We start from the raw sequence: 56,977 nt of genomic DNA, 5'->3' as shown, positions 1-56,977 counted from the left end.
ATCAGCGGTGTGCACGCCGCCAGGCGCACCCGGTCGCCACGGTGCGGCTGCTCGAGCGCGCGCAGCAACCACAACCAGTCGGTGGCACTGCTGGTCGCGAACACACTGGTACCGCCCGCGAGCACAGACGCGACACCCACGCGGTCCAAAGCCGCACGCACCACATCGATTTGGGAACGCGTGCGCACCAGTACGGCGATGTCGCCGGGGCTGATCGGCCGGCGCACCACAGCGTCCGGCGGCACTTCGGCGGTCAGCTGCCCGGCATCGTTCGACGGGCTACCTCCGCCGGACGATCGACCCGAGTCCCGCGAACCGCCCAGCGCCATCGCCGGATCCACGATCGGCCCGCCGAACGTCGCAGTCGCATGTGGCCCTGCCACCGTATCGGCGTGGCGCGCCGACGTGGCCAACGAGGTGCCGGATTCGAGCAGCCGGACGATATCGGCGGCCAGATCGTCGGCGACCTTCGCGCGCATCCGACCGACCGCAGGAAACCCGGACTTGTTCAGCGGTCCCGCACCGGTACGGGGCAGGCAGCGCATCCGCATCGGCGTGACGAGTTCTTCCGGCCCCGACAGTCGCGACCACGGCCGCGTGGCGGCCACCGGATAGACGGTGATCTCCTTGTGCCCCAACGCCGCACCACCTTGCAGGTGGTCCAGCGCGGCCAGCAGCCCGGCGTCGCTGCGCCAGTTGGTGGTGAGCTCCTTGCGGGTGTCCGCGTGCCCCACCGCATCCAGATAGCTGAGCACCTCGGCGCCGCGAAAGGCGTAGATGGCCTGCTTCGGATCACCGACCAGCACCAGCGTGGTGTGGCCGTGGAAGGAGCGGCGCAGGATGTCCCACTGGAGCGGGTCGGTGTCCTGGAACTCGTCGACCAGCGCGACCCGATAGCGCTCGCGAATGCGGCGGCAGGCGCGCGGACCGTGCTCGGTGTCGGCCAAGACGTCGTGCAGTAGCACCAGCAGATCGTCGAAGTCGCGCAGCCCGGCCAGCCGTTTCCGGCGTTCGGTCTCCGCGCGGACCGCGGTCGCGAAGGCCACCCGCTCCCCCGCCGCGCCGTCGCCCTTCGGCATCAGCACCGCGTGCCGGTCGCGCACGGCGGCCAGCGCCAGCGTGTGCGCCTCCTTCACCGAGAACGGCGGTTCGGTGCGCGCGTAGCGGTTCAGGTAGAGGTCGTCGGCGACCGTGCCGACCAGTTCATCGACGTTCTCGACCAGCCGCGAGCCGGGATCGTGCTCGCCGGCCAGCCCGAGCTCGTCCAGCATCCGCTGGCAGAAGCTGTGGGTGGTCGCGATGGTGCCCGCGTCGAAATCCGAGAGGGCGGCGAGCAATCGGGCCCGCCGGCGCCGCACCTCGTCCGAGTCCGCCTGCGCGAGATGCCGAATCAGCTCGTCGGCGTGCGCACGCGCGAGCTCGGGATCCGCCAGACCCGCCGCGACGACCACGAACCGATCCCGTGTGCGTTCCCGCAACTCCTGCGTGGCCGCGCGACTGAACGTCACCAGCAGCAACTGCGAGACATCGATCCCCGCCTCGGCCACATAGCGCACCGCAAGTCCGACGATCGCGTGCGTCTTGCCGGTCCCCGCGCTCGCCTCCAGCACGGTCGTCCCGGTGGGCAGCGGTCCATACGGCTCGAAACTGTCGGGCGCGTCCATCTCGGGCACCACGAACGAGGTGTCTTGCACGGTCACGCGAACACCCGCCTTTCGACCCGCCGAAACCGCCATTCTGCCGGTCCGACGGGCCACCCGGTGCCACCGACACGCGTGACGGCCATCGCCATACCACCGAGGTTCACGGTTGTCCCTGGCTCTCGGCGCTCAGCAGCGGCACCCACATGCGGCGGGCGAGCGCGCCGAAGCGGGTGGTCTCCCCCGGTTCGCCGGGCGGCGCGGGAATCGCCATCAGGTGTTCCAGGCGCGGCGCCGGACCCCAGACGTAGCGCAGGTGGCGGTCGGTGTGGTCACCGAAGGGCCCCGGTCCGTTCGGGCCACCGTTGAACTCGCGTTCGGCGGCGACGATGGCTTCGTCGGTATCGGCACCCCGGAACCGGCGTTCGGCGTAGGCGGCGGTGGCACCGGGGGCGATCGGCAGCGGCTCGGTCAGCCCGGCGTCGCGCAGGGCGACGAGTTCGCGCAGGATGCCACGGGCGGCAGGCATATCCGGCGCGGTGATCTCCGAACGCCATGCGGGGCGGCCGAATTGGCCGCGCCCGGTGGTGACGGCACGCCAGGAGCGGTCCTCGGTGACGGCGAGGGCGAGCAGCGACACCCAGGCGGCGATCCGGTGTTTCGGGGCGAGCCGGGAGAACGTGGTGCGAACCAGGGTCTCGCCGCGCACCTCGGGCACGGTGCCGGTGAGCCTGCGACCGTTGCCGAGATCCACCGCGACGTCGACGGCGCGCGGGGCGCCCGCGTAGTCGCCCTGCGAGGCACGCACCAGCTTGTCCACGGTGTGCTCGACCTCGTCGAGCACCGCGGCGCCGAAACCGAAGGGAGGCAAGCTGCCACGCCGCCACTCGGCGGCCCGGAGTCCGGCCGGGTCGGCACCGGTGAGGCGGGCGGCGAGCAGACGTTCGCCCAGTTCCCATTTCGCCAAACCGTCGAGTTCGATGGGCAGCCGGTCGGCGATGTCCTCTTCGTGCTCGGGGACGCGCAGGCCGAGTCGCTGCCACAGGAACGCGCGGATCGGGTGCTCGACGAACGAGATCAGGTCGGCCAGTGCCACATCCGCGAGTTCCGGCGCCGGCAGCGGCTCGGGCAGGAACGCGGGTCGCGGCTGCGCGGGCTGCCCAGCGGACAGGGCACCGGCCAGCGCGACGGTGTCGAAACTGAACGGGGCGTCGGCGCGGAAGTTGCGCCGGTCGAAGGCCTGCAAGGGATGTCGGGTCACCACCGCGTCCATGCCCGCGGCACCGACGTGCGCCCGCAGTACGTCGAGCAGCTCGGCCACCGGGATGGCGGGCGGGCGGTGCGCGCCGGTGACCGGGTCGGCGCCGGTGTGGAAGACCAGGAGCTTCTCCTGGGCCGCGAGCATCGCGTCGAGCAGCAGCTGCCGGTCCTCGCTGCGCGGATCACGTTCGCCGAGTAGCGGATTGCGGGCGAGCACGTCGTCACCGTCCACGCCGCTGGTGCGCGGGAAGACCTCGTCGTCCAAGCCGAGCAGCACCACCACGCGATGCGGCACCGAACGCATCGGGACCATGGTGCACACGGTCAGCTCGCCGGTCCGGAAGTTGGCGCGGGTCGGCCTGGCCGCCAGCCTGGAGTGCAGCAGCACGGCGACGTCGGCCAGCCGCAGCGGCACATCGCCCGCGTGCTCGGTGGCGGCGGCCAGCTCCTGGCGGGCCTCCGTGCGCACCCAGGCCTGCGAATCCGGTACGTCCGTCAGCAGATCCAGCGCGCGGCCGAGCACCGTGGCCCAGTCGTCGGCGGGGCGTGGGCCGCGCAGATCGCGCAGGCAGACCGCGAGGCGGTCGATGAACTCGGCGAACCGGCCTGCCAAATCGACGTCGTTGCTGTCCACGTCGTCCAGCGGCAACGCGAGATCCAGCCAGTCCTCGGAGGTTTCGCCCGCGGTGACACCGAGCAGGATGCGGTCCACCGCCGCGTTCAACGTGTTCTGCGCGAAGTCGGCGAGCCCGAACGCCTGCCGCTGCCGCTGCCCGATCCCCCAGCGCGCGCCGGACTCGGCGGCCCACTCACGCAACCGCTCGATATCGTCGTCGTCGAAACCGCAACGCCGCCGGACCGTTTCGGCCGCTGCCAGATCGAGCACCTGCGTCACGGTGACCCGGCCGTCGGCCAGCTCCAGCAGCACGCCGATCACCGCGAGCAACGGATTCGTGATGCCGCGACCCCGGTCGGCGAGCCGGACCCGCAGGCGATGCGCCGGGTGCGCCGAGTCCGGCGCCTGCTCGGCCGATCCCGGCAGCCGCTGCCCGAAGGCGGCGCGCACCAACGGCGCGTACGCCTCTACCTCCGGGCACATGACCAGCACGTCCCTCGGCTCCAGGGTCTCGTCCGCGGCGAACAATCCGAGCAAGCACTCGCGCAGTACCTCGACCTGCCGTGCGGGTCCGTGGCAGGCGTGCACCTGCACCGTGCCGTCCCCGGCACATACGGCCGCCGGTGGCCAACGATCGTCGCGGATACCCGCCTGCAACGCGCCGAGCAGCGTCCGCGTGGACGTATCCGCTTCCGGCGCAAGCTCATCCGAGGTGATCGGATAGTAGGTGTCGGAGGCCGCGGTCAGGCGCTGCTGAAGTTCCCGCACGTCGCGGGCGAGCCCGGCCAGTAGCGGGTGGCCGACGACGCTGCCGCTGAGATCTGCGGCGCGCGAACCAGCGGACGGACTCCCGGCCAGCTCGGCCCACAGCACCGGACTCGGATGCGGCAGCCACAGATGGATCTCCCTGGTCGCCGCCAGCGCCGCCAGCACGGCCAGTTGATCGGTGGACATCCTGGTCGCACCGAACAACGAAAAGCGCGCCGGAAATGGAACAAGTTCAGGCTCGTCGCGCAGCCGCGCGCACGCGGCCTCGAGCCGCTCGGCCGGACTCGGCGCACCCACCTCCGTGCGCAGCCGCCGCCACAGTTCGGGCTGCCACAGCAGATCGTCGGGCACCGGGTTGCCCGCGCCGTCGGTATCGGACCCGGCGGCCCATTCGGTGATGAGCCGCGGCCGCTGCGCCGCGTAGCTGTCGAACAGCGCGGCCAGGTGCGCGGCGGTGGCGTAACGGCGTCCGATGCGGTGATCACGCCCGGACGGGTCCCGCGCGCCGAGATGCCGGGCCAGCACCGCACACCACGGCTCGCCGAGCGAGGCATCGATTACCCGAAGCAGCGTCCACACGACGCGCTCGCCCGCCCACGGATCGTCTTCCGGACGCACTCCGCTCGCCGCCGCCAACGCGGTGGCGACCAGGCCGGACGGCGAGGGGAACTGGATGTTAGCGGCGACACCGTCGGAGAAGGCGGCGTCGAACGACGGGGCGAACGCCGCCGCGCCGGACACGCCGAGCACCGCGGACAACCGCTGCGTCAACCACCGCTCCACACCCTTCGCGGGCACCGCGACCACCTCCGCCGCGAACGGGTCGGGCAGCGGCGTGGCCAGCAGTTCGGCCAGCCCGTCCGCCAGAACATCGGCGCGCTCGGCACGGTGGATGTGCAGCGGCATCTGCGCCCTCTCGGTAGGTGGAGTATCGGACGGCGCTCGGTGTCGAACTGCGCGGTGCGCGGCTTGGCGGATTGCTCGGTCGTGGCGAGGCGCCTCGGGCTTCGTGCACGTTTATACGCCCAGCCACTCCGACACCGCTGTGCCACCCCGAAGCAGGTCCGAACGGACTCGTTTCTGTTACCTGTGTGACTGGAGTGAAATGAGCCACATAAGAACACATTCCTACGCCGTGTCCGCTCGGATCCGCGCGCTCGATGTGCAACAGTGCTGAACCGGGGAGGACGAGAGAGCTGCACCGAAAGGCTGGTTCGCGTTCATGATTGCGATGGTGATTCCCCTGGTTCCGCGAGGCGGGTTCACAGTCCGCCGCGTAGGAGATCGCTGGGAGCTCGTCAACTCGCGAGGCTACGGCCGTACCGTCGTCCTACATTCCTGGCCGCGCGATCAGCACACCGAGGCGTTCGAGCACTGCTACCGCCTCAACGGGCGCACCGTAGAGGAATTGCAGGCCGCGTTCCGCTGAATGGTTCGTGGTGGCCGAAACCCGCTGGGACGCAAGCGCGCAACCGCTAGCACACGCCGAATCCGAGCTCAAGACGTGCATCGAGCTCGCGGATGTGCGATCGTGATCCCTCGTGCGTCAACCCTCGCCCGCCACCCGAACCGTTCCCCGCGTGGCCGCATCCGCCTGTGTCCTCGCCGCTGCGGCGATCCTCATCCCCAGCGCGCCGAGCGTGCTGCCGAGTGCGGCCGCCGCGCCACTAGCGCATACCAGCGCGTGCCTGGCCGGCTTCGACTGCGATATGAGCAGCCGGATCGCCGCGGTCGACAAGTATCTGACCGGACGCCCCGGCGTCACCGGTTACGTTGTGCGCGACCGGGTCTCCGGCGGCGTCTACGCGAATGCCAACGCGGAGAACGCGGTCTGGACCGCCTCGACGATCAAACTGGCGATCGCCGAGGATTTGCTGAACCGAGCCAGAGTCGGTGCGATCACCCTGACGCCGGAAGATCGCATGACCATGGAGTCGATGCTCGCCACGTCCAACGACGGCGCGGCGGACCGGCTGTGGAACAAGTACGCGGGCCTGGACCGGATGGCGTTCAACAACGCCTTCCGCGCCAACGGCATGGACACCCTGGTGCCGCAGCCGACCCACACCGCGCTGTTCCCGGACTGGTCGTTCCAGAAGTGCACCGCCGCCGACCTGGACCGGCTGATGGACAACATCCTCACCCGCATGCACCCCGACGACCGCAACTACCTGCTGGACCGGATGCGCTCGGTGGACAGCAACCAGCACTGGGGCGTGTGGGGCGCGGGCGCGAACATGCGGCCGGGCCTGAAGAACGGCTGGTCCGCCGAGCAGGGTGGCTGGGTGGTGAACTCTGTCGGCTTCGCCGGTCCGAACGAGCGCTACACGCTGGCCATCATGACCTCACTCGGTGACCAGGGCGGCTACACCGAGGGCGCCGACACCGACACCAAGGTGGCCGAGATGCTGCTCGCGGGGCGCTGAACCAACCTCACGCACCCGTCGGGTTCAAGCCCGCACACCCATCGGGCTCAGGCCCGCACACCCATCGGGTTCAGGCGGAGCGTCGGCGCAACAGCATCGGCGCTCCGTCCCTCGGGGCCGGAATCGCGTTGAACCCCCACGGCATTCGGTACGTCTCCGGTATCTGCCACGCGTACGCACGCACCAGCGCGGCGATGACCGTCTTCACCTCGAAGGTGCCGAAATGCATGCCGATGCACTTGTGCGCGCCCGCGCCGAACGGCAGCCAGGCCAGGCGATGCGACTTGTCCTCGCGGCGGGCCTCGCCGAAACGCTCCGGATCGAACAGCTCCGGCCGTGACCACAGTTCGGGCAGCAGATGATTGACCTGGTAGGCCAGGTCGATCGCGGTGCCCGCCGGAATGTAGTGACCCGCGATCTCGGTGTCGCGCACCGCACGACGCGACAAACCGGGCACCGGCGGCATCAGCCGCAGGCTCTCCCGCACCACCAGATCCAGGTCGCGCAGACCCTCCAACTGGTCGATAGTCGGTGCCGCACCATCGATTTCGGCGTCGAGGGCCAGCACCTCGGCGCGCACCCGTTCCTGCCACTGCGGGTGTTTGCCCAGGTAGTAGGCGACCGCCGTGGCCGTTGTCGTGGTGGTGTCGTGCGCGGCCATGATCAGAAAGATCATGTGGTTCACCACATCCGCGTCCCCGAACACGCCGCCGTCCTCGCTGCGCGCGTGACACAGTCCGGAGAAGAAGTCCGGTGACTCGGCGCGCCGCTTCTCCGGCAGCATCGCGGTGAAGTACTCCTCGAGCACCTTGCGGCCGCGCAGCCCGGACCGCCACTTGCCGCCGGGCACCGGATGCCGGACGATCGCCAGACCCGCGTGCGTGCAGTCGATGAAGGCGTCGATGAGCTGACGCCGCTGCGGTCCGACGTCGACACCCATGAACGTCTCGCCGGCGATGTCGAGGGTGAGTTCCTTGATCGTCGGGTACAGGCGCACCGTGCGTTCGGCGTTGCCGCCCTGCGGAACCCAGCGCTCGATGCTGGCGCGGACGACCGGCGTCAGCGCCGCGAGATGCGCTTCCAGCCGCTCCCTGGTGAACGCCTGCTGCATGATCCGGCGGTGGAACTTGTGCTCCTCGAACTCGAGAAGCAGCAGGCCGCGCCGGAAGAAGGGGCCGATGAAGTAGTCCCAGCCCTGGCCGAAATCGCGGCGGCGCCTGCCGAGCACCTCGTCGAGCGCCTCCGGCCCGGCGACCAGCACCCGGTCGACGCCGAGCGAGGTGTTCACCGTGACCGGTCCGTATCTGCGATAGCGGCCGACCATCTCGGCCGGACCCCACCGCATGTACTGCAGCACTCGCCCCAGGTACGGCAGCCCGGCGTCGCCGCGCACCGCGGTCGTCGCGCTGCCCGCCGGCGGTGTCGCGAGGATTCGGCGCCGTTCCGGTAGCCGGTGCAATGCCCGATCGAGCAGATGCTCGCGCGGTATGTCGATCAGCGCGGCGTTCTCCGATGCGGCGTCGCCGTCGGATCGCCCGCGCGGGCTGGGCTTTCGGCCGACAGCACGGTCCCCGGCGACCATGGCAAACCTCCCTGAAAGAGACATTTATCGTATTCGCTTCCGCGCATCCGTTCGGCCGGTTCGCCGCAACCGAGCACGGCGATCGTGGCGCGGCGGGCGCGGGGTACCGCGCCGCAACACACCCGGAACAGGGATGTCGGCGCGACCGTCGGGACAGACCCGACTACGGTTGGGACCTGACCACAACCGTTCGCGGGGGCCCACCCCCAGGTCTGTCGAGGAGCAGGACGATGAATGCAGCACCAGCATCGCGCGGCGATTCGGTGAGGGGCGGTGGCCAGGCGACGGGTGGGCGCGAGAACCGTCGGCACCAGGTGGTGGTGATCGGCTCCGGCTTCGGCGGCTTGTTCGGCACCAAACACCTCAAGCGGGCCGACGTCGACGTCACGTTGATCTCCAAAACCACCTCGCATCTGTTCCAGCCGCTGCTCTACCAGGTGGCCACCGGCATCCTCTCGGTCGGCGAGATCGCGCCGGCCACCCGGCTGGTGCTGCGCAAGCAGAAGAACGCGCAGGTGCTGCTCGGCGATGTCATCGACATCGACCTCGAAGCCAAGACGGTCACCTCGCGGCTGCTCAACTCGAACACCGTCACCCCGTTCGACAGCCTGATCGTGGCCACCGGCGCGCAGCAGTCGTACTTCGGCAACAACCAGTTCGCCACCTACGCCCCCGGCATGAAGACCATCGACGACGCGCTCGAGCTACGCGGCCGCATCCTCGGGTCCTTCGAGGGTGCGGAGCTGGCCACCAGCCAGGAGATGCGGGACCGGTTGCTCACCTTCGTGGTGGTCGGCGCCGGACCCACCGGTGTCGAATTGGCCGGGCAGATCGCCGAACTCGCCGATCGCACGCTCGAAGGCACGTTCCACAACATCGATCCGCGCGATGCCCGCGTCGTGCTGCTCGAGGGGGCGGGCGCGGTGCTCGGCCCGATGGGGCCCAAGCTCGGCAACAAGGCCAAGCGGCGGCTGGAGAAGATGGGCGTCGAGATCCAGCTCAACGCCATGGTCACCGATATCGACGCGTTGGGCGTCACGGTCAAGGACGCCGACGGCACCATCCGGCGCATCGAATCCTCCTGCAAGGTGTGGTCGGCCGGTGTGCAGGCCAGCCCGCTGGGCAAGATGCTCGCCGAACGCTCCGACGGCACCGAGGTGGACCGTGCCGGACGCGTCGTGGTCGAGCCGGACCTGACCATCAAGGGCCATCCGAACGTTTTCGTGGTCGGCGACCTGATGTCGGTGCCCGGCGTGCCCGGCCAGGCGCAGGGCGCGATCCAGGGCGCGACCTACGCGGCCAAAGCCATCAAGGCCGGGCTGAATGGTCAAGCGCCGCAAGACCGTAAGCCGTTCAAGTACTTCAACAAGGGCAGCATGGCGACGGTGTCGCGGTTCAATGCCGTGTGCCAGGTCGGCAAGCTGGAGTTCAGCGGGTTCATCGCCTGGCTGGCCTGGCTGGCGCTGCACCTGTACTACCTGATCGGTTACCGCAGCCGGATCGTCACCGTCATCCAGTGGTTCGTCACCTTCCTCGGCCGCAGCCGCGGGCAGATGGCGGCCACCGAGCAGTGGGTGTTCGCCCGGCTCGCGCTCGAGCAGGTCAACTCCGATGAGGAAGAGGCCGACGAGCTCGCTGCCGCGCTCGGGGCGCCGCCCGCGGACAACCGCAAGCTCGCGGAGAAGGCCAAGGCCGCCATCGACGGCCGGGTGAGCTGAGCCGCACCGCCCGATTTCACCGGAGGCGATCTTCGGTCTGTCCGACAGACCGAGGGTCGCCTCCGGTCGTTTCCCGGCCTGCTCGGCTCGGCGGTCCCGGCGTGCCCGCCGACCGATGTCCGTAGTGTCCGGAGCCCGGCTCCGAGGCGCATCCGCAACCCACACTTAGCTATTTATCGGCAATGGCCGTGCCGACTAGTCGGCGGAAAATGTACCCATCCAGGTGCCCAGCAGATCCGAATGTCGGACGTCGAAAGTGACATCTCTTCTGACCTGACGAAAGGCGATCTACCTATGGGCACAGGCAAGCACAGAGCCCCCAACCCGCAGCGGCAAAAGGTGGGCTCGATGGTCGCGGCAGGTGCGGTACCGCTGGTCCTCGCACTGGTCGGCACCGGCACCGCCAATGCCGAGCCTGCACAACCCAATGTGACGGCACAGCCGGATCAGCCCGCGCAGTGGCCTGCGGCCGAACCGCCGAACGCCATGCCGTACGAGGGCCTGAACATCCCGGACAACACCAAGAGCTCGCTGCAGTGGTCGCGGCCGCTGCCGGACAAGAAGTACCTGGCGCCGGTCGGCGTGCTGCACGCACCGGTGCCGGTGGCGCCGGTGCCGCCGATCGCGCCGCCGCCGGGCAAGTTCCGCTTCGGCGACGTCCAGGTCGACGCGCCGGACTGGATCGATCAGGAACAGGCCATCCAGATCAACGACAACGCGGCCATCACCGAGGCCAACCTGGCCACCTTCCTCGACTCGATCGGCATGGAACGCAGCAGGTCGGACCGGATCGCCGGGCAGACCGTCGGCACGGCCGCCATGGGTGCGCTGGCCGGTGCGGCGTCGGGTGCTCCGGTCGCAGCGGCCTCCGCGCTCGTCGGCGGCGCGTTGGGGCTCGTCGTCGGGCTGCCGTTCGTGCCGGTCGGTGTGGTGGCGGGCCCGATGCTCGGCGCGACCTTCGGCGCGGCGGTGATCACCGTCCCCGCGGCGGCGATCGGCGCGGCGGCCGGTGCGGCCGTCGGCGCGGTCAACGCGTTCAACGCCCCCTCGCGGGTCGTCGGCGACTGACCACTTCGTGCCGCGGTTAGCGAACAAGGGTGGGAGCCCGACGACACTGTCGAGTTCCCACCCTTTCTCTTTGTCCCGTTGTGGGCGGAGTACGCGCCGCGGTGACCCTCGCCACCCGGACGCGTTTCTGATTCGGCGCGTCGCTTTCGGCGAGTCTTCCTACTGACAAGATCAGCGCAACACAACAGCAACCAGCGAGGGAGAGACCGATGAACGACGGCGGCTGGGTGGTTGCGTTCTTCGCCATTGCCCCATTCTTCGCTGCGCTCGGCTTGATGATCGCGCGCTATGTGCGAATCCGTCGATACGGTCGGCACGGCGGTGAGTACAACGATCCGTTCCCGATGGCAGGAGGCGGCGGTGTCGCACCGGGCACGGTGTTCCAACAGGACTTCGGCGGCACCGGGACATCGCAGCCGTCAGCGGCAACGGGTGAACCCGAGCAGCCCACCGCTGCCCCACGCAGATCAACGGGCAGCGGCGAGGAGTGAGCTGGTTCGGGTGAGCAAAGTGCCGCCCGCTGCCAGTGGCAGGCGGGTCTCGGTCAGGCCCGCGGTTTCCACCGGTCGATCGTCCGGGTAGCGCAGTTCGCTCTCCAACGCGCGCGGCGCGGCGAGTTGGTCGTCCGCCGCTGTGCCCGCGCCCAGCTCCAAACGGTGTCGCAGCAGCGGGGTATCACCGAGATCGGCGATCAGGTCGCCGCGCCAACTGCCGGTGTCTTCGCCGGAACGTCCGATCTGCACCCGTTCCCGCAGGCGCAGCCGGGCGTCCGGTGCCAGCAGGACCGAGCTGATCGTGTGGTGCCGCGCGCCGCCCGCCACGATCGTCGGCTCCGGATCGAAGTCGAGGTCTCCCCCACTGTCGACCTGGAAGTGCCAGTGCGCCACCGAGAACGGAGTAGCCGCGCTCGGCAGCGCGATGGTGGCGGCGACCGAGCGCACGACGAGCCGCGCGCCGGGACCGACCACGATCGTGATGTCGAGCTCGTCGCCGCCGAGCGGGGTGGCCGCCGTGCCGATCAGGTGCACGGTGTGCGGGCCGGTGCGGCGGGCCGACAGCCCGCCGCTCGCGTGGATCTCCGGCAGCGCCGCGGTGCTCGCGACTATCCGTACGTCAGTGCGCAACAGCGGATTCGACGCCGTCTTGCGCGGCGATGACGCGCAGCTGCTCGCGTACCCAACCGAGTACCGGGGTGGCGGCCGGGTCGTCGGTGAGCGAGATCAGCGCGGTCGGGCGGCCCTCGCGCACCTTCGCCGCGTCGCGCTCCATCACGCCGAGATCCGCGCCGACCAGCGGGGCGAGGTCGGTCTTGTTGACCACCAGCAGATCCGAGAACGTCACGCCGGGACCGCCTTTGCGCGGCACCTTGTCGCCGCCGGCCACGTCGATCACGAAGATCTGCACGTCGATCAGGCCGGAGGAGAAGGTGGCGGTGAGGTTGTCGCCGCCGGACTCGACCAGGATCAGATCCAGCGGCGGGTTCGCCGCGATCAGGTCGTCGATCGCGTCCAGGTTGGCGGTGATGTCGTCGCGGATGGCCGTGTGCGGGCAGCCGCCGGTCTGCACCGCGGTGATCCGCTCGTCCGGCAGCACGGCGTGCCGCCGCAGGAAGTCGGCGTCCTCGGTGGTGTAGATGTCGTTGGTCAGCACGGCGAGCGAAAGTTCTTCGCGCAGCTGCCTGCACAGCGCGGCCACCAGTGCGGTCTTGCCGGAGCCGACCGGGCCGCCGATGCCGATGCGCAGCGCCTCACCGGGGGTGCGCTGGCGTTTCGGGCGATCGTGGGTGTGGTCGTGCGGTTCACCGTCGATCAGGTGTGGTGGCATGGGTGATCTCCTTCTTCCGGGGATTCAGCTGGCGAACAGGGGCATGTCGCGGTGCAGATGGCGTTGGGCGAGCACGTCCTGTAGCGGGTCGGACAGGCAGGCGAGGCCCTCGGCGGCTTCGGCTGCGGTGCGGTCGCACAGGTCGGCGAGGCGGACGGTGCAGCCTGCGATGGCGGCGGGGTCGAGTGCGAGCAGCCGTTGAGCGGCGGTGGCTGCCCCGGTCAGGGTCGTATAAACGACCACGCCCGCGGTCTCCTGCGGGGTCACCGCGCAGGCGGCACCGACCAGGCCGAAGACGGTCGACAGGTGGGGGCGCGGGCCGAGCGCGGACCAATCGTCCTGCGGCCACAGTTGTTTGGCCAGGCGCAACAGGCCGCGGCCCTGCGCGCGCGAGGCCGTACGCGCGGCAGGCGACGGCGTACGCGCGTCCGCTTCGGCCTCCGCCCGCCGCGGTTCCAGCGCGCCCGCGCGCACCGCCGCCGCCAGCGATGCCGCGACCAAGCCCGAGGTGCTGATCCGGCGGCGCAGGAACAGCTCGACCGTCGCGACATCACGCACCAGCCCGGACGCTACCGCCTCCTCGACACCACCGGAGTGCACATGTCCGCCGATCGGCAGTCGCGAATCCGCCAGCGCGAACAGCGTCGCCAGACTCGTCGGACCGATTTCACCCACCGGGGGATCCTATGCCCGGCGTGTCGCTGGGCGTGTCTCGGGCTGGCCGGTCTGGTTCCGAACCACCAGAGGTATTGGGGGCTGATCGAATCTTCCGATGGTCGGCCTGGTCCTTTATTCTGCAAGGTCAGGCCGCGACGATATTCATCGCGCGTACCGGTATCGAAATGGGGAATCGTCGATGACGATAAAAGTCGATCTGGAAAAACTGGGGGCGGCGTCGAAAACGCTGCACAAATTGAGCGGTGAGGCGGCCGATTTGGATGCGATTCAGGCGATCCCCATCCAAGTCCTCCTACCGTTCGGCGGGAATTCGACGCTGGAATCGGTCGTCGCGGCGAGCATGATGGCACTCGACGTACAAACCAGTTTGGTGCCCGCGGTGTCGCGTCGGCTCAGCGAGATCGGGGACCTCATGCACGCCGTCACGGTCCAGTTCCAGAAGGCCGAGGAGGCCAGCACGGTGACCTTGGCTGCCACCTTCACCAAGTCCTCCGGCGATTGGCAGCAGCCGAAATGACACCGACCAGACGCCAACTGGAAAACTATGATGCCCAGCCCATCTGGGATATCGCTCAGGCGTTCAAGCGCATCGGCCCGCAGATCGAGAACCTTTTCGAACGCTACGTCGGCAGCGTCACCGCGCCCGACTGGCAAGGTGTGGCGGCCGAGGCGGCGCTAGACCGGGCCGGTAAAGATCGGAAGACGGCGTACGCGATGGCCGATACCCTGACGGCCTCGGCGGATCGGCTCGAGCAGGGCTACTGGGATGTCAGCACCCCGTTGAAGACCGCGCGCCAGCACATCACCTCCGCTGAGGCCGCGGGCTTTGCGGTGGGGTCGACGCTCGGTGTCTCCTTGCCCCAAGGCAGCGATCCGACGCCTGCGTTGGAGTCGACCCGAGCCGAATGGGAACGCCAGATCGTCGGTGCCGCCAATAGCGTGGAGACCGAAGACAAGCGGCTGCAACAGGATCTGACGAAACTCAGCGCGGCGATGAAGACCGAGTTCGACGCGATCGGCGGCAGCCAGACCACACTCGATGAAAAACGCTTCTCCGACGCGGAACGTTTCATCTTCGACGAGATGAAGCGTAACATCAATTCCGACACCGTCAAAATGATCCAAGGGCTGCTGCGCAAGCCGAAGTGGTACGAGTTCGGCCGCAACTACGGCAACGACATCATGACGGCCCTGACGATGTGGGGCGTGAAGGTCGCGCCGGGGCAAGCGTGGGACCACAAACCGCAACTACAGCAAAAATTCAACTTGAAGACGTCGAACGACTTCTATTTCAAGCAGCCCGGTACCGACCGGAAGGTCTATTACGATATCTACTCGAACATCCACTACGGATACGTCGGCCGCGCCGCGGGGATCGACTCCGAGACACTGATCAAAGGTGCCTCGCTCGGCGAGTCCGTCCTGGTCGGCAAGAACGATGAGGCAGACCAGATCACCATGCGAGCCGGGATCGACCTCTACAACAAGTACGGACCCAACATGACGCCGGAGCAATTCCATCAAGGTGTGACCGAGGCGATCGACAAGATGGAAGCCGCCGAGAACGAGGGCAGGGATCTCACCCAGTTCAGGCACGAGAACTGATGCGCAACCCCGGCCCCGCCGTCTGCGTAATCGCCAGCGCGGGTGCCGCTCTCGCCACGGTGCTCCTGCTCGGCCGCGTGTGGAGCGCGTGCGACGTCGGCGGTCCCGGCAACGCGATGGTCCTGCTGCTCCTCTACTTACCCGCCACCTTCGTCGTCACTCTCGCGGTAACGGGGGTTGCGTACGCGGTCACGCAAAGGGTGACTCATCGGACCGCACTCGCCTGCCTCACCACCGTCGTCGCCGCAGTACTGGTCGTGTGGGCCACACTGTGGTTGTTCCACGGCGGCGACTACCCGGCACCGATCTGCGAGGACAACATTCCGCCATGGTGGCCCGACTGGATCCCGCTGTAATCGCCTGCGCAGGCCTGGTTCATTTGGTGGGAGGCTCATGGCCAGATCTGGCTCGAACTTCCCGGCAGGCGGGACCGGTCGCGTTCGCGCGGCGATTAGGTCCGGCTCGAGCTTCCGGGCAGGAGTGACAGGCCGCGTTCGAAGAAACGTTGAACCTGGTTGCGGGTGAGGTTGGTCCAGGCTTGGACCGGGGCCGACCACCATGGCGCGATCTCGCGGGGGCGGGCGGTGACGGCGTGGCAGACCAGATCCGAGGCCTCGTCGACGGTGAGGCCGGGGACGCGGCTGAAGTCGGTGGGGGCGCTCATTCTGGTGTGCACCAGCGGCATGTAGATGGAGGTGGTGGTGACGCCGTCGCCGGAGACCTCCGCGGCGACGCTGCGCAGCCACACGTCGAACGCCGACTTGGACGCGCCGTAGGCCGCCCACTGCGGGGCGGGCGGCATGAGCACACCCCAGGTGGAGATGTTGACGATGTGGCCCTGCTTGCGTTCGCGCATGTCCGGCAGCAGGGTGAGCAGCAGGCGCACCGGGCCGAGATAGTTGATGTCGATGGTGCGGGTGAAATCGTGGAAGCGGTCGTAGGAGTCGCTGATGGAGCGGCGAATCGACTTGCCCGCGTTGTTGATCACCACATCGATGTGGCCGTGCTCGTCCAAGAACCGACGGGCCAACCGCTCCACCGCGTCCATGTCGGTGAGATCCGCAGGATAGACGTGCGCGGTGCCGCCGTCGGCCTCGATCTCGGCGGCGACCTGACGCAGATCGTCGGCGGAACGCGCGACCAGCAGCAGTACCGCACCCGCCGCGCCGAGCTTGCGCGCACTCGCCTTACCGATGCCGTGTGACGCGCCGGTGACCAGCACGATCTTTCCGTCGACGGCCTCGCGCAGCGTCTTCGCGCGCGGGCGAGAGGTCGGATACAGCAGTCGCGTCGCCACCCGCTCGGCGATCGGCCGCCCATTGCTCTGCGCCGGAGTCTCGTTCACGCTTCCGACTGTATTAGCAGCACGCCAATTTGGGTGCCGATCGATGCGCCGCGCTCACCGGCCCACCCGCCTCGGGAGAGGCGGAGCGGACGTCGAGCGTTCCGGTCAGTGCGCCGCTCCCGCGTTGGAACGGACACGGGCGGGCGAGGCGAATCGCGCGATCATCGCCATCGCGACGAGCAGCGTGGCACCCACCGCGGTCGCGATATGCATTCCGGAGACGAAGGATTCGCGGGCGGACTCGATCAGTGCGGCGTTGTCGCCCGACTCGTGGATGGTCTCGCCGAGGGTGGCCGCGTAGTCGCCGCCGGAGCGGAAGATCAGTGCGGCGAGCGATCCCAGCAGAGCGAGGCCGAGCGCGTTGCCGAGCTCGAAGCTGGTCTCCGAGATGCCGACGGCCGAGCCGGCCCGCTCCGCGGGAACCGAGGACACCGCCACATCCGACACCAGGGTGAAGGCGAGGCCGTAACCGATGCCCGCGATGGTGGATCCGGCCAGATACCACCAGAGCCCGCCGTGCACGCCGACGCCGAGCAGCATGAGATTGCCGACGGCCGAGGCGATCAGCGCGAAAACGAAAGTGTTGCGGGTGCCGAAGCGATGGCCGACTCGGGCGCCGCTCATCGAGAAGATGAAGACGGCGACCGCCATCGGAATGCCGAGCAGCGCCGCGGCGAGCGGGTCGCGTCCCGTGACCGACTGGAGGTAGATGCTGGTCAGGTAGCTCATGGCAGCCAGCGACATCATGCCGACGAGACTGGACCCGATGGCCACCGAGAACCCGGCCCTGGCGAACAACCGCAGATCGAGCAGCGGTTCGTCGAGCGTGCGCTGCCTGCGCACGAACACGGTCAAAATCAACACGCCGAGCAGCGAGATGATGATCGACTCCGCATCGATCCCGTTGGCCGCCGCGTGCTTGACCCCGTACACCAGCGGCAGGATGCCGCCGATGGACAGCGCGACGCTCGGCAGGTCGAGTGGGCCGAGCACCCCCGCGCGATGCTCGGGCAGCACGAACGGACCGAAGGCGAGCAGGATCAGCAGCACCGGGATGTTGATGAGAAAGACCGAGCCCCACCAGAACTGGTGCAGCAGCACGCCGCCGATGATCGGGCCGACGGCCGAGCCGCCCGCGAAGAACGCGGTCCACACGCCGATGGCGGCGGCCCGTTCGCGCGCGTCCGGGAACAGGGTGGAGATCAGCGCGAGGCTGGACGGCAGCAGGGTCGCGCCGCCGACACCCATCAGCGCCCGCGCGACGATGAGCACCGCGGCGCTCGGTGCGAAGGCGGCCACGACCGAGGCGATGCCGAAGATGGTGGCGCCGACGAGCAGGATGTTGCGCCGCCCGATCCGGTCGCCGAGGTTGCCCATGGTGATCAGCAGGCCCGCGATCAGGAAGCCGTAGATGTCCAGAATCCACAGCTGCTGGGCGGCCGAGGGGTCGAGGTCGACGGTGAGCGTCGGCATCGCCAGGAACAGCACCGAGATGTCCATCGACACCAGCAGCACCGGCAGCAGCAACACCGCGAGCCCGAACCACGCGCGGCGCGAGCCGACAGTGGGCGCCGCCTTGGCGGACCGCACCGCCTCAACGTCTGTCATCCTAGGTATTCCTCTCCATCTCGCGTACGCCGTACGCACAACTGGAGTACAGTGTACGCAAGCTCCCCCGGAAGTGAAAGTGAGTCATGGGATGACTGAGCTCAAGCTCAACCGAGCCGCCATCATCGACACCGCGATAACGCTTGCCGACGAAGAGGGCCTCGACGCGTTGTCCATGCGTCGGATCGCCGACAGGATGGGCGTCGGCGCCATGTCCCTGTACCGGCACGTCGCGAACAAGGACGAACTGCTCGAGGCGATGACCGACGAGGTCGCGCGGCGCAATCCCTATCCGTCGGCCGAGGGCCAGCAGTGGACCTGGCGCGACCGGGTCCGCATTGCCGCCGAGATCGATTGGGCGCTCTACCAGCAACATCCGTGGGTGCTCCTCACCTTCGCGACGCCGCGCTACAGCTTCGGCCCGCAAAGCCTGGCCTGCCTGGCGTGGATGGTCGAGGGATTTTCCGAGCTGAATGTGTCGACGCGGGAAGCCACCACCATGGCGTTCAGCGTGTGGAATCACATCTCCGGCGCGACCCTGCCGCACATCAGCGCCGCGCTGATGGCGCGCAAGGGGATGAACCCGGAGGGCGACAATGGCTTGCGCACGATGCTGAAAGGAAAATCACAGTATCCGGTGCCTGCCGCGCTCGCCGACCTGGAGGGCAGCGGGATCAACGACCTCTCGCAGGAGGACCTGCTCTACGCCGGCCTCGCCGCGCTCTGCGACGGGTTCGAGGCCAAGGCGCGCAGGCGGGCCGACTTGACCTGAACCTGAGTTCAGGTTGCACGGTGGTCGGTGACCATCACGAACAGGAGCCACCGTGCACGCGATCCGTCTTCACGCCTTCGGCCCGGCCGACAATCTGCGCTATGAGACTCTGCCCGATCCGACCCCGGGGCCGGGTCAGGTGCGCATCACCGTGGCCGCGGCCGGGGTTCATCTCATCGACACGGCGTTGCGCAAAGGGTTGGCCGGGCCCTACCCCCTTCCCGAGTTGCCGACGGTGCCCGGGCGTGAGGTCGCCGGGACGATCGATGCGGTCGGCGCCGAGGTCGACGCGGGCTGGCTCGGCAAGCAGGCGGTCGCGCACCTGGGGATGGCACCCGGCGGGTATGCGTCGTCAGCGGTGACGGAAGCGGCTCGGCTGCATGAGATTCCGGCGAACCTCGACCCTGCCGAGGCGGTCGCGATGATCGGCACCGGTCGCACGACCATGGGCATTCTGCAGTTCACCGAGCTCGGGCCGGCAAGCGTGGCCATCGTGACGGCGGCGGCCGGTGGGATCGGCACGCTGCTGGTGCAGTACGCGAAGAATGCCGGGGCGACCGTGATCGGTCTTGCCGGTGGGCCCGCGAAAGTTGAACTGGTGCAACGCAATGGAGCGGACCTGGCGGTCGACTACCTGGTCGCCGACTGGCCCGATCAGGTTCGTGACTTCCTCGGTGACCGCACCGCGACTGTGCTGTTCGACTCGGTGGGCGGCGGGACAGCCCGCGCAGGCATCGATCTGCTCGGCAAAGGTGGGCAGCACCTGGTCTTCGGTGCCTCCGGCCAGGATCCGAAAGACGCTGGGACACCACTGATCTCCGCGGACGAGCTCGCAGCGCGCGGCATCACGTCCGAGTTCGTTGTCGGCCCGCCGATGCTCCAGCGTGCGGGCGGCGACATTCGCACGTTGGAGGTCAGTGCGATGGCCGAGGCGGCCGCCGGGCGGCTGAAGCCTGCGGTACACCGATTTCCGCTCGCCGATGCCGCCGCGGCACATCACGCTTTGGAGAACCGCGCGACGACCGGCAAGGTCGTGCTGATTCCGTAAACTGGTTGGTCGTCTCGGCGCGGGCGGGGGCGCTGCGGATCGCCGGGCTCCCGCTCGAAGGACGACATCACCGCGGCGAGGACGATGCGTGGAACATCGCCGCCCTCGTACTCGACATCGCTGGGCGCGGGTCCTGGCGGGTGTCGACGGACTGAATTCGCTTGGGGCGCACGGTGATCGATCGCGGACGACAGTGCAATCGGCTTCGCCCGCGATCACCCGGATGCGCTCAGTCCGTCGGCTCGCCGTTCACCACCGCGTAGGCGAAGCCGTCCCAGCCCTTGCTGCCGACGGTCTGCACGACCGTCGCATCCAGTGCCGGTTCGGCGGCGAGCAGCTCGACGGTGGCGCGACTGGCACGGATGGCCTGGTCGTCGGAGGTGGCGTCGACGAGGCCGCCGTGGCGGACCACGTTGTCGACGATGATCACCGAGCCGGGGCGGGTCAGGCGCAGGGCCCACTGGACGTAGTTGGGGTTGTTGACCTTGTCGGCGTCGATGAACACCAGATCGAACGGGTCCGCGTTCTCCTCGGCCAGCACCGGCAGGCTGTCCAGGGCCGCGCCGACACGGATGTCGACGCGCTCGCCCACTCCGGCGTCGTCGAGGTTCTTGCGCGCGACCTCGGCATGCTTCGGCTCGAACTCGAGTGTGACCACCTGCCCCTTCTCGCCGACCGCGCGAGCAAGCCAGATCGTGCTGTACCCGCCGAGCGTGCCGATCTCCAGCACCCGCCGCGCCCGCGCCGTCCGCGCGAGCAGATACAGGAACTTCCCTTGCGGCGCAGACACGTCGATCGCGGGCAACTCCGCCGCGGCATTCGCCGTCAGCGCCGCCGCTGTCTCGGCGTCCTGCACCAACGTGTCCACTATGTAGCCATCGACATCTGCCCATTCGGTTGTCGTCATACCTCGCAGTCTGCCACCGCACCCGCTCCGCCGCCCACCACAGCAAGCCCCACTTGCCCCACCCGCGGGCTCACGTGGTTTGGGTCAGTGGTCGTCGGCGGGGAGGGGCCAGTGGTCGATACGGGTGAGGACTGCGGCATCGGTCAGTACGCTGCGAGCCTTGCTGAGATAGTGCTCGAGATGTAGGGAATTCGCGTGTAGGCGTTGGGATTCGGCCAGCCAGCCGCTGGCTTGGCGTCGAACTTCGGTGACGGTCAGGTGATCGGCGGGCAGGAGGGTGCCGCCGTGGTCGGGGGCGACGAGCATGGCGGAGCCGAGGTGTTTGAGGCAGCGGGCGGTGCCGTGGTCGTCGGCCAGGGTGCGGTAGGCGGTGAGTGCCTGTTGCCAGCAGCGCAGGGCGCGACGATGTTCCCCGCGCGACCACCACACGATGCCCATGGTTTCGCGGATATGTGCGCGACCGTCGGGGTCGCGGCCGCCGCGGGTGAGCGATTCGGCCAGTTCCAGGCGGTCCTGAGCGGCGTCGAGTCTGCCTTGGCGGATGTGCACGACGGCCAGGTTGATCAGTGCGCAGACCTCGCCCGCTACGTCTTCTCGCGGGAGGAGCCACCAGGCGGACTCCAAATGGGCAACTACAGCGTCCAGGTCGCTGGAGGAGTCAGTCAGCGCAGGCGGATCGGCGGGCGCGGGCGGATCGGTCGGCGCAGGCGGATCAGTAGGCGCGGGCGGATCAGTAGGCGCGGGCGGATCGGTCGGCGCGGGCGGATCAGTAGGCGCGGGCGGATCGGTCGGCGCAGGCGGATCAGTAGGCGCGGGCGGATCAGTAGGCGCAGGCGGATCAGTAGGCGCAGGCGGATCAGTAGGCGCGGGCGGATCGGTCGGATCCGGTGACGGAGACGGAGACGGAGGCGGAGGCGATTCGGCCAGCTTGCGCAGTGCCTCTTGATGTTCCCATCGGGCGGCCAGACTGGTGGACACGTTGCGTGGCCGGTAGCGTCTCGGTCGTTCGGTCAGCCGTCCTGCCCGCATCAACGCTAGATCTCGGTGCAGCACAAGATTTTCCATCCCATGCACCTCACCCAGCTCACCGGCCAGCACGACGTCGCGCTCCGTCTCACCGATTCGGGCGTACCACGCGTCCAGCGCATCTCCGATCCGCACCAGTTCCGGCACCAGGGTGCTCGGTATGTCTGCATCAAGAAGCGCGCAGGCCCGTACGAGCTCGCACAGCTCCGGCTCTTCAGCTCCGAACCAGCGACGTGCCCCGGCGGCGAAGCGCACCGAATCCAGAGCCAGCGCCCACCGGGTGGCTCGATCGGCGTAATAGTGCACGAGTGCGGTCAACCCCGCAGCCCACTGCGGACTCGCGATCACGCGCTCTTGCCCGGGCCTTTCAGGTACTTGGAGTAGCCGATAACACTGCGCGGCAACAATTTCCACGCGACGGTCCTCGATCAGGTCCCGGAGCAGCACAGCGGCCGTTCGTGGTGGCTCGGCCTGCGCCAACGGCAGCCGAGCCGGTGCGTCGAGCACGGCGGTCAATACGGCAAGCAACGCGGCCGTCTCGAACTCGTTCCCGGGCAGCTCACGCAAAACCGCGACCACGTCATCGCTCCAGTCCGCCATGGTGTCCGGTTCCGGGCCTGGGTCTCGACGCGACGACCCGGCCACCTCCGTGGACACCGGAGGCCCCGGCTCGACCAGATCGGCGATCATGTCGAGTTCGTGTGCCATGCGGACTTTTTCGCGGTACCGCTGCATGAACCGGTACCCCACATAGACCGCTGCCGCGGCAACGACGAGCACCGACAGCCAGCGCAAGGTCCCGGCCACCACCTCGACCGCAGGACTCTCCCCGAGCGAGTTCACCACCACATTGCGGGCCAGCTCGAACAGCAGTGCATAGGCAACCACGGACGCGGTCCCCAGGAATCCTTGCCAGATAGAGGATCTCGGCGCGCTCGGCTCGACCGACGACGCATTCTCCTGCCCGCCGGGATGACTCATCGCAATACTCCCCCGGTCAACCCAGGCACCAGCCAGCGCCGCCAGGTCGCCAACAGCAACGCGACGGGCAGGATCGCCGACATCAACGCGCCGGCCGCCAATTGTGCCGAGTTCTCATTGAATTGACGTGCCTCGCCCCACAGCAGCAGTGACCACGGCGTCGCTCCCGCTCCGCTGATCAGCAGTCCGATCACGAAGTCGTTCCAGACCTGGATGAATTCGAGCACCGCCACCGCGCCGAGCGCCGGACCGGCGGTGGTCAGCACGCGCCGGGCGATCGTGCCGGGGCCCGCCAGACCGTGCAGGGCGTCGGCGGCGGGCGTGCCTGGCGCGGCCAGCAGCGCGCCGCGCAGGACCAGGATGGCGATCGGCAGACCGGCCGCCGCGTGCAACAGGATCAACGGGATTCGGGTGCCGGAGAGGCCGTAGGTGTCGATGAAGGTGTTGACCGGTCCGAGGTAGCTCTGCACCGGCAGCACCGAGAGCACCACCAGCGACACCACCGCGATGTTCGCCGCAGGACGGTTGGGGCGAAGGGCGGCAAGCCGATACGCCACCGGCACCCCGGCGGCGACCACGACGACGGTAGCCAGGCCGGCCACCCACGCGGTCGTCTCCAGTGACCGCAGCAAGGCCGGGTCGCGCCACATGCGGGTGACCGCGCCGAACCCCCAGCCGTCGCGATCCCGCAGCGCCGCCACGATCAACGCGACGATCGGGAGCAACGCCACGGCCGAGACCGTCAGCATCACCAGCACCCGCAGCGGCTTCGGCGGATGCCGCGCCACCTCCACCGCGTGCCGCCGCGGCACCGACCAGCTCGTCTTCTGGGTACGCACATCGGGCTGCAACAGCCAGGCCACGAATCCGACCAGCACGGCGAGCGGTAACCCATAGGCCGCCGCGACGCCCGGTTCGATCTCGGAGTCGACGGCCAACCGCCACCAGTGCACGGTCGCGCTGTCGACTTGGTACTGCAGCGAACCCGGCACTCCGATCAGCACCACATCGAACACCCTGGCCGCGGCCACCCCCACGGCCAACCCGACGATCAGCACCACCGGACGCAGTTGCGCGTCCAGCCGCCGCGCCTTGGTCCCGTCCGCGCCGAGATGCAGGTAGTGGGCGCGGGCCGGATCGGACTCGATGGCGCGAATACCGGCACGGAACAGCCCCGTGACAAACCCGAACCAGGTCCACAGGAACGCCGAGCCCAGCATCGCCGCGAACCAGAACCGGTACACCCCAACGCTTTCGATACCGAGCCGATCCCCCAGGTACTGGAAGATCAGCCGAAAGGCGACGCCGGACACCACCGCGGAGATCCCCACCGGCACGATCAGCGGCCACCACAGCCACCGCGAATCCCGTCCCCACCAAGCGATCCCCAATGCCACCACCAGCAGCACAACTCCGAACAGCACCCACACCAGCGTGCGCGCATACGCCCAGCTGCCGTCGCGCCCCAGCGCGGTCCCCAGCACCACCAACCCCGCGACGACCAGTCCGAGCAGCACCGGCCACAGCCCCCACCGGATCCACGCGTTCCGGTCCCCCCGCTGTCTGGCCAGCTGGGCCACCCCGACCGCGCCGAACGCAACCAGCGCGCATGAAGCGACCACCAGTGGCCGGGCCCGCACCGCACTCACCACCGTCCACACCACCGGCACCACGACCAGCGACACCGTCAGCACGGTCGCGGGCAGGCCGGCCACCCAGCCGAGCCACCGCCGCGGATGACTCCCCGCGACCAGTGGCCCGCGCATCCGCCGGGTAGCAAGCTCCAGCAGCAGCCCGTGCGAAGCGAAGTCAGCGCGTTCGTTCGCCGCCTCAGGCGGATCGGTCATCGCCACCCCCAACGCCGGGTCGCCCCGCCATCACCGCCGCCGATCCACCGCATCGAGCGCGGCGATCGCACGATCGGTCGCGTCGTCGAGCTGCTCGGTCTTCCCGTCGCCGACAGCGATAAGGAAGTCGGTCAATATGCGCCACAACCCGTTCCGCCCCCCGACCGCACCGATCCGATCGGACAGATCGAAGGCGCTGCGCGTACTCAACGTTCGCGCCGACGGTTCGAGAAAGCTCGAATACCGCGCGTCGGTGCGCAGATTCGGCGCGATGAACCCGTGATACTCCTCGATCCACGGCAGCGGCGCGGACGGTTCGGCAAGCGCCGCAACGACTTCCATGGCGCGTTCGGTCGCCGACTCGGTCACCACCATCACATCACCGCCGACGATGCGCGGCAGATGCTGGCCCGAGGTGACCGCCGGAAACGCGGCAACGCCGACCTCGTCCTCCAAACGGCGACCCGATCGGCGCACTGCGGCGCGCACGATGGGTTCGGCGAAGTCCGGCTCCACGACCATCACCGCGCGCCGGTGCTCGAACACCTCGCGCACGGCGTCCGGGAACTGGCGGGTCAACGCGGCGGCGATACCCCCGGGAAACGCGTGCCGATGCCCCCACAGCGCGCCGAGATGACCGAATGCGGCACGTACCGCAGGACTTTCCCACGGGCGACCGTCACCGTTGGCCGCCACCTCGTCGTAGATCCGCGGCGACTCGGCGAGCAGCGCGTTCTCGAACAAATCGGTGAGCACCCAGCCGTCCGCCGCGCCGAGCGCGAGCAACCGAACCGGCGACTCGGCGAGCACTTCCATCCGGTCCAGCCAGTCCATAATGGTCCAGCCGGCCGGGTCACCGAGGCGGTACTTGTCCACCAGCCGCCGGTTGTACCAGACCATCGACTTGTCCGCCGCCTTGAACGGCACGCCATACAGTTTCCCGTTGTATTGCACCAACTGCCGCCACACGTCCGGGTAGCGCGACCCGAGCTCGTCGGACCACAGCGTTTGCGCCAGCGGCCGCAGTTTGCGCTGTTCGGCCAGCGCCCGCACCCGCCCGGCCTGCGGCAACATCACGATGTCCGGTGCCGAGCGGCCACCCGCGGTGAACGCCGTCTCGATGTCGTCGCCGAGCGGAACGACATCCACTCGGCGGTCGTAGCCGAGGCGGGCGAGCACCGCACGGAACGCCGCCAGCTCGGACCCGCTCCAGGACACCCCGATACGGACCGCACCGGGGTTGCCGAGCAGCAGGTCAGGAGCGCAGGCGGCGGCGAGTGGCGCCACGAGCGCCACCTGGAGTAGTTCCCGCCTGGTTCGCATGACCCCCCGGCCGCTTACGTCGCGATACTGCCTATTTGGAGAAGTTCTCCGGCGGCTGCCACGGCCTGCCGTGCGGGTCTTCGGACCGGTGGGTCGGCGGTTGCTGCTGCGGCGGCTGCTGTTGTTGCGGATCTTGCTGCGGCGGCTGCTGGCGCGGAGCTTGCTGCGGCAGCTGTTGCTGCGGCGGCTGCTGCCCGATCTCCTCCTGCGGCGGCGGGTACTCCTTCTCCGACGAGGAGATCACCGACTGATGCGGCGACGCCTGGCGCGGCGCGACCGGTGGGGAGGTCATCAGGTCTTCCACGGGCTTGCGTGCGGTCTCTTCGGCCGCGCGAACCGCTCGCTCGATGGCCGGGTCGGGTGCGGTGTCGAACCATTCCGCGACGTCGTCGGAGTCGTCCTCCACCTTGGTCGGCTCGCCGTCGGAGGCGGGCGGCTCATAGCGGAAGATGCCGTCCTCACCCTTGCTGCCGAAGCTGGTGGCGAAGCCCTCGAGGGCCTTGCCGAAATCGCTCGGCACCAGCCACACCTTGTTGGCGTCGCCGCGCGCGACCATCGGCAGCGTCTGCATGTATTGGTAGGCAAGCAGTTCCGGGGTCGGCTTGCCGTTCTTGATTGCGGCGAACACCTTTTCGATGGCCTTGGCCTGGCCCTGTGCCTGCAGGTAGGAGGCGGCCCGCTCACCCTGCGCGCGCAGGATGCGGCTCTGCCGTTCACCCTCGGCCTCCAGGATCGCCGACTGCTTGGCGCCCTCGGCGGAGAGCACCTGCGCCTGCTTGGCACCCTCGGCCATCTTGATCTGCGATTCGCGGGTGCCCTCGGCGGTGAGGATCATCGCGCGCTTCTCGCGATCGGCCTTCATCTGCTTCTCCATCGACTCCTGGATCGAAGCGGGCGGGTCGATGCTCTTCAGCTCGACCCGGGCCACCCGCAGACCCCAGCGTCCGGTCGCCTCGTCCAGCACGCCGCGCAGCTGGCCGTTGATCTGATCGCGGGAGGTGAGCGTCTGTTCCAGGGTCATGCCGCCGACCACATTGCGCAGCGTGGTGACGGTGAGCTGCTCGACCGCGGCGATGTAGTTGCTGATCTCGTAGACCGCGGCCTGCGGGCTGGTGACCTGGAAGTACACCACGGTGTCGATGAGCAGGGTCAGGTTGTCCTCGGTGATCACCGGCTGCGGCGGGAACGACACCACCCGCTCGCGCAGATCCACCTTGGCGCGGATGCGATCGGCGAACGGAACCAGGAACGTCAACTGCCCCGACACCGTGCGCGAATACCGGCCGAGCCGCTCGATCACCGCCGCTTCCGCCTGCGGTACCAGCGCGATCGACTTGAAGACCACCACCACGACCAAGAGCACGAGTACAGCGGCAACGATCAGTACAGCCATTACGGCCCCTTCCAGACGATGGCGGTCGCGCCTTCGATCCTCATGACATACACCTTCGTACCTGGTTCGTACACCTCGGACTCGTCCATCGGTCGGGCAGTCCACACCTCACCGCCCAGTTTCACCTGGCCGGAGTGCGCGGCGATCTCTTCCAGCACCACCGCCGACTTCCCTTGCAGCGCATCCACGTTCGTCGGTGTCGGCGGCGGGGTGCCGAAGCGGCGGCGCAGGATCGGCCGCACCCCGAGGAACAGCACCAGCGTGAGCACAGCGAACACGACGGCATCCACCACCAGCGAGGTGCCCGCGATCGCGCTGACACCCGCGGTGCCCAGCGCGGCGGTACCGAGCATGATCAGCGTCAGGTCCCCGGTGAGCATCTCCGCCGCCGCGAGCAGGATGCCCGCGACCAGCCAAATTATTGCGGCCACGCCACCACTGTAGTGCGCAGGTGATGATCACGGGCGGCACTGACACGACTGCAGATCTCGGGTGAATCACGAATCGCGCACCCGTGTCGCGCGAATGTATCGGCCGCGTCGGTGTACTGAAATCGCCAGCGGCGGTGCTAGCTTCGAGCGGGTGAGCGGGCATGACAGCTATGGCGGCGACATCTTCTCCGGACACTCCCGAGCGAAGAAGCGGGTGGTCCCGCGGGTGACGGCGGAGCGCGACCTGGTAGTCGAGGACGCGGCCAGCGGATTCTGCGGCGCCGTGGTGGGTTTCGATCGCAGCTACGACGGTGAGTTCGTGAAGCTGGAGGACGCGCGCGGCGCGGTGCGACTGTTCGCGCTGCGCGAAGCCGCATTCCTCATCGACGGCGAGCCGGTGACGCTGATCAAGCCGACCGCCGCCGCGCCGAAGCAGCCGACGCGCTCAGCTTCCGGCTCCACCCGGGTCGAGGGCCTGCGTGCCCGCGTCGCCAGGACCAGCCGGATCTGGGTGGAGGGCGTGCACGACGCCGCGCTGGTCGAGCGGGTGTGGGGACACGATCTTCGGGTCGAGGGCGTGGTCGTCGAGCATCTGGAGGGGCTGGACAACCTCGCCGAGCGGCTCGCCGAGTTCGAGCCGGGGCCAGGCCGCCGCGTCGGGGTGCTGGTCGACCATCTGGTCACCGGATCCAAGGAGACTCAGCTCACCACCGGGCTCGGCCCGAACGTGCTGGTCACCGGTCATCCGTTCATCGACGTCTGGCAGGCGGTGCGCCCGGCGACCGTCGGGATCGCCGCCTGGCCGCAGGTGCCGCGCGGCGAAGACTGGAAAACCGGCATTTGTGATCGATTGGGCTGGGGCACCCCGCAGGAGGGCTGGCGGCGGGTCTACGGCGCGGTCGAATCGTTCCGCGACCTGGAGGCGCCGCTCATCGGGGCGGTGGAGCGCCTGATCGACTTCGTCACCGAACCGGAATAGCAGGTCCGCGCGCGTGCCTCGCGTCGCTGCTCTCGAATGCCGCTCGCGGGAATGCCCGCGAATAACCGTCACCCTTTATGCTCGATAATTATGTGCTCTCCTAGTGCGACGCTGACGGTCTGGGCCGGCTCATGGCTGGCCGGCTGCAGCGCGCCCGACGACGTCCTGGAGGCCCTGCACGCGTGGGCGCCCCAGCACACCATCGCCGCGGGCGATCCGGTCACCGGTGGTCGCACCGACCTGCCGTGGTCGTCCAGGGGTAACCTGCCCGGGACCGGAATGATGGCGCTGCTCAAGGTGATTCGGGAGAACATGGCCCAGCCCGGTGCCCAGCTGCGGCTGGTACTTCCGGTGCCGGGCGACGTGCGTGGCCTGCCCACCGGCACCGCCTTCGCCGCCGACGCGATCGAGGCGGAGGAGGGACTGCTGATCGGGGCGCCCGGCACCGAGGGCACCGGCCTCATCCCGCAGTGGATCGACGAGGACACGCTGCAGTGGTCGGTCTACAGCACGCCGATCCCACCCGCACCCGGCCAGGACATGTCGCTCGGCGAGGCCGAATACGCGATGCGCGAGGCGGTTCGCGACGCCGCCGACGCCCTGCTGCAGCTGCACACCACCTCGGTCGGCGCGGCCGACTCGGATCCGCGCGAACTCATCGAGGCCGAGCTGGCCGACTACTCCCGGCACGACTACCCGGACTCGATTCCGTTGCGCGCCAGGAAGATTCTCGATACCGCCGATCACGTCGCCGCGATACTCACTGTGGCGCAACGGGAACCGGCCTCCGCACCGACCTCGGCCAGCGCGATCGGCGCACAGGAGTCGCTACTACGCCCGCTGTGGGACGCGATCCGCGCGGCGCGACTGGTGGCCATCCACGCGGCGGCGCGCAGCACACCATGAGCCGCACCGCTCCACAGGCGGTATGAGATGCACCTCCCCCGGCGCGGTGCCGCGGCCCTCGTCGCCGCGTTGCTCACCCTCGGGTTGCCTGCGGCACCGGCGTCGGCGATCGTCGGCGGCGCGCCGACCGAGGCGAGCGACTATCCGTGGCTCGCGGCCGTCGGCAGCCCGCTGTTCCTGACGCGCCCTTCCGGACAGTTCTGCGGCGGTGCGCTCATCGCACCCGATCAACTCGTCACCGCCGCGCATTGTGTCGCGCTTGCCCGGCAGGTCCCCCAAGCCCTCACCGTCACCTTCGGACGCACCGAGCTTCGGGAGTCCACAGGAGTCACGGTGCGCGTCAAAGACGTTCGCATACACCCGGACTTCCACGACTCCGATTTCGATGGTGAGACCGTGCATCACAACGATCTCGCCATCCTCACCCTGGACCGGCCCCAACCCGGCCCAGTATTGGAAGTCGCCGTCCCCCAATCGGACTCGGGCACCATCCTCGGATGGGGCGCCACGTCCGAAGCCGACGACTCCAACACCCACCTGCGCACCGCGACCGTTCCGCTCGTGCCGGACGCCGAATGCGCCGCGGCATACGGCGCCGCGTTCGATCCGCGCGACATGTTGTGCGCCGGCTCGACCGCGGCCGATACGGGTCAATACGACAGTGGCGGGCCACTTCTCGTGGACGGCCGCCTGGTCGGGCTCACCTCGTGGGGCAAGGGTGCCGCGCGTCCCGGTTTTCCCGGGGTGTACACCAAGCTGTCCGCCGTACTGTTCTGATCGCCGGAAGCCGCTGCACGACTACGCTTTCGCCTTGCCCCACGCGGCTCAGTGCTGATACGGCTGCTGCGGCGGGTACTGCTGCTGCACCGGATACGGCTGCTGCGGCGTGTACGGCTGCTGCTGCGGATACTGCTGCCCCGGGTAGGGCTGCTGCTGCGGATACTGCTGTTGCTGCCCGGGATAGGGCTGCTGCCCCTGGTACTGCTGTTGCGGCGAATACTGCTGCTGTCCCGGATATTGCTGCTGGCCGCCGTACGGCTGCTGCGGCGGATACGGCTGCCCGCCGTTGCCCTGCTGCGGCAGCTGACCCTGCCCGTTCTGATTGTTCTTCTTACGGGCCGACAGCCAGATGATGAGACCGATGCCGACTACCACCAGCCCGAGGCACACCAGCCCCACTACCCACGAGCCGCCCCCCTTGCCGCGGCTACCGCGGCGCCTGGCCTCACTGGTTTCCAGGGCGGCCGTCCAGACGTTCTGGTCGGACCAGACCTGCGGATCCAGCAATCCGGTGTTGGTCAACATTTCGGTATAGATCATCGAATTCATTCCTTGCACCCCGCTTCGGCTTCTCCGAAGGCGAATGCATGCTATCGCAACCCGATTGGGGTTACCTTTCGGCCACAACTCGGCGCTGCGGCGCACAGCAACCGACCGCGCATGGCGTGCCGTTCAGGGTGCAGCCGAAGCCGGCGACCTCGCCGAGGTGCCGGGCAGCGGTGTCGTTGAGCTGCTCGTCGATCAGTTCGACGACCAGCGCGGCGAAGCGCGGATCGGTGCCCGGGGTGGCCGCGCGGGCGAAGGCCATGCCGAGTTCGGCGGCTTTCTCTTTCGCCTCGTTGTCCAGATCCCAGATCACCTCGAGATGATCCGAGACGAAGCCGACCGGGCAGACGATGACCGACTCGACCTTCTTGGCCGCGAGATCGTCCAGGTGATCGACGATGTCGGGCTCGAGCCAGGGTACCTGCGGCGGCCCGGACCGGGATTGCCAGACCACGTCGTAATCCGTGAAACCGGTTGCGGCGGCGGCCAAGCGGGCGGCCTCGGCGACCTGACGGCTGTACAGGTGACCACCGTCGGCGGGCGGGCCCGCGGCGGTATCGGCGGAGAGCGGAATCGAGTGCGCGGTGAAGACCAACCGCGCACCATCGCGGCGATCGGCCGGAAGTTCTCGATGCGCAGCGCGAATGGCGTCGGCGAACGCCTCGATCAGCAACGGGTGATCGAAGTACTGGCGCAGCTTGACCAGATCCGGGGCGCCGTCACCGAAAGCGGTTCGCGCCCTGGCGATGTCCTCGTGATACTGCAGGCACCCCGAGTAGCCGCCCCACGCCGAGGTGGGAAAAACCAGGGCGGAGCGGACCCCGTCGGCGGCCATCCGCGCGACGGTGTCCTCCACCATCGGAGCCCAATTGCGATTGCCGAAATACACCGGGAGATCGATACCGGCCGTGGCCAACGCGGCCTCGACCGCCGCGATGATGTCCCGGTTGAGCGCGTTGATCGGCGAGACGCCGCCGAAGTGCAGGTAGTGCTGAGCGACCTCTTCGAGACGTTCGCGCGGCACACCCCGGCCCCGAGTGACGTTCTCCAGGAACGGCATCACGTCCTCGGGGCGTTCCGGGCCACCGAAGGACAGCAGCAGCAGTGCGTCGACAGCCCGGACCACAATGCCTCCTCGGCGGCTCAGTTGATCGACATACCTTCGGGGAACCAGGTGTTGTGGCTGGCTCCACCGTCGACGTAGATGATCGACGCGGTCGTACCGGGCAGCCAGTCCGACAGCAGCGCGACGATCGACTTCGCGACCACCGTCGGGTCGTCGACGTCCCAGCCGATCGGCGACGCGCCGTCCCAGTACTCGTTGAGCTGGTTGAGCTTGGCGGCATCGTCGGTGGCGGTGCCCGCGATGGCCTTGGCGGCCAGCGTCTTGATCGGGCCCGCGGCGATCAGGTTCGAGCGAATCTTCTTGGCGGCGCCCACTTCGCGCGCCACGTACCGGTTGACCGACTCGAGCGCGGCCTTGGCCACACCCATCCAGTTGTAGTACGGCATCGCCGTGCGCGGATCGAAGTCCATGCCGACGATCGAGCCGCGCTCGTTCATCACCGGCAGCACCGCGCGGGCCAGCGACGCGTAGCTCCAGGCCGAGATCTCGAACGCCTTGGCCGCGTCCGGGCCGGGGCCGTCGAGGAACGGACGCGCCTCCGGGCCCATCAGGGTGCGCGGCGCGAACGCGATCGAGTGCAGCACGCCGTCGATGCCCTCGGGTGCCAGCTCACGCACCTTGTCCGCCAGCTCGCCGAGGTTCTCCTCGTTGGTGACGTCGAGCGGGATGGCCGGGGGGACCTCGTGCGGCAGCCGCTTGGCGATCCGGTCGATCAGCCGCAGCCGCTCCGGAATGCCGGTGATGATCACCTTCGCGCCCTGCTCCTGCGCGACGGCGGCCGCGTGGAACGCGATCGACGAGTCGGTGATGATGCCGGTGACCAGAATGGTCTTGCCTTCGAGCAGTCCGCCCATGTGTTTTCGGTTCTCCTGGAGTCGTGTGTGGATTACTGCGGCCACCGGAATAGTCGGGGCCGTACTGGGTTCCGTTAACTCAGTGGCCCATGCCCATGCCGCCGTCGACCGGGATGATCGCGCCGGACACGTAGCGGGAGTCCTCGGAGGCCAGGAAGCTGACCACGGCCGCAACGTCTTCCGGCTGGCCGAGGCGCTGCAGCGGGATGAACTTCTTGGCGGTGTCGCGCAGATCCTGCGGCAGGTCGGCGGTCATGTCGGTCTCGATGAAGCCGGGGGCGACAACGTTCGCGGTGATCGAGCGCGAGCCGAGCTCACGGGTGATCGAGCGGGCCAGACCGATGACGCCTGCCTTGGACGAGGCGTAGTTGATCTGGCCGGGGCCGCCGCCGAGGCCGACCACCGAGCCGAGGAAGATCATCCGGCCCCAGCGCGCCCGCAGCATCGCCCGGTTGGCCCGCTTGGCGCAGCGGAACGCACCGGTCAGGTTCGCGTCGATGACCTTGGTGAACTGCTCCTCGGTCATCCGCATCAGCAGCGTGTCGTCGGTGATGCCCGCGTTCGCGACGAGCACCTCGACCGGACCCTGCTTCTCCTCGATCTCGGTGAACGCGGCATCGACCGAAGCGCTATCGGTCACATCGCATTTCACGCCGAGCAACCCGTCCGGCACCCCCGATCCGCGATGCGTGACAGCCACCTTGTGACCGTCGGCGACCAAGCGTTGCGCGACTGCGAGACCGATGCCACGGTTACCGCCCGTCACCAGGACGGACCGCGGTGTGATGTTGGACATGGGCAACAACCTACCTGGTCGGATCAGACGGTTTCGACCCGCCCGGCCACCGTCCGGGCCGCGCAGACGAGCGATGCCGACACCGGCAACGGTGCCGGCATCGCCGGGTATCGCTGAACACACCCGGCCGCCGCCGGAGCAACAGGTGGCAGGCGGCCGGGCACCACGACAACACCGCCGCGATGGATCCCGTGCGGAAGCAGCGTCACCCGGAAGCGGCGTGCGTCAAGGGAACTGGATGCTGGGCCGCTACGGCAAACGCTGGCGGTACAGCAGTCCGATGATCACACCCGCGGACGTGATCAACAGCCCGAGCAGCAACCACGGCCTGCTGGCATCGCCCCTGGTGAGCTCGAAGCCGATCTGCTGCTCGAGGGTGTCGTACACCTTGCTCAGCTCCTGCAGGGTGGACGCGGAGTAGAACTCGCCGCCGGACAGCCGCGCGATCTCTCGCATCGCCTCGTCGTCGACCTCCACCTTCACCTTGTCGGTGCCGCCGCCTTCGCGCGGAATCTCGACGACACCCCACTTGGTGCCGTAGGAGATCGTCGAGATCGGGACGTTCTTGTTCTTGGCCAGCCGGGCGGCGACGAACTCATGCCGTGGATTGTCCATGTCCTCGTACGCGGGGACGGTCTGCTTACCATCCGACATCAGCACGATCCGCGCGGGCGGCGGTTCGGCGGCGCCGCCGAGCACCGAGGCGAGGGTGTCGATCGCGTTGAGGGCGGTGATGATGCCCTCACCGGTGGCCGTGCGCTCGGCGAGCTTCACGTTGTCGATCGCGGCCTTGACGGACTCGTGGTTGGTCGTCGGCGTCACCATCACCGAGGCGGTGCCCGCAAAGGTGATGAACCCGATGTTGAGCCCCTCCGGCAAGCCGTCGACGAACTCCTTGCCCGCCTTCTTCGCGACCTCGATCCGGCTCGGCGGCACATCGGTCGCCTCCATCGACAGCGACACGTCCATCACCAACATGACGGTCGCCCGGTTGCGCGCCACCTTCTTCACCGCGGTCGGCCCCGCCGCCGCGATCGTCAAGAACACCAGTCCGATCACCATGAGCGCGATCGGCACATGACGGAACAGGCTCGGCCGCGTCGGCGCGACCTTCTCGAGCAGCTCCATGTTGCTGAACTGCAGCATGTGCTTGTGCTTGCTGCGCTGAACCAGCACATAGCCCAGCGCGATCAACGCGATAACGGCCAGGAAGCCGAGCCACAGCGATGCGGTGAAATGCGAAATACTCACTGGCGTGGCACCCGCCCGGTCGGGGCGCCGAAGCTGTGGCGCCGGGTGGACACGAACCGGACCACGTCGGCGATCCAGTCCCGGTCGGTCTGCAGGGTGAGCACGGGTGCGCCGCAACTACGCAAAGCCTGTTCGACCTGATCCCGGTGCCGCTGCGCGGCGGCCGCGAAATCGGCGCGCAGCGTGGGCGTCACGCTGAATTCGCGGGTGCGCCCGGTCTCCGGGTCGTGTAGGACGACGTCGCCGACGTCGGGCAGCGACAGATCGCGCGGGTCGAGCACCTCCACCGCGAGCAGGTCGTGGCGCGCCGAGATGGCGCGCAGCGAACGCTGCCAGTCGATGTCACCGAGGAAATCGCTGATGATGACCGCCAGTCCGCGCTTGCGCTGCGGGCGGCGCAGCGACTCGATGCCGCCACGCAGATCGCCGCGCACACCGTCGCGGGCGTGCGGGGTGGTCGCGATGCTGCGCAGCAGTGACTGGACGTGCACCCGGCCGCTGCGCGCGGGCACCCGCACCAGCTCCTCGCCGGTCGCGACGACGGCGCCGATCCGATTGCCACCGCCGCTGGTGAGGTGGGTGATGGCGGCCGCGGCGGCGATCGCCAGGTCGCGCTTCTGGCAGTACGCGGTGCCGAAGTCGAGGCTCGCCGACAGGTCGACGACCATCCAGGTCTCCAGCTCCCGGTCGGCGATGGTCTGACGCACGTGCGGGTGGGTGGTGCGGGCGGTGACCGACCAATCCATCTGCCGCACATCGTCACCCGGCTGATAGGTGCGCGCCTCGCCCGGCTCGGAACCGGGGCCGGGGATCAGGCCGAGGTGGTCGCCGTGCAGCACGCCGTCGAGCCTGCGGCGCACCGTGAGCTCGAGCGTCTTCAGCGCCGCGGCCAGCCGCGGATCGGTCAGCTCGCCCGCGTGGAACGACGGCGGAGCGTGCGGAGACCTTGGCACTGCACGAGACGGTTCCGGCGTCGCGGTCACTTGTTCTGAACGTTGCCGGCGGGCTGGGACTGCTGCCCGTTCGGCGGCTGCGGCACGGGCTGCGGGACGCTCTGCTGCTGCGGGTGCTGCGCGGGCTGAGCGGGCTGCGGCGCGTTCTGCTGCGAAACCTGCTGCGGCGCGCCGAGCGCGGGCGCGGCGGGGGCGCCGGGTGCGACGGCCTGCGGGGCGACCTGCGGCATGCCGACGGTCTGCAGCACCCGCTTGATCACTTCCTCCGGGCTGATCTCGTCGGCCAGCGCGTCGTAGGACAGCACGAGCCGGTGCCGCAGCACGTCCGGGATCACCTCGACCACGTCCTGGGGCACCACGTAGTCGCGGCCGCGGATCAACGCGACGGCGCGGGCCGCGGCGATGATGCCGAGGCTGGCACGCGGGGAGGCGCCGTAGGCGATCCAGCTGGCCACGTCCTGCATGCCGAAGTCGGCGGGCTTGCGGGTCGCCGCGATCACCCGGACCACGTAGTCGACCAGCGCGTGGTGCACGAAGGTGTTGGCCGCGACCTGCTGCAGCCGGACGACCTCCTCGGGAGCCAGGATGCGCGTCGCCTCCGGCGGGGTGACACCCATCCGGTAGATGATCTCGCGCTCCTCCTCGACCGAGGGGTAGTCGACGACGACCTTGAACAGGAAGCGGTCGCGCTGCGCCTCGGGCAGCGGGTACACGCCCTCGCTCTCGATCGGGTTCTGCGTCGCCATCACCAGGAACGGGTTCGGCATCGGGTAGGTCTTGCCGCCGATCGAGACGTGCCGCTCGGCCATCACCTCGAGCAGGGCCGACTGCACCTTCGCGGGCGCGCGGTTGATCTCGTCGGCGAGCACGAAGTTCGCGACGACCGGGCCGAGCTCGGTGTCGAACTCCTCGCGGCCCTGCCGGTAGATACGGGTACCGATGAGGTCGGTGGGCACCAGGTCGGGGGTGAACTGCACCCGGGAGAACGAGCCGCCGACCACCTTGGCGAAGGTCTCCACGGCCAGCGTCTTCGCGATGCCCGGCACGCCTTCGAGCAGCACATGACCACGCGCGAGCACGCCGACGAGCAGCCGTTCGACCAAGCGATCCTGGCCGACGATTACCCGCTTGACCTCATATATCGCCTTCTCCAGGGTCTGGACGTCACGCTCCAGGGTGTTCGGCGTGGACGCTGGCGCATCTTTCGCCAAATTCGCCCCGCTGACACCGTCTGTCGAAGTCACCAACATCCCCGCTTTCGCCTTGGTCCTGTGCGTGCTGCCACAACTATTCCAGGTAATTGCCGTATGTGCCGCAACCGGACCCGACATGAAGGGAAATCAAAGCTTTCAGTGTCCGATTCGCCGCGACCGCGTCAGCTGACGAGCCGCACCGCGTACGGCATGATCCCACCCTCGCGCACCGACGTCACCCGGACTACGGACCCCGACTCCGGCGCCTCGATCATCTGCCCGTCGCCGAGGTACAGCGCGACGTGCTGGCTGCCGTTCGGCCCCCAGAACAACATGTCGCCGCGGGCGCGCTGGTCCACCGGAACCCGGGTGCCCATGTTGTATTGATAGCCGCTGTAATGCGGCAGCGAAATCCCGATTCCGGCAAAGGCATAGATCATCAGACCGGAGCAGTCGAAGCCGACCTTGTTGTAATCGCCGTAACTGTCGGCCACACCCCCGTCGCGGATGCCGAGCGTCGGACCGTTCTCATCGCCGCCGCCCCAGGCGTAGATGATGCCGAGCTGGGACATAGCGCGGTCGACCACCGTCTCGATCGCCGCGGCGCCGCCGATGGACGGCAGGCTCGGGCGCGGGGTGCTCTGATGTGGTCGCGGTGAATTCTCGAGCTGGGTGTGCGGCCGTTTCCCTTCGCCGAGTTGTCCGGCGCGGCCCTGGGCGTTCTGGTCGGCGGCGGCGCGGGCCGCGGCGGCCGCTGCGGCGGCGCGCACGGCGGCCTCCTCGGCCCTGCGCTGTTGGTCCCACGTCAGATAGGCCTCGCGCTGGCCTTCCAGTCCGGCCACGTGCTGGCGCGCGAAGTCCAAGCGGCCCTGCGCATCTTCGCGCTGGCGTAATAGGTTGTCGCGCTGCACGGTCTGCTGGTCCAGCGCGGCCTTGGCGGCGGCGACGGCGTGCTCGGCGTCGATCTTGGCCTGCTCGGCGGCCGCGGCGGCGGCGTCGGCCGCCGACTTCGCCTGGCGCGCACTGGAATTCTTGTTGCCCTGGTCGACCTGGGCGCGGCGTAGGCCGTCGAGCACCTGCTGCTGATTCTTCGAGACCAGTGCTAGTAGTTGGGCCTGGTCCAGGGCGGCGGCGGGGGTGGCCGCGGCTAGGTAGACGACCATCGAATCGGCGGCGGGGCGGGTGTAGGCCTGGGCGGCGAACTGGTCGAAGTTGCGCCGGGCCGCGCCGACTCGCGTTCCCGCGTCGGCCAATTCACGCTCGGTCTGCACCACGAAGGCGGCGGCCGCGTCGGCGGCGTCGCGAGCGTTCTGCAGATCGACGAGGGCCTTGTTCACCTCTTCGCGCTTGCGGGCGACCTCGCCGTCGAGCTGTTGCAGCTGCTGGTCGACCACCGCGACCTGATTGATCAGCGCACCGACCTCGGTCACGCCCGCGTCGACTTGTGCTCCGGCATCGGCGATCTCGCCGTCACTCGGGTTCGGCGGGGCGGGCGGCACCGCGACCGCGGGTCCGGCCAGAAGCAGGGCGGTAGTCATCAGCAACCCCAGAGCGATCCCCAGCGGCCGCCGATAAGCGACCTCGCAGTGATTGCGCATCGCACCTCCCAAGGACCCGACTCCGGCAACGCTCGTGAGCATCGACCGGACCAGCGGCCCCGTGCCCGCACACTCGCAAGCGCTCTAACACGGGCGATGGCCGGCAGATAACCCCTGACAACCCTTCTTCCCCATCAGCAACTACACGACCGTACGACACTTCCGTCACCAAAGGAACTCCAGCAACAGAATGTCAGGCGGGTAATTTTTCCTTTGCCTGGAATTAGCCGGATATGGCAAAGGTTTCCAGCCGGTAGAACATACCGGTCGTCAGGAAAAGTAGCTGGTTCGAAACCAGCTATGAGGTAGGGGGCCCTAGCGCGCGTCGGCGCCGGAAGCGTCGACCGGCGTGGCGGGTTCGCCGCGCCGACGCGACTTCACGAAGTAGAGCCCGGCCACGACGGCGGCGGTGCCGACGAGCAACACACCGGTGATCGCGGTGTAAGACACACTCTCCGGCTGCTCCAGCTTGTCCACGAAAAGCCGTGCCGCTTCGGCGGAGTGCGCGCCGCCCTTGAACTTCGCGGTGTCCTCGGCCCACTCCAGGCGGACCCGGGAGATGGTGTCGCTGTAGGTGCCCACCCAGTCGTCGCTCAGCACCACCACGGTGCCGTGCTGGGTCTTGCCGACCTCGGTGGCCAGGTCCCGTAGGCTCGAATCGTGGCCTGGATTACCGGGAACGACCACGATGCTCAGCGCGATGCCGTCCGCCCGCGCGTCGGCGGCGACCGCGGCCAACTCCGTCTGATCCTTGCCGTCCACAGTGGCGACGTGATTGTCGGCCAGGTCGGCATTGATGGTGGTGACGGTGTCCTCGGTGATGTTCGGCGGCAGGCCGGCGGCCATGGGTGTGAAAACCGAGGTGTGCGAGACGGTCATCTTCCATCCGGTCTGTCGAGCCGCATCGGCATCCGAAGCGACGTGCATCCAACACTGCAAGGTGAGCTCAACGCCACCCGGCTGGCTCCGAAAGCACAGTACGCGACGGAGAGTCGGAGCACGCGCACACGGCACGCGACGCGCCCCGTGGTGGATCGCCGTCGGCGGTGGCGTCCGGTACCCCAGCCGCCCCCGTGCGCCTCACAGGACAAGCGTACTGTTAAGGTCGTAGCGCGAGGAACCGGCGCCCTCCGGCGCTGGAGCACCTGCAAAGACTCGGTCGCCGGCACAGCCCCGCCGGCGACCAACCCTCACAGACGAGTGGAGCTGACGTGACGACAAGTATCGATACTTTCGGCGCCAAGGGCACCCTCGAGGTCGGAAGCAACTCCTACGAGATCTTCCGCCTCTCCGCCGTGCCCGGCACCAAGAAACTCCCCTACGCACTCAAGGTCCTCGCGGAGAACCTGCTCCGCACCGAGGACGGCGCGAACATCACCGCCGATCACATTCGCGCCATCGCGGACTGGGACCCGTCGGCCGAGCCGAGCATCGAGATCCAGTTCACGCCCGCCCGCGTGATCATGCAGGACTTCACCGGCGTGCCCTGCATCGTCGACCTCGCCACCATGCGCGAGGCCGTGGCCACCCTCGGCGGCGACCCCAACAAGGTCAACCCGCTCGCGCCCGCCGAGATGGTCATCGACCACTCGGTGATCATCGACGTGTTCGGCCGCGCCGACGCGCTCGAGCGCAACGTCGACATCGAATACTCCCGCAACCGTGAGCGTTACCAGTTCCTGCGCTGGGGCCAGGGCGCGTTCGACGACTTCAAGGTCGTCCCCCCGGGCACCGGCATCGTGCACCAGGTCAACATCGAGCACCTGGCCCGCACCGTGATGGTCCGCAACGGCCAGGCCTACCCCGACACCTGCGTCGGCACCGACTCGCACACCACCATGGTCAACGGCCTCGGCGTATTGGGTTGGGGCGTCGGCGGTATCGAGGCCGAGGCGGCCATGCTCGGCCAGCCCGTCTCCATGCTGATCCCGCGCGTCGTCGGCTTCAAGCTGACCGGTGAGATCAAGCCGGGCGTCACCGCCACCGACGTGGTGCTCACCGTCACCGACATGCTGCGCAAGCACGGCGTCGTCGGCAAGTTCGTCGAGTTCTACGGCAAGGGCGTCGCCGAGGTTCCGCTGGCGAACCGCGCGACCCTTGGCAACATGAGCCCCGAATTCGGTTCCACCGCAGCGATCTTCCCGATCGACGAGGTGACCATCGACTACCTGCGCCTGACCGGCCGCTCCGACGACCAGCTCGCACTGGTCGAGGCGTACGCCAAGGAACAGGGCATGTGGCACGACGCCGAACACGAGCCGGTGTACTCGGAGTACATGGAGCTCGACCTGGGCGACGTGGTGCCCTCCATCGCGGGCCCGAAGCGGCCGCAGGACCGAATCCTGTTGTCGGACTCCAAGACCGCGTTCCGCAAGGACATCCACAACTACACCAGCGACGCGGAGAGCGGCCCCGCCGCCGTCACCCCGCACACGCACCTGGACGAGGCCATCGAGGAGTCCTTCCCGGCCAGCGATCCGGCCGTGCTGTCCTTCGCCGACGACGACGCGGTGCTCATCCCGTCCGCCGCGAACGGTGCCGTCGGCAGGCCGAGCAAGCCGGTCAAGGTCTCCTCGGAGGAGTACGGCGACTTCGTGCTCGACCACGGCGCCGTGGTGGTCGCCTCGATCACCTCCTGCACCAACACCTCCAACCCGTCGGTCATGCTCGGCGCCGCGCTGCTCGCCCGCAACGCCGTCGAGAAGGGCCTGACCTCCAAGCCGTGGGTCAAGACCTCCATGGCGCCGGGTTCGCAGGTCGTCAACGACTACTACAACAAGGCGGGCCTGTGGCCCTACCTGGAGAAGCTCGGCTTCTTCCTGGTCGGCTACGGCTGTGCCACCTGCATCGGCAACACCGGCCCGCTGCCGGAGGCCGTGTCGAAGGCGATCAACGACAACGACCTCTCGGTCACCGCGGTGCTCTCGGGCAACCGCAACTTCGAAGGCCGCATCTCCCCCGACGTGAAGATGAACTACCTGGCCTCGCCGCCGCTGGTCATCGCCTACGCGCTCGCCGGAACGATGGACTTCGACTTCGAGACCGACCCGCTCGGTCAGGACTCCGACGGCAACGACGTCTTCCTGAAGGACATCTGGCCCTCGCCGAAGGAGATCGAGGAGACCATCGGCTCCGCGATCAGCCAGGACATGTTCGTCAAGTCCTACGCCGACGTGTTCAAGGGTGACGAGCGCTGGCGCGGGCTGGAGACCCCCGAGGGCAAGACCTTCGAGTGGGATCCGCAGTCCACCTACGTGCGCAAGCCCCCGTACTTCGACGGCATGCCGCAGACCCCGGAGCCGGTCACCGACATCAAGGGCGCGCGCGTGCTGGCCTACCTGGGCGACTCGGTCACCACCGACCACATCTCCCCCGCGGGCAACATCAAGCCGGGCACCCCGGCCGCGCAGTACCTGGAGTCCAACGGCGTCGAGCGCAAGGACTACAACTCCTACGGCTCGCGTCGCGGTAACCACGAGGTGATGATCCGTGGCACCTTCGCCAACATCCGGCTGCGCAATCAGCTCCTCGACGACGTCTCGGGCGGTTACACCCGCGACTTCACCCAGGACGGCGGCCCGCAGGCCTTCATCTACGACGCCTCGCAGAACTACCAGGCCGCGGGCATCCCGCTGGTCGTGCTCGGCGGCAAGGAGTACGGCTCGGGTTCCTCGCGCGACTGGGCGGCCAAGGGCACCTCGCTGCTCGGCGTGAAGGCCGTCATCACCGAGTCCTTCGAGCGCATCCACCGCTCGAACCTCATCGGCATGGGCGTCATCCCGCTACAGTTCCCGGCGGGCGAGTCGGCCGCGTCGCTGAAGCTGGACGGCACCGAGACCTTCGATATCGAGGGCATCACCAAGCTGAACGAGGGTGCGACTCCAAAGACCCTGAAGGTCACCGCCACCAAGGAGAACGGTGAGAAGATCACCTTCGACGCGGTGGTGCGGATCGACACCCCCGGTGAGGCCGATTACTACCGCAACGGCGGCATCCTGCAGTACGTGCTGCGCAACATGATTCGCGGCTGATCACGCACTCGCCGTTAGTCGAGAGTCCGCGCACCGCGTTTTCGCGGTGCGCGGACTTCTCACACCTCTTGGAGGAGCACGTCCGCTATGCCCAAAGTCAGTGATGATCACCTCGCCGCCCGGCGCAGCCAGATTCTCGACGGGGCGCGGCGCTGCTTTGCCGAATACGGGTACGAGGGCGCCACGGTGCGCCGGCTCGAGGAAGAGATCGGCCTGTCCCGCGGCGCGATCTTCCACCACTTCCGGGACAAGGACGCGCTGTTCTTCGCGCTGGCGCAGGAAGACGCCGAGCGGATGGCCGACGTGGCGGCCAACCAGGGCATCGTCGGGGTGATGCGCGACATGCTCGCCCACCCCGAGCAATTCAATTGGCTCGGCACCCGTTTGGAGATCGCGCGGCGGCTGCGCACCGATCCCGAGTTCCGCGCGGGCTGGTCGCAGCGTTCGGCCGAACTGACCGCCGCGACGCTGGCCAGGCTGGAGCGCCGCAAGGCGGCGGGTGCGTTGCGCGACGACGTGCCCACCGACGTCCTACTCGGCTATCTCGACCTGGTCCTGGACGGCCTCATCGCCCGCATCGCCTCCGGGCACACCAACGAAAACCTGACGGCGGTACTGGATCTCGTCGAAGCCTCGGTGCGTCGTCGGGACTGAAGCCGCCCCGCGCACCTACGCCTGGCGTGCTGTGTCGAGATCCGGACGCCGCCCTGGGCCGAACGAGACTTCGACACCGGGCCTAGCCACAGCAGTCGAATGCCAGTCCACCCGTTGGCAACGCCGGATACTCGACCTGCGCGGCCGCCTCGACCTCCCGCAGGATGCGTTCCCGATCTGCCGGATCCAGATATCGGCCCCGGCAGACCACCGCGTGGATCCGCCGGGTATTGCCGATCGCGGCGAGCGGATCACTGTCCAGGACAACAAGATCCGCGTTCTTGCCCACTTCGACGGTGCCACTGACCGCGGCAAGCCCGGCGCATCGCGCGGCATCGCGGGTGGCGGCCTGCAACGCCTGCATCGGCGAAAGGCCCGCCCGCACCAGCAGTTCCAACTCCTCGTGCAGCGAAAAGCCGGGGAACACAAAGGGATTCCCCGCGTCGGTGCCCGCGACGATGCCGACACCAGCGGCGTTCATCGCGCCGAGCAGCTCTAGCCTCGAGTCGAAGTTGCGTCGCAGCGTGGTGGCCTGTGCGGCGTCGGGCTCGGGACCGATCCGTTGCTGCCAGAACTGGCGCAGGAAGTCGGGCAGGTAGCGCAACCGATCGTCGTCCGGCCGCCCTGGCGCCACACCGGTCGCTAACCGTTCCAGGACAACCAAGGTCGGCGATTGCCAAGTACCGCGCCGGATCATCAGATCGAACAACGCCGCGGCGACTTCGGGACTGTGCGTATCAGCCGCCGCGCGTTCCATCCTGGCCCGGCCCACTCGCTGCGCCTCCGGATCCATAGGCCCGGCATTGATTTCCGCGTACAGCTCCGAGGTACGGGACGAGGTGGACAACAGCATGCCGTACAGGTGCTCGATGGTGTGCTGTCCGAGCTCGACGGCCTCGGCCACCGGAATGCGGTGCGGCACGTGACCGGCGAAAGGCAAGCCGACCCTGCGCGACTCGTCCGCGATGGCCGTGAACGTTTCGTGGGTCAGCAGCGAGTAGACCTTCACGAAGTCCGCACCCTCGTGCTTGCTCCGCCGGACGGCCGCCCGCGCTTCGGCCTCGTTCGACACCACCGTCGAGCCGGGCCAGATACCGGGCGGCCCGTCGATGATGCTGCTCGCCAGGACGATTCGCGGGCCGAGCACCGCGCCCTGTTCGATGCGCCGTCGCAGGTCGTGGATCTCGGGGAAGCCCCACATCTCCCGGATACCGGTGACGCCGTGCACGACGTGCAGCGGCGGAAAGGTGCTCTCCGCCTGCGCCATATGGGTGTGCATGTCCCACAGTCCGGGGATGACGAACTTGCCCGTCAGATCCAGGGTGCGCACCGCGGGCAGCCGCGGCAGGTCCGGGTACCGGCCCACCGCGAGAATCCGATCCGCGGCGAGCACGATCGTCATGTCCGGCCGCGGCGGCGACCCGGTTCCGTCGATCACCGTCGCCCCGGACAGCACCGTGATCGGCTCGGCTGCGCCGGGGTCGGCACCGACCGCGGACTGGGCGAGCAGTCCACCCGCCACCGCTCCCGCCGCGCCTTTGACCAGCCAGGACAGAAATTCCGCGCGATCCATGTCCGGCAGCACCACATCCCACCTTCCGGCGTCAGTTCACCCCGCGCCGGCGGACCGGTCGCGCACGCCAAGACTAACGAACCGAAGGCGGGCAGTGGACGAAAACCGTTGCCGCGGGGCACTTTCGGCTCGAAGAGATCGTCGATGCAGTCGGCGGTGTCGTCCACCGGTGGTCGATGCCGACTACTCCCCCGGTTCCAGACTGCCGAGCAGCGCACGGGCGATGCGATCGAGTTCGCGGCGGTCGTGCGCGGAGAGCGCCGACAGCATGCGGGTTTCGTTCTCGGTGTGGGCGGTGACGACCGTGTCGACGAGCTTGCGGCCTTCGTCGGTCAGTGCGACGCGCACCGCGCGACGGTCGGCGGGGTCGGCGACGCGGCGGACCAGGCCCGCCGATTCGAGCCGGTCGAGGCGGCCGGTCATGCCCGCCCTGGAGAGCATCAGCGTGTCCGCGAGGACGGACGGGTTGAGTTCGAACGGTTCGCCGGAACGGCGCAGGGCGGCGAGCACATCGAATTCGCCACGCTGGAGGCCGTGCGCGGTGAACACCTCTTCGATCACCCGCTGCGCCACGACGAGCAGTCTGCCGAGGCGGCCGACGATCGCCATGGCCTCCAGTTCGAGGTCGGGTCGTTCGCGCCGCCACTGCGCGACGATCACATCGACGGGATCGTCCCCCGCGTCACGGCCGGTGCGGGTTGCGGCGGCCCGAGCCGGACCGTCCGCCGGTGCGGTCTCGGGTGCCTCACCCATGTGCGTGCGAGATCAGTTGTCGCGTCTCCACCATGGACAGGATTCTATTCGCCGATATATAGTTCGGTAGCGAATTATCAAGCAGCGAACTATTTGGAGACCCCGTGAGCGCCACCTCGCCCCGCATCGACGTCGCCATCCGCCAGCCGCAGGATGCCGAGACACTGAGCACCGACGCGGTCACCGTGCGGCTACTCCTCGACGCCTCCGACACCGACGGCACGCTGAGCACGCTCGAAGTCACCATGCGGCCCGGCGCCGACGGTGCGTCGCCGCACTACCACACCCGGTCCGACGAACTGTTCTACGTCGCGGACGGCGAACTGCAGCTGCTGGCCGGCGACCGGATCGTCACGGTCGGCGCGGGCGGCTCGATCGTGGTGCCGAAGTTCATGCCGCACGCCTTCGGCGCCACACCCGACAGCTCCGCGCGCGTCATGATCGCGCTGCTGCCCGGCGTACAGCGCTTCGAGTACTTCCGGCTGCTCGACCGCATCGCCAAGGGCGAATCCACCCTGGCCGAGCTCGCCGCGGCCCAGGAGGAGTTCGATAACCACTTCGTCGACGCGCCGCGCTGGTGGGCCGAGCGCACCGCCAACCGCCGCTGACGGTCGTGCACAATCCGACTGTGATCAACCCGTCGATGCGGGCCGGAACAACTCCGGCCGTGAAGGAGGTTCGCAGGAGATGACCTTTTCCGTCCCGATCCTCGTCCGGGGTTACGAACTCGACACCCAAGGCCATCTGAACCAGGCGGTCTATCTGCAATACGCCGAGCACGCCCGCTGGGAACTGATGCGAGCCGCGGGCGCGTCGCAGGAAAAGATCGTCGCCAGCGGCGTCGGCCCGGTCGTACTGGAAACCACCATCAAGTATCTGCGCGAGCTGCGCGGCGGCGACGAGGTCACCGTATCGGTCGACTTCGAATGGCTGACCGGCAAGACATTCCGGTTCCGGCACGAGATCCGCAAACTCGACGGCACCGTCGCGGCCGAGATATCGACGATTACCGGCCTGCTCGACCTCACCACTCGCAAGCTCGTCGCCGCGCCGGGCGAACGCTTCGCGGCGCTGGCCGACCGGCCCGACCTGCTCGGACTTTGAATCGGCAAGTGCGGATGCACAGCCGCCAACCCTGAGCAATGTAGGTCTCAATTTTCCCATTCGGAAATAGCTCACCGGTTGCGCTTGAACCGTGTGCGGCGCACCGAAAATCTTTCGGCGCTAGCGCATCCGGTTCTGAAATTCGGTTTGCCACCGGCCGTGAAATCTCTCGAACCGAACCGATCCGGCCGAGCTGCGCGTTATGATCCAAGTCACGCTCGGGGGTCGTGGCAAATCGCGAGCAGATCGGATTCAGATCGGAGAATGAGCTATGACCGACGCACTCCGCCTTCCCGGAACCGCGCCGAAGAGTGACCGCGTTGCTCCGTTGCGGGGTGTACTGGTCGCGGAGTCGGAACGAGATATCACCGTGCGGGTGCCCGAGGGAACGTGGACTTTCCGTCGGTCCGACGTCGTGCGCGTGCTCGATTCGCCGCTGACCGACGGACTCTCCTGCGTGCCCGACGGCATCACGACCCTGCCCGACGGCACCTCGCCCCGGGCAGGCAGAGTCAGTGCCGAGGTCGGCGCCGAGCGCGTCGGCCGCCAGGTGGTGGTGGACATCCGCGCCGGTGCCACTGCGGATTTCACCCGCAAGATGCGCATCGATCTCGTCGATCGGCCGATGACCATCCCGGAGACACCCTCCCCGGCGCGCGGCGACGAAGAACTGCGGCAGCTCACCGAGCGTTGGGCCGAGCGCCTGAACATCGTCGATCTCACCGGCGCGCACGGCGCCACCTACACCTACTGTCAGACCAAGTCGTTCGCGACCAGCGACGACGGCATCAACTGCGACAGTCTCGACTGAGCGGTGCGCGCATGACGGCACGCCGGGCGAGCTCGGTCCTCATAGTGTCGGAATCCGACGACCTGCACGCCACCGCCATGGCGGCGACGCTGCGAGAGCACCACGCGCTCAGCGCGATCCACCTCGACCTGCGCGACTTCCCGCGCGAGTCGGGCAGTTTCCGGCTGGATCGGCTCGGCACCGCGCGCTCGCTCTCGCATCTCATCGGACTCGACGACGTGCGCTCGGTCTGGTGGCGCCGCCCGCATCCGTGCCAGGTGCCCGGCGGGGTCCGCGCCACCGACGACGAGTTCCGCCAGGCCGAATGCGACAGCTTCATCCAGGGCATGCTCTGGTCCATCCCGGCCAACTGGATCAACGACCCCGGCGCCGACCGCACCGCGGCCCGCAAGATCGTGCAGCTGGAGACGGCGCTGCGCGCCGGGTTCGCGGTGCCGGAGACCCTGATCACCAACGATCCGGACGAGGCCCGCAGTTTCGCCGAATCCCGGCCCGGCCCAGTCGTTTACAAGCGCACCGGTACCAGCCGCGCCGAGTTCGCCGAGACCAGGATCATCACCGAGGCCGACTACGGCAGGCTCGCGGGCATCCGCGCCGCGCCGACCACCTTCCAGGATTACATCGACGCCGAATGCGATCTGCGGGTCGTCTGGGTGGACGGTGTCGAATGGACGGTGCGCATCGACTCGCAAGCCGGCGTCGGCCGTGTCGATTCTCGCCTGGACACCTCGGTGGATTTCGTGCGCGAGCAGCTGCCCGCGTCGGTGAGCAAATCGCTCGCCACGCTGATGGGTGCGCTCGGATTGTCCTTCGGCGTCTTGGACATTCGGCTCGGCCTCGACGGCGAGTACTACTTCCTCGAGGTCAACCCGCAGGGCCAGTTCGCGTACCTGGAGATCAAGACCGGCCTGCCCATCTTCCGCAGCCTCGCCAACCTGCTCGTCGACGGCGACGGCTCGGTCAGCGGCTACTGACGGCGGTAGCTGTGCAGGACCACGCCCGAGGTCGGGAACGCAACCACGTCCGCCAGTTGTAGCCGCTGCGCCGGTATCTCGTCGAACAGGCGTTGGCCCGCGCCGAGCAGCACCGGAAACACCAGCAGCCGAAGCTCATCCACCGCGCCGAGGCGCAAAAACTGCTGCGCGGTGCGCGCACCGGCGAACACGACGAGTGGCTTGCCCGGCTCGCTCTTCAGCTCGGCGATCTCGGCGGCGAGATTCGCGCCGATCCGGCGCGCGGGCTGCCACGGCAGGTCCGGGTCCGGCTGGGTGGACAGCACGAGCTTCGGCAGCGCGTTGACCAGCGGTGCCAGCAGCGCGTCGCCGGGCGTGGCCGGATCCTGTTGCGCCCCCGGCCAATACTGGGCGAGCAGCGCGTAGGAGGCGCGGCCGAAGATCTGGCCGTCCACCGCACCGAGCAGCTCGGCGAGGTACGCGTCCAGTTCGGGGTCGTCGACCTCGATCCAGTCCAGCGCACCGTCCGGGCCGGCGGCATAGCCGTCCAGCGTCACCATCATCTGCAGCAGTATCGTCCGCACTCGAGGCTCCTTTCGCGAGATGTGGCCTCGATGGTGCAGACGGTCCTGGGCAAACGAACTCATCGGTTCGGTCGAAAGAGATACCGTCCGAACCGGTTTCGAGTTCTGCGGACGCTACTGGCTCTTACGGCGGTTCGCACCGCCGCGGCTGCGGAGCTGCACATGCGACTCCACCAGCACATTGTGGATGAAGCCGTAGGAGCGACCGGTCGCTCGCGCCAGCGAGCGAATGCTCGCCCCTGCCTCGTACTGCTTCTTCAACTGGGTCTGTAGGCGGTCCCGGGACTTCCCCGTGACACGTGTTCCCTTACCCAGGGTGGCTTTGACTTGCGTTGGCCTGTCGCTCATGGCTTCCTCCGAGTCGCCGAGCAGCTCTTTCCAGGCTAAGCACTCGAGGGTCCGTGATCAACGGATTCTTGTGATGAAAGTCACGCAAGCTGAATAAGTTCCAAATATTCGGCGGACCAATGGTCTTCCGTACCGTCCGGTAGCAAGATCACGCGCTCCGGCGACAGGGCTTCCGCGGCGCCCGGGTCGTGCGTCACCAGGACGACGGCGCCCGCGTAAGTGCGCAGCGCGTCGAGCACTTGCTCGCGCGACACCGGATCCAGGTTGTTGGTCGGCTCGTCGAGCAGCAGCACGTTGGCGGCCGAGGAGACCAGCCCGGCCAGCGCGAGACGGGTCTTCTCACCACCGGAGAGCGTGCCCGCGGGCTGATCCAACTGGGGACCGGTGAACATGAACGCGCCGAGCAGGCTGCGCAGGTTCTGCTCCCCCGCGTCCGGCGCGGCATGGCGGATGTTCTCCCACACGGTCGCCTGGTCGTCGAGGGTGTCGTGCTCCTGCGCGAAGTAGCCGACCTTGAGGCCGTGGCCGGGCACCAGATTGCCCGCGGTCGGTTGCTCGACCCCGGCCAGCATGCGCAGCAGCGTGGTCTTGCCCGCGCCGTTGAGGCCGAGCACCACGACCCGGCTGCCGCGGTCGATCGCGAGGTCGACGCCGGTGAAGATCTCCAGCGAGCCGTAGACCTTGGTCAGGTTCTCCGCCATCAGTGGCGTCTTGCCGCACGGGGCGGGTTCGGGGAACTTGATCCTGGCCACCTTGTCGGCCACGCGCACGTCGTCCAGCTCGGCGATCAACCGGTCGGCGCGCTTGGCCATGTTCTGTGCCGCAGTGGCTTTCGTGGCCTTGGCGCCGAGCTTGGCGGCCTGCACGCGCAGCGCGCTCGCCTTCTTCTCCGCGTTGGCGCGTTCGCGGCGGCGGCGCTGTTCGTCGGTGGCGCGCGCGTCGAGGTACTTCTGCCAGCCCATGTTGTAGACGTCGGCCTCGCCGCGCACCGCGTCCAGGAACCACACCTTGTTCACCACGTCGCCGAGCAGTTCCACATCGTGGCTGATCACGATCAGGCCGCCGTCGTGGTTCTGCAGGAAACCGCGCAACCAGGTGATCGAGTCGGCGTCGAGGTGGTTGGTCGGCTCGTCCAGCAGCAGGATGGTGTCGGAGCGCCCGCCGCTGCCGTCGGAGGCGGCGAACAGGATGCGCGCCAACTCGATTCGCCGACGCTGACCGCCGGAGAGGGTGCGCAGCGCCTGCGCGAGCACCCGGTCGGGCAGGCCGAGGCTGTTGCAGATGCGGGCGGCGTCGCTCTCGGCGACATAGCCGCCGAGCGCGGAGAAGCGCTCCTCCAGGCGGCCGTACTTGCGGACCGCCTTGTCGCGCTCGGCCTCGTCGGCCACCTCCGCCATCAGCGCCTGCTGCTTCTCCATGTCGCGGATCAGCGTGTCCAGGCCGCGGGCCGAGAGCACCCGGTCGCGGGCGAGGATGTCGAGGTTGCCCTCCTTCGGATCCTGCGGCAGGTAGCCGATATCGCTGGAGCGCAAGATCTTTCCGGCATACGGCTCGCCCTCGCCCGCCAGGATGCGCAGCGTGGTGGTCTTGCCAGCACCGTTGCGCCCGACCAGTCCGATCCGGTCGCCGGACTGCACCCGCAGGGCCGGTCCGGGGGCCGACAGCAGGGTGCGGACTCCGGCCCGGACCTCCAGGTCGGTCGCGGTGATCACAGATTTCTCCTCGCGGATCAGTGGTGCTGGGCGGTAAGTACTCGATTGTGCGACGCCGATACACACAAGAACCACCGATTTTACCTGGGTTCGGGCGCCGCTCTTACCCGCGGCGACTCGGGTGTGACGGCCGTAACTGAACCGCCGAGTAACCTGCCGTGGCATGAGTAACGATCTTTTGGGCAAGAGCGCTCTGGTGAGCGGGGCAAGTCGGGGTATCGGTAAGGCCGTCGCGGCGGAGCTGCTGAGCCGCGGTGCGAACGTGCTGATCACCGCGCGCAAGCAGGGTCCGCTGGACGAGACCGCCGCCGAGCTGCGGGCCCTCGGCCACCAGGGTGAGGTCGTGGCGCTGGCGGGCAACTCCGGACACGCCGAAGACCGCGCGGCCGCCATCGACCGGTTGATGGCCGAGTTCGGCTCGGTGGACATCCTGATCAACAACACCGGCATCAACCCGGTTTACGGGTCGCTGATGGAGGCCGACCTGGATGCGGTGCGCAAGATCTTCGATGTGAACGTCGTCGCGGCGCTCGGCTACATCCAGCAGGCGTTCAAGGCGTGGATGGGTGAGCACGGTGGCGCGGTGGTCAACGTCGCGAGCGTCGCGGGCATCCGCTCGTCCGGGGTGATCGCCGCGTACGGCGCGTCGAAGGCGGCGCTGATCCGGCTCACCGACGAGCTCGCCTGGCAGCTCGGTCCGAAGATCCGGGTGAACGCGGTCGCACCGGGCGTGATCAAGACGAAGTTCGCCGACGCGCTGTACGCCGAGGACGAGGAGCGCGCGGCGAGCGTCTACCCGATGAAGCGGCTCGGCACGCCGGAGGATGTGGCACGACTGATCGGGTTCCTGGTCTCGGACGAGGCGGCGTGGATCACCGGGGAGACCGTGCGCGTGGACGGCGGATTGCTGTCCACCGGTGGCATCTAGGCGTCCCGAAGCGCCATGGTGACTCGGAGGCGGCGGTGAGCCAACCCATGTCGAAAGCCTCGACGTGACTGTAGATGTCGTCGTCTGCGGACTCGGTCCGGCAGGCCGGGCGCTGGCGCATCGTTGCCTGGCCCGTGGGCTGTCGGTCACCGTGGTCGATCCAGCGCCGGATCGTCGGTGGACGGCGACCTACGCGACGTGGGCGGACGAGCTGCCCGGGTGGCTGGCTCCGGCGGCCGTCGCGGCGACGGTCGACCGGCCGACGGCGTGGGGAACTCGTGCGCACCGCATCGAGCGGGCTTATGCCGTGCTCGATACGGCCCGGCTGCGGGAGTCCTTGGATCTGACAGGGGCCGAGGTCGTCACGGATCGCGCGGTGGAGCTCACCGCAGGCACGGCGGCACTGGCCTCTGGTCGCCTGCTGCGGGCGCAACGGGTCATCGACGCGCGCGGCATTGCCCGCTCCCCCGCGTTGGCCGAGCAGACGGCCTACGGGCTCGTGCTCGACGCGGAACAGTGCGCGGGACTCGCGCCGCTGTTCATGGACTGGCGTGCGGACAACGGCGCACCCGAGGACGCGCAGCGGTCGTTTCTGTATGCGGTGCCGCTCGGCGGCGGCGAGATGTTGCTGGAGGAAACCTGCCTCGCCGGTCGGCCCGCGCTCGACGGCACCGACCTGCGCGAGCGGCTGGTGCGCCGACTGCGTTCCCGTGGCATCGAACTCACCGGTGCCGAGCGGGTGGAGCGAGTTCGGTTCCCGGTAGAAGGCGGCAGGCTCGGGCGACACACCTTCGGCGCGGCGGGCGGATTCGCGCATCCGGCCACCGGGTACAGCGTCGCCGCTGCTCTCGCCGCGACCGACGCCGTCGCGGCGGGGGCGGCGGTCTGGCCGGTGCCGGCGCGGGCGGTGTACCGACTGCGCGCCGCCGGTTTGCGGGCGTTGCTCGCGTTGCCGCCGACCGACCTCCCGGTTTTTTTCGACGCATTCTTCGGCCTCCCCGCCGCCGCACAACGCGCGTATCTTTCGGGCCGCACCGACCTGAATGGCATGGTCAGCGCCATGTCGAAGCTGTTCGTGGCGCTGCCGCCCACCCAGCGACGGCGTGTCGCGGCCGCGACACTCGGGATGCCGATTCGCTCGCGTATTCGAATGCCTTCCGCCATCATGGAGTAATGAGTGGGCCTTACCGTCCAGCACTCAACCGTCCCGAGCCGCTGCCGCAGCGGCCCCGCGGACGAGATACCCGCGTGGAGGGGATTGCGCAGTGAGGTCGATCTGGAAGGGCTCGATCGCGTTCGGGCTGGTGAACGTCCCGGTCAAGGTCTATACCGCGACCGAGGACCACGACATCCGATTCCATCAGGTGCACGCCAAGGATGGTGGGCGGATCAAATACGACCGCGTCTGCACGGTGTGTGGCAAGTCCGTGCAGTACGCCGACATCGATAAGGCCTACGAATCGCCCGACGGCGACAAGGTCATTCTCACCGACGAGGACTTCGCCAAACTGCCCGCCGCCGAGAAGCACGAGATCCCGGTGCTGCAGTTCGTGCCGAACGAGCAGATCGACCCGATCCTGTTCGACAAGAGCTACTACCTCGAGCCCGACTCCAGCACGCCCAAGGCCTATGTGCTGCTGGCGACGACGCTGGACCGCATCGACCGCACCGCACTGGTGCACTTCACGCTGCGCCAGAAGACCAGGCTCGCGGCGCTGCGGGTGCGCGACGGCATGCTGGTGCTGCAGACGCTGCTGTGGCCGGACGAGGTGCGCGAGGTCGACTTCGAATCGCTGGACGGGGTTGCCGAACCGAAGCCGCAAGAGATCAAGATGGCCGAGACGCTGGTCGAGACCATGTCCGACGATTTCGACCCGGATCAGTTCACCGACGAGTACCAGATCGAACTCAAGCGGTTGCTCGACGAGGCGATCGCCAGCGGCACCGGGAAGGTGCCCGAGCAGCCGGAGGCCGCGCCCGCCGAGATGGACGCCGAGGTGGTCGACCTGGTTGCCGCGCTGCAACGCAGCCTGGAGGCCAGCGGCCGACGCGCGGCGGGCGGTGCGGACGACAATGGCAAGGCCAAGCCGGCGAAGAAGGCGGCCGCCAAGAAGACTCCGGCCAAGAAGGCGGCCGCGAAGAGCACCGCGAAACCGGCGAAGAAGACAGCCAAGAAGGCCGCCGCGCGCAAGGGGGCCTAAGGGTACGACGGCTTCCGGCTGGCAAACTGTCGGCATGGATTCTGCCGTTGTGATCGTCCCGATGGGTCTCGGCCACCTGCGCCAGGTCCTCGATCTCGGTCACGAAGTCTTCGACATCACCGCCAAGCCGTACACCTCGTGGTCGCTGACCTCGGTGGCCGAACACCTCGACAGCCCCGACAACGCCTGCTGGGTCGCCCTCGATTCGGACCGCGTGGTCGGTTTCGTGCTGGGGTCCATGGAATTCGAGAACCGCGACGACTGGGCCTATCTCGAATGGATCGCCGTCGCGCCGGACATGCAAGGGCACGGCATCGCCCGGCGGCTGGTCGACGTCTGCTCGGAGGCGTTGTTCGCGCGCGGTGCGCGGCGCATCGTCACCGATGTGGAAGACCGCAATACGGCCTCGACGGCGTTGATGACGCGCAGTGGTTTCACCCCCGCCGCCACGGTGACGCTGTTCGTCCGGCCGAACCCCAACGATCCCGATCCGGACTCCCAACTCACCCCCGCCGCGATCGCCCCCGGCACCAAACGCGCGCTCATCCGCCGCGGTCGGCTCGCCGGGGACAACCGGATGGCCCGCTAGCGCCGCTCAGAACATGCCGTTCGGGATCTGATCCTCCGCCGGCACCGGCTGCAGCGCGTGCCAGTGCTCGGTGATCTTGCCGTCGACCAGCCGCCAGATGTCGACCACGGCGGCGCCGCGCGGATCGTCCTGCGGAATCAGGTGGTAGTGCACCGCTACGTAGTCGTCGTCGGCGATCACCCGTTTGATGTCGAGCCGGGCCCCGGCGATCGGTGAGTTGGCGGTGAACTCGAGGAAAGCGTCTCTGCCGGAAGGGTTTCCGGGGACGTGCGTGCGAAAATCTTCGTGCAGCAGTGTGCGCATCCCGTCGAGGTTGCCGTCGGCGAATTGCGCGAGGCCGTGCAGGACCAGGTTCTTGTTGTGGGCGGCGAGGTCGTTTGTCATGCGGCAACCGTGGCAGTCGCGGTCGCGGCCGTCGATTACCAGGGATGTAATGGCCGCGGGTCGGCCGGGTGGCGATACTGGGCGGGTGGATCAGGATCGTCGTCCGGTCGGTGAGCTGCTGCGCGAGTGGCGGCTGCGGCGTGGGTTGAGTCAGCTCGAACTGTCCGTTCAGGCCGACATCTCTTCCCGGCATGTGAGTTTCGTCGAGACCGGGCGGACCGTTCCCAGTGCGGCGATGGTCGAACGGTTCGCCGAGCATTTGAACGTTCCACTGCGTGAACGCAACCGGTTGTTGGTCGCGGCCGGGCACGCGCCTGTTTACCGGCATCGATCACCGGACGATCCCGAGTTGGCTCGGGCGCGCGACGCTGTGCGGCGGGTGCTCGATGTGCACGAGCCGTTTCCCGCGTTGGCGGTCGACCGTCGGTGGAATCTGTTGTTCGCGAACACGGCCAGCCGCGTCTTCTTCGATGGGGTGGATCCGGCACTGCTGCGTGCGCCGATCAATATGATGCGGATCGGACTGCACCCCAACGGTTTCGCGCGGAGACTGCGCAATCTGGATCAGGTGCGCGGGTTCCTGCTGCCGCGGCTGGCTCGCCAGGCCGGGCAGACCGGCGATGCCGAACTGCGCGCCCTCTACGACGAACTGAGCTCGTACTATCCGGCCGGCGAGACGGTTCCGATCGATCCGGCGGAAGTCGCGCTGCCGATTCGGATTCGGCATGGGGACGCCGAATTGTGCTTCTTCAACACGATCACCACCTTCGGCGCCGCGTTCGACATCACCCTCGACGAGATCGCGGTGGAAGCCTATTTTCCTTCCGACACAGTGACTTCCGACTATCTGTATGCGCTTGCGCGGGCGGGTGAGCGGGTCGACACGCACGGGTCCTGACCGGTCAGCCGGCCGCAGCCCGGCCTTGTTCGAAGAACTCCAGCAGTTTCGACGCGGTGTCGACTTCCGAGCGCTCGCGTAATGCGCCGAACGGGGCGTTCCAGAAGTCTCCGGTGCGTGGTTTCCATGGACCGACGTAAGCGTATGGCGCCGGGTGGCTCGCGTCGCCTGGCGAGACGCCGTAATTCACCTCGCCTGCGGAGCTGGACAGATCGAAGTGTTCCGGCCACAGCACCGGTGTGATATCGGGTGCCAAACATCGCAAGGCCTTGTCCCCCAGTGCGAACCACTCACTGATCTGCCGTGCGGCCGCAGGATCGACCTCCAGCACGCTGTCGGGATCTACCCCGGTTGTGTCCTTGTACAGCTCCTTCGGCGCCTCCGGCTCGAATCCGGCCAGCTTCGCGACGTCCCGGTAGGTTCCGCGCAGCGGCGCCCGCCCCTCCGGCCATACCAATTCGGCACCGACGACCGACACCGGCCACTGCACGCCGCCGAAGCCGTGGTGTACCACGCGTAGCCGGATCGTTCCGTATTGCCGGTACTGCGGTCCTGCGATCAGCAACTCCGCCGCCGCGTGCAGGCCCAACCGCGACCGCGTATAAC

The 56,977-nt window shown here is 68.4% G+C and carries 53 protein-coding genes (2 of these 53 running past the window's edge); 23 read left to right on the top strand and 30 right to left on the bottom strand.

The genetic code is table 11. The features are described 5' to 3' along the window. A protein-coding gene (locus ACIHA7_RS21590; protein ID WP_397293118.1) for a UvrD-helicase domain-containing protein crosses the window boundary here: on the bottom strand, nt 1–1,664 show its 5' end (the start). It extends 1,822 nt beyond the left edge of the window; the window shows 1,664 of its 3,486 coding nt (coding positions 1–1,664); its start codon is at nt 1,662–1,664; the stop codon falls past the left edge of the window. Between the two features lie 139 nt (nt 1,665–1,803). Then, nucleotides 1,804–5,190, bottom strand: coding sequence for an exodeoxyribonuclease V subunit gamma (recC, locus tag ACIHA7_RS21585; RefSeq protein ID WP_397292323.1), 3,387 nt, complete (start codon nt 5,188–5,190; stop codon nt 1,804–1,806). 674 nt (nt 5,191–5,864) lie between these two features. Here recC and ACIHA7_RS21580 point away from each other — a divergent pair. Then, entirely contained in the window at nt 5,865–6,710 is an 846-nt protein-coding gene (locus tag ACIHA7_RS21580) for a tat pathway signal sequence (RefSeq protein WP_397292321.1), read from the top strand. Nucleotides 6,711–6,780: 70 nt separating this feature from the next. Here ACIHA7_RS21580 and ACIHA7_RS21575 read toward each other — a convergent pair whose 3' ends face one another. Then, nucleotides 6,781–8,292 (bottom strand): cytochrome P450, encoded by a 1,512-nt coding sequence (locus ACIHA7_RS21575; RefSeq protein ID WP_397292319.1) that lies wholly within the window; start codon nt 8,290–8,292, stop codon nt 6,781–6,783. Nucleotides 8,293–8,522: 230 nt separating this feature from the next. On the opposite strand from ACIHA7_RS21575, the gene ACIHA7_RS21570 reads away from it, so the two are divergent. From ACIHA7_RS21570 to ACIHA7_RS21560, 3 genes are all read left to right on the top strand, one after another. After that, nucleotides 8,523–10,010 (top strand): NAD(P)/FAD-dependent oxidoreductase, encoded by a 1,488-nt coding sequence (locus ACIHA7_RS21570; protein ID WP_397292303.1) that lies wholly within the window; start codon nt 8,523–8,525, stop codon nt 10,008–10,010. Nucleotides 10,011–10,358: 348 nt separating this feature from the next. Beyond that, nucleotides 10,359–11,078, top strand: a complete 720-nt coding sequence (locus ACIHA7_RS21565; RefSeq protein ID WP_397292298.1) for a hypothetical protein — start codon at nt 10,359–10,361, stop codon at nt 11,076–11,078. A gap of 209 nt (nt 11,079–11,287) precedes the next feature. Continuing rightward, nucleotides 11,288–11,569: a hypothetical protein gene (locus ACIHA7_RS21560; RefSeq protein ID WP_397292294.1), complete on the top strand. Its 282-nt coding sequence runs from the start codon at nt 11,288–11,290 to the stop codon at nt 11,567–11,569. On the opposite strand, the gene ACIHA7_RS21555 is transcribed toward ACIHA7_RS21560, so the two are convergent. The 3 genes from ACIHA7_RS21555 to ACIHA7_RS21545 are packed head-to-tail and all read right to left on the bottom strand — an operon-like array spanning nt 11,546 to nt 13,577. Then, complete coding sequence (locus tag ACIHA7_RS21555) at nt 11,546–12,202, bottom strand: urease accessory protein UreD (RefSeq protein WP_397292290.1); 657 nt, start codon at nt 12,200–12,202, stop codon at nt 11,546–11,548. The two genes, ACIHA7_RS21560 and ACIHA7_RS21555, sit on opposite strands and share 24 nt — an antisense overlap. Beyond that, nucleotides 12,192–12,902 carry an urease accessory protein UreG gene (ureG, locus tag ACIHA7_RS21550; protein WP_397292286.1) on the bottom strand — a complete coding sequence of 237 codons (711 nt, stop codon included), beginning with the start codon at nt 12,900–12,902 and terminating at the stop codon, nt 12,192–12,194. The genes ACIHA7_RS21555 and ureG overlap by 11 nt, the downstream gene beginning before the upstream one ends. 24 nt (nt 12,903–12,926) lie before the next feature. Further along, nucleotides 12,927–13,577 (bottom strand): urease accessory protein UreF, encoded by a 651-nt coding sequence (locus tag ACIHA7_RS21545; protein WP_397292282.1) that lies wholly within the window; start codon nt 13,575–13,577, stop codon nt 12,927–12,929. 97 nt (nt 13,578–13,674) lie between these two features. Here ACIHA7_RS21545 and ACIHA7_RS21540 point away from each other — a divergent pair, with 97 nt between their 5' ends. Genes ACIHA7_RS21540 through ACIHA7_RS21530 form a run of 3 tightly spaced genes read left to right on the top strand, consistent with a single transcriptional unit; the run spans nt 13,675 to nt 15,541 of the window. Continuing rightward, nucleotides 13,675–14,097: a hypothetical protein gene (locus ACIHA7_RS21540; RefSeq protein ID WP_397292277.1), complete on the top strand. Its 423-nt coding sequence runs from the start codon at nt 13,675–13,677 to the stop codon at nt 14,095–14,097. Beyond that, a complete protein-coding gene (locus ACIHA7_RS21535) occupies nt 14,094–15,185 on the top strand; it encodes a polymorphic toxin type 44 domain-containing protein (RefSeq protein ID WP_397292273.1) in 1,092 nt (363 codons plus the stop codon). The genes ACIHA7_RS21540 and ACIHA7_RS21535 overlap by 4 nt, the downstream gene beginning before the upstream one ends. Further along, entirely contained in the window at nt 15,185–15,541 is a 357-nt protein-coding gene (locus tag ACIHA7_RS21530; protein WP_397292269.1) for a hypothetical protein, read from the top strand. Before ACIHA7_RS21535 ends, ACIHA7_RS21530 begins: the two co-directional genes overlap by 1 nt. A gap of 95 nt (nt 15,542–15,636) precedes the next feature. On the opposite strand, the gene ACIHA7_RS21525 is transcribed toward ACIHA7_RS21530, so the two are convergent. Beyond that, on the bottom strand, nt 15,637–16,530 hold the full coding sequence (locus tag ACIHA7_RS21525) for an SDR family NAD(P)-dependent oxidoreductase (protein ID WP_397292266.1): 894 nt from the start codon (nt 16,528–16,530) through the stop codon (nt 15,637–15,639). Between the two features lie 105 nt (nt 16,531–16,635). Next, complete coding sequence (locus ACIHA7_RS21520) at nt 16,636–18,138, bottom strand: MFS transporter (RefSeq protein WP_397292261.1); 1,503 nt, start codon at nt 18,136–18,138, stop codon at nt 16,636–16,638. 91 nt (nt 18,139–18,229) lie between these two features. Between ACIHA7_RS21520 and ACIHA7_RS21515 the strand changes: the two genes are divergently transcribed. After that, nucleotides 18,230–18,910: a TetR/AcrR family transcriptional regulator gene (locus ACIHA7_RS21515; RefSeq protein WP_397292258.1), complete on the top strand. Its 681-nt coding sequence runs from the start codon at nt 18,230–18,232 to the stop codon at nt 18,908–18,910. 52 nt (nt 18,911–18,962) lie between these two features. Next, on the top strand, nt 18,963–19,958 hold the full coding sequence (locus tag ACIHA7_RS21510; RefSeq protein WP_397292255.1) for a zinc-binding dehydrogenase: 996 nt from the start codon (nt 18,963–18,965) through the stop codon (nt 19,956–19,958). Between the two features lie 229 nt (nt 19,959–20,187). Here ACIHA7_RS21510 and ACIHA7_RS21505 read toward each other — a convergent pair whose 3' ends face one another. The 6 genes from ACIHA7_RS21505 to ACIHA7_RS21480 form a co-directional block, all read right to left on the bottom strand. Beyond that, nucleotides 20,188–20,865: an O-methyltransferase gene (locus ACIHA7_RS21505; protein ID WP_397292253.1), complete on the bottom strand. Its 678-nt coding sequence runs from the start codon at nt 20,863–20,865 to the stop codon at nt 20,188–20,190. Nucleotides 20,866–20,949: 84 nt separating this feature from the next. Then, a complete protein-coding gene (locus ACIHA7_RS21500; protein ID WP_397292251.1) occupies nt 20,950–22,779 on the bottom strand; it encodes a tetratricopeptide repeat protein in 1,830 nt (609 codons plus the stop codon). A gap of 89 nt (nt 22,780–22,868) precedes the next feature. After that, the gene (locus tag ACIHA7_RS21495; protein ID WP_397292249.1) at nt 22,869–24,719 is read right to left on the bottom strand and encodes a hypothetical protein; all 1,851 of its coding nucleotides are present in this window, start codon (nt 24,717–24,719) and stop codon (nt 22,869–22,871) included. 30 nt (nt 24,720–24,749) lie between these two features. Continuing rightward, nucleotides 24,750–26,042, bottom strand: coding sequence for an ABC transporter substrate-binding protein (locus ACIHA7_RS21490; protein WP_397292247.1), 1,293 nt, complete (start codon nt 26,040–26,042; stop codon nt 24,750–24,752). Nucleotides 26,043–26,073: 31 nt separating this feature from the next. Continuing rightward, entirely contained in the window at nt 26,074–27,435 is a 1,362-nt protein-coding gene (locus tag ACIHA7_RS21485) for an SPFH domain-containing protein (RefSeq protein WP_397292245.1), read from the bottom strand. Further along, a complete protein-coding gene (locus ACIHA7_RS21480) occupies nt 27,435–27,866 on the bottom strand; it encodes an NfeD family protein (protein WP_397292241.1) in 432 nt (143 codons plus the stop codon). The genes ACIHA7_RS21485 and ACIHA7_RS21480 overlap by 1 nt, the downstream gene beginning before the upstream one ends. Before the next feature lie 151 nt (nt 27,867–28,017). On the opposite strand from ACIHA7_RS21480, the gene ACIHA7_RS21475 reads away from it, so the two are divergent. From ACIHA7_RS21475 to ACIHA7_RS21465, 3 genes are all read left to right on the top strand, one after another. After that, on the top strand, nt 28,018–28,845 hold the full coding sequence (locus ACIHA7_RS21475) for a DUF3097 domain-containing protein (RefSeq protein ID WP_397292237.1): 828 nt from the start codon (nt 28,018–28,020) through the stop codon (nt 28,843–28,845). A gap of 90 nt (nt 28,846–28,935) precedes the next feature. Continuing rightward, nucleotides 28,936–29,751 (top strand): hypothetical protein, encoded by an 816-nt coding sequence (locus ACIHA7_RS21470; protein ID WP_397292233.1) that lies wholly within the window; start codon nt 28,936–28,938, stop codon nt 29,749–29,751. 27 nt (nt 29,752–29,778) lie between these two features. Then, the gene (locus tag ACIHA7_RS21465; RefSeq protein ID WP_397292229.1) at nt 29,779–30,528 is read left to right on the top strand and encodes a S1 family peptidase; all 750 of its coding nucleotides are present in this window, start codon (nt 29,779–29,781) and stop codon (nt 30,526–30,528) included. Between the two features lie 48 nt (nt 30,529–30,576). Here ACIHA7_RS21465 and ACIHA7_RS21460 read toward each other — a convergent pair whose 3' ends face one another. From ACIHA7_RS21460 to ACIHA7_RS21420, 9 genes are all read right to left on the bottom strand, one after another. Next, the gene (locus ACIHA7_RS21460) at nt 30,577–31,071 is read right to left on the bottom strand and encodes a hypothetical protein (protein ID WP_397292226.1); all 495 of its coding nucleotides are present in this window, start codon (nt 31,069–31,071) and stop codon (nt 30,577–30,579) included. A 70-nt stretch (nt 31,072–31,141) separates the two neighbouring features. After that, complete coding sequence (locus ACIHA7_RS21455; protein ID WP_397292222.1) at nt 31,142–32,203, bottom strand: ferrochelatase; 1,062 nt, start codon at nt 32,201–32,203, stop codon at nt 31,142–31,144. 17 nt (nt 32,204–32,220) lie between these two features. Then, nucleotides 32,221–33,057: an NADH-dependent enoyl-ACP reductase InhA gene (gene inhA / locus ACIHA7_RS21450; protein ID WP_397292219.1), complete on the bottom strand. Its 837-nt coding sequence runs from the start codon at nt 33,055–33,057 to the stop codon at nt 32,221–32,223. A 79-nt stretch (nt 33,058–33,136) separates the two neighbouring features. Then, nucleotides 33,137–33,853: a 3-oxoacyl-ACP reductase FabG1 gene (gene fabG1 / locus ACIHA7_RS21445; protein ID WP_397292215.1), complete on the bottom strand. Its 717-nt coding sequence runs from the start codon at nt 33,851–33,853 to the stop codon at nt 33,137–33,139. A 249-nt stretch (nt 33,854–34,102) separates the two neighbouring features. Further along, entirely contained in the window at nt 34,103–35,104 is a 1,002-nt protein-coding gene (locus tag ACIHA7_RS21440; protein ID WP_147142384.1) for a VWA domain-containing protein, read from the bottom strand. Next, on the bottom strand, nt 35,101–36,057 hold the full coding sequence (locus tag ACIHA7_RS21435) for a DUF58 domain-containing protein (RefSeq protein ID WP_397292209.1): 957 nt from the start codon (nt 36,055–36,057) through the stop codon (nt 35,101–35,103). The genes ACIHA7_RS21440 and ACIHA7_RS21435 overlap by 4 nt, the downstream gene beginning before the upstream one ends. Nucleotides 36,058–36,083: 26 nt before the next feature. Further along, nucleotides 36,084–37,307 (bottom strand): AAA family ATPase, encoded by a 1,224-nt coding sequence (locus ACIHA7_RS21430; protein WP_397292206.1) that lies wholly within the window; start codon nt 37,305–37,307, stop codon nt 36,084–36,086. A 125-nt stretch (nt 37,308–37,432) separates the two neighbouring features. Then, nucleotides 37,433–38,848: an NlpC/P60 family protein gene (locus ACIHA7_RS21425; protein WP_397292202.1), complete on the bottom strand. Its 1,416-nt coding sequence runs from the start codon at nt 38,846–38,848 to the stop codon at nt 37,433–37,435. Between the two features lie 315 nt (nt 38,849–39,163). After that, a complete protein-coding gene (locus ACIHA7_RS21420) occupies nt 39,164–39,727 on the bottom strand; it encodes a DUF6676 family protein (protein WP_397292198.1) in 564 nt (187 codons plus the stop codon). A 332-nt stretch (nt 39,728–40,059) separates the two neighbouring features. On the opposite strand from ACIHA7_RS21420, the gene ACIHA7_RS21415 reads away from it, so the two are divergent. Continuing rightward, nucleotides 40,060–42,879, top strand: coding sequence for an aconitate hydratase (locus ACIHA7_RS21415; protein WP_397292194.1), 2,820 nt, complete (start codon nt 40,060–40,062; stop codon nt 42,877–42,879). An 87-nt stretch (nt 42,880–42,966) separates the two neighbouring features. Beyond that, nucleotides 42,967–43,533, top strand: coding sequence for a TetR/AcrR family transcriptional regulator (locus ACIHA7_RS21410; protein WP_397292190.1), 567 nt, complete (start codon nt 42,967–42,969; stop codon nt 43,531–43,533). A gap of 82 nt (nt 43,534–43,615) precedes the next feature. Here the strand turns inward: ACIHA7_RS21410 and ACIHA7_RS21405 are convergent, their stop codons facing one another. Both ACIHA7_RS21405 and ACIHA7_RS21400 read right to left on the bottom strand, forming a co-directional pair. Next, on the bottom strand, nt 43,616–45,121 hold the full coding sequence (locus ACIHA7_RS21405; RefSeq protein WP_397292187.1) for an amidohydrolase family protein: 1,506 nt from the start codon (nt 45,119–45,121) through the stop codon (nt 43,616–43,618). A gap of 168 nt (nt 45,122–45,289) precedes the next feature. Next, complete coding sequence (locus ACIHA7_RS21400; RefSeq protein WP_397292185.1) at nt 45,290–45,859, bottom strand: MarR family winged helix-turn-helix transcriptional regulator; 570 nt, start codon at nt 45,857–45,859, stop codon at nt 45,290–45,292. A gap of 137 nt (nt 45,860–45,996) precedes the next feature. On the opposite strand from ACIHA7_RS21400, the gene ACIHA7_RS21395 reads away from it, so the two are divergent. From ACIHA7_RS21395 to ACIHA7_RS21380, 4 genes are all read left to right on the top strand, one after another. Continuing rightward, a complete protein-coding gene (locus tag ACIHA7_RS21395; RefSeq protein WP_397293117.1) occupies nt 45,997–46,467 on the top strand; it encodes a cupin domain-containing protein in 471 nt (156 codons plus the stop codon). A gap of 79 nt (nt 46,468–46,546) precedes the next feature. Further along, nucleotides 46,547–46,963: an acyl-CoA thioesterase gene (locus ACIHA7_RS21390; protein WP_397292183.1), complete on the top strand. Its 417-nt coding sequence runs from the start codon at nt 46,547–46,549 to the stop codon at nt 46,961–46,963. Nucleotides 46,964–47,234: 271 nt separating this feature from the next. Beyond that, nucleotides 47,235–47,774, top strand: a complete 540-nt coding sequence (locus ACIHA7_RS21385) for a hypothetical protein (protein ID WP_397292180.1) — start codon at nt 47,235–47,237, stop codon at nt 47,772–47,774. Between the two features lie 11 nt (nt 47,775–47,785). Then, complete coding sequence (locus tag ACIHA7_RS21380; protein ID WP_397292176.1) at nt 47,786–48,748, top strand: hypothetical protein; 963 nt, start codon at nt 47,786–47,788, stop codon at nt 48,746–48,748. Here the strand turns inward: ACIHA7_RS21380 and ACIHA7_RS21375 are convergent. From ACIHA7_RS21375 to ACIHA7_RS21365, 3 genes are all read right to left on the bottom strand, one after another. Continuing rightward, nucleotides 48,742–49,311, bottom strand: coding sequence for a dihydrofolate reductase family protein (locus tag ACIHA7_RS21375; RefSeq protein WP_397292172.1), 570 nt, complete (start codon nt 49,309–49,311; stop codon nt 48,742–48,744). The two genes, ACIHA7_RS21380 and ACIHA7_RS21375, sit on opposite strands and share 7 nt — an antisense overlap. A gap of 114 nt (nt 49,312–49,425) precedes the next feature. Further along, a complete protein-coding gene (locus tag ACIHA7_RS21370) occupies nt 49,426–49,659 on the bottom strand; it encodes a helix-turn-helix domain-containing protein (protein WP_040736162.1) in 234 nt (77 codons plus the stop codon). Between the two features lie 80 nt (nt 49,660–49,739). Next, on the bottom strand, nt 49,740–51,371 hold the full coding sequence (locus tag ACIHA7_RS21365; RefSeq protein WP_397292169.1) for an ABC-F family ATP-binding cassette domain-containing protein: 1,632 nt from the start codon (nt 51,369–51,371) through the stop codon (nt 49,740–49,742). A gap of 163 nt (nt 51,372–51,534) precedes the next feature. Between ACIHA7_RS21365 and ACIHA7_RS21360 the strand changes: the two genes are divergently transcribed. The 4 genes from ACIHA7_RS21360 to ACIHA7_RS21345 all read left to right on the top strand — a co-directional run bounded on the left by ACIHA7_RS21360 (nt 51,535) and on the right by ACIHA7_RS21345 (nt 55,089). Beyond that, on the top strand, nt 51,535–52,299 hold the full coding sequence (locus ACIHA7_RS21360; RefSeq protein ID WP_397292166.1) for an SDR family oxidoreductase: 765 nt from the start codon (nt 51,535–51,537) through the stop codon (nt 52,297–52,299). Between the two features lie 64 nt (nt 52,300–52,363). Next, entirely contained in the window at nt 52,364–53,473 is a 1,110-nt protein-coding gene (locus ACIHA7_RS21355; protein ID WP_397292162.1) for a lycopene cyclase family protein, read from the top strand. 91 nt (nt 53,474–53,564) lie between these two features. Next, nucleotides 53,565–54,500, top strand: coding sequence for a Ku protein (locus ACIHA7_RS21350; RefSeq protein WP_397292158.1), 936 nt, complete (start codon nt 53,565–53,567; stop codon nt 54,498–54,500). Nucleotides 54,501–54,534: 34 nt separating this feature from the next. After that, nucleotides 54,535–55,089, top strand: a complete 555-nt coding sequence (locus tag ACIHA7_RS21345) for a GNAT family N-acetyltransferase (protein WP_397292155.1) — start codon at nt 54,535–54,537, stop codon at nt 55,087–55,089. A gap of 6 nt (nt 55,090–55,095) precedes the next feature. Here ACIHA7_RS21345 and ACIHA7_RS21340 read toward each other — a convergent pair whose 3' ends face one another. Next, nucleotides 55,096–55,473 (bottom strand): nuclear transport factor 2 family protein, encoded by a 378-nt coding sequence (locus ACIHA7_RS21340; RefSeq protein ID WP_397292151.1) that lies wholly within the window; start codon nt 55,471–55,473, stop codon nt 55,096–55,098. Nucleotides 55,474–55,558: 85 nt separating this feature from the next. Here ACIHA7_RS21340 and ACIHA7_RS21335 point away from each other — a divergent pair, with 85 nt between their 5' ends. Then, nucleotides 55,559–56,371, top strand: coding sequence for a helix-turn-helix domain-containing protein (locus ACIHA7_RS21335; protein ID WP_397292147.1), 813 nt, complete (start codon nt 55,559–55,561; stop codon nt 56,369–56,371). Nucleotides 56,372–56,375: 4 nt separating this feature from the next. On the opposite strand, the gene ACIHA7_RS21330 is transcribed toward ACIHA7_RS21335, so the two are convergent. Beyond that, nucleotides 56,376–56,977 carry the 3' portion of a hypothetical protein gene (locus ACIHA7_RS21330; RefSeq protein ID WP_397292143.1) on the bottom strand. 13 nt of this gene lie beyond the right edge of the window, so 602 of the gene's 615 nt are visible here — the last part of the coding sequence; its start codon lies off the right edge, out of view — the gene reads right to left on this strand; the stop codon is at nt 56,376–56,378.

Source organism: Nocardia sp. NPDC052316, from assembly GCF_044547795.1.
Classification (GTDB): domain Bacteria; phylum Actinomycetota; class Actinomycetes; order Mycobacteriales; family Mycobacteriaceae; genus Nocardia.
This window is presented reverse-complemented; position numbering and strand designations above follow the sequence as displayed.

Excerpts from the sequence above, each read along its gene's own strand:
- inhA (WP_397292219.1), bottom strand. The coding sequence starts at position 33,057 with ATGGGCGGACTGCTCGAAGGCAAGACCATTCTGGTCACCGGCATCATC.
- ACIHA7_RS21560 (WP_397292294.1), top strand. The coding sequence starts at position 11,288 with ATGAACGACGGCGGCTGGGTGGTTGCGTTCTTCGCCATTGCCCCATTC.
- ACIHA7_RS21410 (WP_397292190.1), top strand. The coding sequence starts at position 42,967 with ATGCCCAAAGTCAGTGATGATCACCTCGCCGCCCGGCGCAGCCAGATT.
- ureG (WP_397292286.1), bottom strand. The coding sequence starts at position 12,902 with ATGCCACCACACCTGATCGACGGTGAACCGCACGACCACACCCACGAT.
- ACIHA7_RS21390 (WP_397292183.1), top strand. The coding sequence starts at position 46,547 with ATGACCTTTTCCGTCCCGATCCTCGTCCGGGGTTACGAACTCGACACC.
- ACIHA7_RS21530 (WP_397292269.1), top strand. The coding sequence starts at position 15,185 with ATGCGCAACCCCGGCCCCGCCGTCTGCGTAATCGCCAGCGCGGGTGCC.
- ACIHA7_RS21470 (WP_397292233.1), top strand. The coding sequence starts at position 28,936 with ATGTGCTCTCCTAGTGCGACGCTGACGGTCTGGGCCGGCTCATGGCTG.
- recC (WP_397292323.1), bottom strand. The coding sequence starts at position 5,190 with ATGCCGCTGCACATCCACCGTGCCGAGCGCGCCGATGTTCTGGCGGAC.
- ACIHA7_RS21430 (WP_397292206.1), bottom strand. The coding sequence starts at position 37,307 with ATGTTGGTGACTTCGACAGACGGTGTCAGCGGGGCGAATTTGGCGAAA.
- ACIHA7_RS21370 (WP_040736162.1), bottom strand. The coding sequence starts at position 49,659 with ATGAGCGACAGGCCAACGCAAGTCAAAGCCACCCTGGGTAAGGGAACA.
- ACIHA7_RS21570 (WP_397292303.1), top strand. The coding sequence starts at position 8,523 with ATGAATGCAGCACCAGCATCGCGCGGCGATTCGGTGAGGGGCGGTGGC.
- ACIHA7_RS21495 (WP_397292249.1), bottom strand. The coding sequence starts at position 24,719 with ATGACCGATCCGCCTGAGGCGGCGAACGAACGCGCTGACTTCGCTTCG.
- ACIHA7_RS21520 (WP_397292261.1), bottom strand. The coding sequence starts at position 18,138 with ATGACAGACGTTGAGGCGGTGCGGTCCGCCAAGGCGGCGCCCACTGTC.
- ACIHA7_RS21340 (WP_397292151.1), bottom strand. The coding sequence starts at position 55,473 with ATGACAAACGACCTCGCCGCCCACAACAAGAACCTGGTCCTGCACGGC.
- ACIHA7_RS21460 (WP_397292226.1), bottom strand. The coding sequence starts at position 31,071 with ATGATCTATACCGAAATGTTGACCAACACCGGATTGCTGGATCCGCAG.
- ACIHA7_RS21535 (WP_397292273.1), top strand. The coding sequence starts at position 14,094 with ATGACACCGACCAGACGCCAACTGGAAAACTATGATGCCCAGCCCATC.
- fabG1 (WP_397292215.1), bottom strand. The coding sequence starts at position 33,853 with ATGTCCAACATCACACCGCGGTCCGTCCTGGTGACGGGCGGTAACCGT.
- ACIHA7_RS21385 (WP_397292180.1), top strand. The coding sequence starts at position 47,235 with ATGACCGACGCACTCCGCCTTCCCGGAACCGCGCCGAAGAGTGACCGC.
- ACIHA7_RS21565 (WP_397292298.1), top strand. The coding sequence starts at position 10,359 with ATGGTCGCGGCAGGTGCGGTACCGCTGGTCCTCGCACTGGTCGGCACC.
- ACIHA7_RS21485 (WP_397292245.1), bottom strand. The coding sequence starts at position 27,435 with ATGGCTGTACTGATCGTTGCCGCTGTACTCGTGCTCTTGGTCGTGGTG.
- ACIHA7_RS21400 (WP_397292185.1), bottom strand. The coding sequence starts at position 45,859 with ATGGGTGAGGCACCCGAGACCGCACCGGCGGACGGTCCGGCTCGGGCC.
- ACIHA7_RS21420 (WP_397292198.1), bottom strand. The coding sequence starts at position 39,727 with ATGACCGTCTCGCACACCTCGGTTTTCACACCCATGGCCGCCGGCCTG.
- ACIHA7_RS21425 (WP_397292202.1), bottom strand. The coding sequence starts at position 38,848 with ATGCGCAATCACTGCGAGGTCGCTTATCGGCGGCCGCTGGGGATCGCT.
- ACIHA7_RS21360 (WP_397292166.1), top strand. The coding sequence starts at position 51,535 with ATGAGTAACGATCTTTTGGGCAAGAGCGCTCTGGTGAGCGGGGCAAGT.
- ACIHA7_RS21505 (WP_397292253.1), bottom strand. The coding sequence starts at position 20,865 with ATGACGACAACCGAATGGGCAGATGTCGATGGCTACATAGTGGACACG.
- ACIHA7_RS21515 (WP_397292258.1), top strand. The coding sequence starts at position 18,230 with ATGACTGAGCTCAAGCTCAACCGAGCCGCCATCATCGACACCGCGATA.
- ACIHA7_RS21345 (WP_397292155.1), top strand. The coding sequence starts at position 54,535 with ATGGATTCTGCCGTTGTGATCGTCCCGATGGGTCTCGGCCACCTGCGC.
- ACIHA7_RS21380 (WP_397292176.1), top strand. The coding sequence starts at position 47,786 with ATGACGGCACGCCGGGCGAGCTCGGTCCTCATAGTGTCGGAATCCGAC.
- ACIHA7_RS21540 (WP_397292277.1), top strand. The coding sequence starts at position 13,675 with ATGGTCGGCCTGGTCCTTTATTCTGCAAGGTCAGGCCGCGACGATATT.
- ACIHA7_RS21465 (WP_397292229.1), top strand. The coding sequence starts at position 29,779 with ATGCACCTCCCCCGGCGCGGTGCCGCGGCCCTCGTCGCCGCGTTGCTC.
- ACIHA7_RS21575 (WP_397292319.1), bottom strand. The coding sequence starts at position 8,292 with ATGGTCGCCGGGGACCGTGCTGTCGGCCGAAAGCCCAGCCCGCGCGGG.
- ACIHA7_RS21490 (WP_397292247.1), bottom strand. The coding sequence starts at position 26,042 with ATGCGAACCAGGCGGGAACTACTCCAGGTGGCGCTCGTGGCGCCACTC.